General features: G+C 62.1%; 43 protein-coding genes (2 of these 43 only partly in view). 25 read left to right on the top strand and 18 right to left on the bottom strand.

Going from position 1 to position 57671, the window contains the following annotated elements; genetic code table 11:
• The 11 genes from ACQY7R_RS06555 to ACQY7R_RS06505 form a co-directional block, all read left to right on the top strand.
• Nucleotides 1–49, top strand: partial view of a hypothetical protein gene (locus ACQY7R_RS06555; protein ID WP_428304789.1) — the final stretch only. Its footprint begins 539 nt before the window's first position; the window shows 49 of its 588 coding nt (coding positions 540–588); its start codon lies off the left edge, out of view; its stop codon occupies nucleotides 47–49.
• 671 nt (nucleotides 50–720) lie between these two features.
• Nucleotides 721–2046 carry a PQQ-binding-like beta-propeller repeat protein gene (locus ACQY7R_RS06550; protein WP_428304788.1) on the top strand — a complete coding sequence of 442 codons (1326 nt, stop codon included), beginning with the start codon at nucleotides 721–723 and terminating at the stop codon, nucleotides 2044–2046.
• A 988-nt stretch (nucleotides 2047–3034) separates the two neighbouring features.
• Nucleotides 3035–7756: a S8 family serine peptidase gene (locus ACQY7R_RS06545; protein ID WP_428304787.1), complete on the top strand. Its 4722-nt coding sequence runs from the start codon at nucleotides 3035–3037 to the stop codon at nucleotides 7754–7756.
• A 168-nt stretch (nucleotides 7757–7924) separates the two neighbouring features.
• A complete protein-coding gene (gene hydA, locus ACQY7R_RS06540) occupies nucleotides 7925–9304 on the top strand; it encodes a dihydropyrimidinase (protein ID WP_428304786.1) in 1380 nt (459 codons plus the stop codon).
• A gap of 149 nt (nucleotides 9305–9453) precedes the next feature.
• Nucleotides 9454–10074 (top strand): TetR/AcrR family transcriptional regulator, encoded by a 621-nt coding sequence (locus ACQY7R_RS06535; protein ID WP_428304785.1) that lies wholly within the window; start codon nucleotides 9454–9456, stop codon nucleotides 10072–10074.
• Between the two features lie 51 nt (nucleotides 10075–10125).
• On the top strand, nucleotides 10126–11286 hold the full coding sequence (locus ACQY7R_RS06530; RefSeq protein ID WP_428304784.1) for an HlyD family efflux transporter periplasmic adaptor subunit: 1161 nt from the start codon (nucleotides 10126–10128) through the stop codon (nucleotides 11284–11286).
• A 192-nt stretch (nucleotides 11287–11478) separates the two neighbouring features.
• Complete coding sequence (devC, locus tag ACQY7R_RS06525) at nucleotides 11479–12633, top strand: ABC transporter permease DevC (protein WP_428304783.1); 1155 nt, start codon at nucleotides 11479–11481, stop codon at nucleotides 12631–12633.
• Nucleotides 12634–12725: 92 nt separating this feature from the next.
• The gene (locus ACQY7R_RS06520; protein WP_428304782.1) at nucleotides 12726–13463 is read left to right on the top strand and encodes a DevA family ABC transporter ATP-binding protein; all 738 of its coding nucleotides are present in this window, start codon (nucleotides 12726–12728) and stop codon (nucleotides 13461–13463) included.
• Between the two features lie 239 nt (nucleotides 13464–13702).
• Complete coding sequence (locus tag ACQY7R_RS06515; RefSeq protein ID WP_428304781.1) at nucleotides 13703–14932, top strand: metallophosphoesterase family protein; 1230 nt, start codon at nucleotides 13703–13705, stop codon at nucleotides 14930–14932.
• A gap of 129 nt (nucleotides 14933–15061) precedes the next feature.
• The gene (locus ACQY7R_RS06510; RefSeq protein ID WP_428304780.1) at nucleotides 15062–18718 is read left to right on the top strand and encodes an ATP-binding protein; all 3657 of its coding nucleotides are present in this window, start codon (nucleotides 15062–15064) and stop codon (nucleotides 18716–18718) included.
• A 424-nt stretch (nucleotides 18719–19142) separates the two neighbouring features.
• Nucleotides 19143–20483, top strand: a complete 1341-nt coding sequence (locus ACQY7R_RS06505; protein ID WP_428304779.1) for a PQQ-binding-like beta-propeller repeat protein — start codon at nucleotides 19143–19145, stop codon at nucleotides 20481–20483.
• A gap of 64 nt (nucleotides 20484–20547) precedes the next feature.
• On the opposite strand, the gene ACQY7R_RS06500 is transcribed toward ACQY7R_RS06505, so the two are convergent.
• From ACQY7R_RS06500 to ACQY7R_RS06490, 3 genes are all read right to left on the bottom strand, one after another.
• Complete coding sequence (locus ACQY7R_RS06500) at nucleotides 20548–21096, bottom strand: hypothetical protein (RefSeq protein WP_428304778.1); 549 nt, start codon at nucleotides 21094–21096, stop codon at nucleotides 20548–20550.
• A gap of 96 nt (nucleotides 21097–21192) precedes the next feature.
• Nucleotides 21193–21756, bottom strand: coding sequence for a hypothetical protein (locus ACQY7R_RS06495; protein ID WP_428304777.1), 564 nt, complete (start codon nucleotides 21754–21756; stop codon nucleotides 21193–21195).
• Between the two features lie 567 nt (nucleotides 21757–22323).
• Complete coding sequence (locus tag ACQY7R_RS06490; RefSeq protein ID WP_428304776.1) at nucleotides 22324–24168, bottom strand: hypothetical protein; 1845 nt, start codon at nucleotides 24166–24168, stop codon at nucleotides 22324–22326.
• Between the two features lie 236 nt (nucleotides 24169–24404).
• On the opposite strand from ACQY7R_RS06490, the gene ACQY7R_RS06485 reads away from it, so the two are divergent.
• Complete coding sequence (locus tag ACQY7R_RS06485) at nucleotides 24405–24785, top strand: hypothetical protein (RefSeq protein WP_428304775.1); 381 nt, start codon at nucleotides 24405–24407, stop codon at nucleotides 24783–24785.
• 85 nt (nucleotides 24786–24870) lie between these two features.
• Here the strand turns inward: ACQY7R_RS06485 and ACQY7R_RS06480 are convergent, their stop codons facing one another.
• Entirely contained in the window at nucleotides 24871–26526 is a 1656-nt protein-coding gene (locus ACQY7R_RS06480) for a PQQ-dependent sugar dehydrogenase (protein WP_428304774.1), read from the bottom strand.
• Nucleotides 26527–26645: 119 nt separating this feature from the next.
• Nucleotides 26646–28088 carry an HD-GYP domain-containing protein gene (locus tag ACQY7R_RS06475; RefSeq protein WP_428304773.1) on the bottom strand — a complete coding sequence of 481 codons (1443 nt, stop codon included), beginning with the start codon at nucleotides 28086–28088 and terminating at the stop codon, nucleotides 26646–26648.
• Between the two features lie 422 nt (nucleotides 28089–28510).
• Here ACQY7R_RS06475 and ACQY7R_RS06470 point away from each other — a divergent pair, with 422 nt between their 5' ends.
• On the top strand, nucleotides 28511–29983 hold the full coding sequence (locus ACQY7R_RS06470) for an aldehyde dehydrogenase family protein (RefSeq protein WP_428304772.1): 1473 nt from the start codon (nucleotides 28511–28513) through the stop codon (nucleotides 29981–29983).
• Between the two features lie 192 nt (nucleotides 29984–30175).
• On the opposite strand, the gene ACQY7R_RS06465 is transcribed toward ACQY7R_RS06470, so the two are convergent.
• From ACQY7R_RS06465 to ACQY7R_RS06455, 3 genes are all read right to left on the bottom strand, one after another.
• On the bottom strand, nucleotides 30176–31588 hold the full coding sequence (locus ACQY7R_RS06465; protein ID WP_428304771.1) for a trypsin-like peptidase domain-containing protein: 1413 nt from the start codon (nucleotides 31586–31588) through the stop codon (nucleotides 30176–30178).
• 404 nt (nucleotides 31589–31992) lie between these two features.
• Nucleotides 31993–32475 (bottom strand): hypothetical protein, encoded by a 483-nt coding sequence (locus tag ACQY7R_RS06460; protein WP_428304770.1) that lies wholly within the window; start codon nucleotides 32473–32475, stop codon nucleotides 31993–31995.
• A gap of 123 nt (nucleotides 32476–32598) precedes the next feature.
• On the bottom strand, nucleotides 32599–33729 hold the full coding sequence (locus tag ACQY7R_RS06455) for a hypothetical protein (protein WP_428304769.1): 1131 nt from the start codon (nucleotides 33727–33729) through the stop codon (nucleotides 32599–32601).
• Nucleotides 33730–33976: 247 nt separating this feature from the next.
• On the opposite strand from ACQY7R_RS06455, the gene ACQY7R_RS06450 reads away from it, so the two are divergent.
• On the top strand, nucleotides 33977–35086 hold the full coding sequence (locus ACQY7R_RS06450) for a PDZ domain-containing protein (protein WP_428304768.1): 1110 nt from the start codon (nucleotides 33977–33979) through the stop codon (nucleotides 35084–35086).
• An 89-nt stretch (nucleotides 35087–35175) separates the two neighbouring features.
• On the opposite strand, the gene ACQY7R_RS06445 is transcribed toward ACQY7R_RS06450, so the two are convergent.
• Together ACQY7R_RS06445 and ACQY7R_RS06440 are read right to left on the bottom strand one after the other, a co-directional pair.
• The gene (locus ACQY7R_RS06445; protein ID WP_428304767.1) at nucleotides 35176–35529 is read right to left on the bottom strand and encodes a hypothetical protein; all 354 of its coding nucleotides are present in this window, start codon (nucleotides 35527–35529) and stop codon (nucleotides 35176–35178) included.
• Between the two features lie 94 nt (nucleotides 35530–35623).
• A complete protein-coding gene (locus ACQY7R_RS06440) occupies nucleotides 35624–37156 on the bottom strand; it encodes a DUF6666 family protein (protein WP_428304766.1) in 1533 nt (510 codons plus the stop codon).
• A gap of 992 nt (nucleotides 37157–38148) precedes the next feature.
• Here ACQY7R_RS06440 and ACQY7R_RS06435 point away from each other — a divergent pair.
• From ACQY7R_RS06435 to hpt, 8 genes are all read left to right on the top strand, one after another.
• Nucleotides 38149–40197: a PrkA family serine protein kinase gene (locus ACQY7R_RS06435; RefSeq protein WP_428304765.1), complete on the top strand. Its 2049-nt coding sequence runs from the start codon at nucleotides 38149–38151 to the stop codon at nucleotides 40195–40197.
• Between the two features lie 113 nt (nucleotides 40198–40310).
• Entirely contained in the window at nucleotides 40311–41414 is a 1104-nt protein-coding gene (locus tag ACQY7R_RS06430; protein ID WP_428304764.1) for a DUF444 family protein, read from the top strand.
• Between the two features lie 189 nt (nucleotides 41415–41603).
• Entirely contained in the window at nucleotides 41604–43145 is a 1542-nt protein-coding gene (locus ACQY7R_RS06425; protein ID WP_428304763.1) for a SpoVR family protein, read from the top strand.
• A gap of 22 nt (nucleotides 43146–43167) precedes the next feature.
• The gene (locus ACQY7R_RS06420; protein ID WP_428304762.1) at nucleotides 43168–43647 is read left to right on the top strand and encodes a hypothetical protein; all 480 of its coding nucleotides are present in this window, start codon (nucleotides 43168–43170) and stop codon (nucleotides 43645–43647) included.
• A gap of 284 nt (nucleotides 43648–43931) precedes the next feature.
• The gene (gene hemQ / locus ACQY7R_RS06415) at nucleotides 43932–44780 is read left to right on the top strand and encodes a hydrogen peroxide-dependent heme synthase (RefSeq protein ID WP_428304761.1); all 849 of its coding nucleotides are present in this window, start codon (nucleotides 43932–43934) and stop codon (nucleotides 44778–44780) included.
• 225 nt (nucleotides 44781–45005) lie between these two features.
• Nucleotides 45006–45701: a uracil phosphoribosyltransferase gene (gene upp / locus ACQY7R_RS06410; RefSeq protein WP_428304760.1), complete on the top strand. Its 696-nt coding sequence runs from the start codon at nucleotides 45006–45008 to the stop codon at nucleotides 45699–45701.
• Between the two features lie 132 nt (nucleotides 45702–45833).
• Nucleotides 45834–47090: a NupC/NupG family nucleoside CNT transporter gene (locus tag ACQY7R_RS06405; protein WP_428304759.1), complete on the top strand. Its 1257-nt coding sequence runs from the start codon at nucleotides 45834–45836 to the stop codon at nucleotides 47088–47090.
• A 184-nt stretch (nucleotides 47091–47274) separates the two neighbouring features.
• Complete coding sequence (gene hpt / locus ACQY7R_RS06400; protein WP_428304758.1) at nucleotides 47275–47811, top strand: hypoxanthine phosphoribosyltransferase; 537 nt, start codon at nucleotides 47275–47277, stop codon at nucleotides 47809–47811.
• Nucleotides 47812–48359: 548 nt separating this feature from the next.
• Here hpt and cdd read toward each other — a convergent pair.
• Nucleotides 48360–48758: a cytidine deaminase gene (gene cdd / locus ACQY7R_RS06395; RefSeq protein ID WP_428304757.1), complete on the bottom strand. Its 399-nt coding sequence runs from the start codon at nucleotides 48756–48758 to the stop codon at nucleotides 48360–48362.
• Nucleotides 48759–49722: 964 nt separating this feature from the next.
• Between cdd and ACQY7R_RS06390 the strand changes: the two genes are divergently transcribed.
• On the top strand, nucleotides 49723–50220 hold the full coding sequence (locus ACQY7R_RS06390; RefSeq protein WP_428304756.1) for a hypothetical protein: 498 nt from the start codon (nucleotides 49723–49725) through the stop codon (nucleotides 50218–50220).
• A gap of 407 nt (nucleotides 50221–50627) precedes the next feature.
• On the opposite strand, the gene ACQY7R_RS06385 is transcribed toward ACQY7R_RS06390, so the two are convergent.
• Nucleotides 50628–50816 (bottom strand): hypothetical protein, encoded by a 189-nt coding sequence (locus ACQY7R_RS06385; protein ID WP_428304755.1) that lies wholly within the window; start codon nucleotides 50814–50816, stop codon nucleotides 50628–50630.
• 182 nt (nucleotides 50817–50998) lie between these two features.
• Here ACQY7R_RS06385 and ACQY7R_RS06380 point away from each other — a divergent pair, with 182 nt between their 5' ends.
• On the top strand, nucleotides 50999–51478 hold the full coding sequence (locus ACQY7R_RS06380) for a GyrI-like domain-containing protein (RefSeq protein WP_428304754.1): 480 nt from the start codon (nucleotides 50999–51001) through the stop codon (nucleotides 51476–51478).
• Here the strand turns inward: ACQY7R_RS06380 and ACQY7R_RS06375 are convergent.
• The 4 genes from ACQY7R_RS06375 to ACQY7R_RS06360 form a co-directional block, all read right to left on the bottom strand.
• Nucleotides 51475–52371: a formyl transferase gene (locus ACQY7R_RS06375; protein WP_428304753.1), complete on the bottom strand. Its 897-nt coding sequence runs from the start codon at nucleotides 52369–52371 to the stop codon at nucleotides 51475–51477. The genes ACQY7R_RS06380 and ACQY7R_RS06375 overlap by 4 nt on opposite strands.
• Before the next feature lie 302 nt (nucleotides 52372–52673).
• Nucleotides 52674–53957, bottom strand: a complete 1284-nt coding sequence (locus ACQY7R_RS06370) for a thymidine phosphorylase (protein ID WP_428304752.1) — start codon at nucleotides 53955–53957, stop codon at nucleotides 52674–52676.
• A 218-nt stretch (nucleotides 53958–54175) separates the two neighbouring features.
• Nucleotides 54176–54997, bottom strand: coding sequence for a purine-nucleoside phosphorylase (locus ACQY7R_RS06365; RefSeq protein WP_428304751.1), 822 nt, complete (start codon nucleotides 54995–54997; stop codon nucleotides 54176–54178).
• 100 nt (nucleotides 54998–55097) lie between these two features.
• Complete coding sequence (locus tag ACQY7R_RS06360) at nucleotides 55098–55928, bottom strand: purine-nucleoside phosphorylase (protein WP_428304750.1); 831 nt, start codon at nucleotides 55926–55928, stop codon at nucleotides 55098–55100.
• Nucleotides 55929–56016: 88 nt separating this feature from the next.
• Here ACQY7R_RS06360 and ACQY7R_RS06355 point away from each other — a divergent pair, with 88 nt between their 5' ends.
• Complete coding sequence (locus ACQY7R_RS06355) at nucleotides 56017–56403, top strand: GxxExxY protein (protein ID WP_428304749.1); 387 nt, start codon at nucleotides 56017–56019, stop codon at nucleotides 56401–56403.
• Nucleotides 56404–56507: 104 nt separating this feature from the next.
• On the opposite strand, the gene deoC is transcribed toward ACQY7R_RS06355, so the two are convergent.
• Nucleotides 56508–57224 carry a deoxyribose-phosphate aldolase gene (gene deoC, locus ACQY7R_RS06350; protein ID WP_428304748.1) on the bottom strand — a complete coding sequence of 239 codons (717 nt, stop codon included), beginning with the start codon at nucleotides 57222–57224 and terminating at the stop codon, nucleotides 56508–56510.
• 240 nt (nucleotides 57225–57464) lie between these two features.
• On the bottom strand, nucleotides 57465–57671 hold the end of the coding sequence (locus ACQY7R_RS06345; protein WP_428304747.1) for a DUF1559 domain-containing protein. The gene runs 795 nt beyond the window's last position; 207 of the gene's 1002 nt are visible here — the last part of the coding sequence; its start codon lies off the right edge, out of view; its stop codon occupies nucleotides 57465–57467.

Here is a 57671-nt window from a genome sequence, read left to right as displayed (position 1 = left end):
GACTTCGTCGGGCTTGCCGCCGTTCAAGCCGTCGCAGCCGCGGTTCTAAGTCGCTCGCGAATTGAGCTTTCAAAAGAGCCGCCCCAGCCTCTGGGGCGGCTCTTTTCGTTTTGGCGCGTCCATCACTTCGCTGCTCGTGGTATAAGGTAGCCGGCTCATAGAGAACGCATTCTGGCGATCTGGCTGGTGTTAGCTCTCGGGAGAAAATCGCGTGACGTTGATGCGAGCCTTTGCGATGGTCGATTTAATCCTCGGAGCGGCGCTCTTAGCATGCTCGGCGTGGACTGCGACCAATGGAGGTTGGTTCAACGCATTTTCCGCGGCTGTGATTGCAACGATCTGCTTCGCTGTTGGGATCCACGCATGGCGCAGCCGTGATGACTTCCCACCAGAGCGACGCTATTCGCGAGACTGGCAGCGGATGATTCAGTGGCAAGTCGTAGCGCTACTGTGCGGGGCGATGGCTTTTCTGCCGCTCGCGCTCGACCATTCGCTAAAGCAGAACGTGCTTTGGGCAGTGTGGGGCGTGGGGATGTTGTTGGTGACGAGCAAGCGTCGAGGTAGAAAAAGGCGACGAGCCGCGCGGAAGTTACGCGAGCCTCGTCTCGTCGGTGGCCGTTGTGCAGCGTGATGGTGCTTGGCTGAGGCGGACCAGGCGGCTTGCACCAAGGTCGGCAGGACAAGTGGGTTCTCCACTGGCTTAAGGCGATTGGCAAAGCGATGAGACGGCTCGCATTCTTCACTGCGCTGTTGGTCACGGTTGTTGCAACCGCTGATGAGCCGATGGGTTCCTCCTGGCCGCAATTTCGCGGTCCAGGCGGGCAGGGCGATGTCGGGGCCGTCGATCTCCCTTTTCACTGGAATGAGAAAGAGGGCATTCGCTGGAAAACGCCGCTCCCCGGCCGCGGATGGTCGTCGCCGGTGATCGCCAACGGCCGCATTTGGCTGACCACCGCCGTCGAAAAGGCTTCCGACGCGGAGGAGCCGCTTGTTAGCGACGAACAGGTTGCCCGGATTTCCTCCGGAACCGACATGGGCGCCGCAGCGGCGATCGACCTGCTCGCTCTCGAAGTCAACCTCGAAACGGGAAAACTCCTGCGCAGGGTGAGCTTGTTCAGCGTCGACGAGCCGCCCCCAATTCACAATCTCAACAGCTACGCCTCGCCCACGCCGGTCCTCGTCGGCGGCCGGCTGATTTGCCACTTCGGCACCTTCGGAGCCGCGGCGGTCGACGTCAACAGCGGCGAGGTCCTGTGGCGGCGGCCGATGGAACTCGACCACATCGTGGGGCCTGGGAGTTCGCCGGTTGTCGTCGAAGACGTCGCGATCCTCACCTGCGACGGCGCCGACAAGCAATTCATCGCCGCGCTCGATATCGCCAACGGCGAGATCCGTTGGCAGGTCGACCGCCCGCCGATTCGCGAAACGAACCCCGACATGCGGAAGGCGTTCGCCACGCCGCTCGTCTTCGAGCAGGCGGGACGCAAGCAGGCGGTCATTCCCGGGGCGCAGTGGTTTGTCTCCTACGATCCTGCCACTGGCGACGAACTCTGGCGCGTCGACCACGGTAACGGTTTTTCCAACGTCCCGCGGCCTGTTTTTGATGGCGAGCGGGTCTATCTTTGCACTGGGTTTGGTAAGCCGCAGCTCTGGGCGATCCGCACCGACGGCTCCGGCGACGTGACCGAAACCCACGTCGATTGGCGGGAAAAGCAGCAAATTCCGGCCAAGTCGTCGCCAGTCATTAGCGATGGCCGCATCTACGTCATCAGCGACGGCGGCGTGGCGACCTGCTTCGGCACTGCCGACGGCAAGCAGCTCTGGCGCGAGCGGATTCCCGGCAAATACTCAGCCTCGCCGATCCTAGCCAATGGCCGCCTTTACTTTTGCAGTCACGAAGGAAGCACCACGGTGGTCGCTGACTCGGCGGACTACCAGGAGCTGGCAGTCAACCAGCTGGACGGCATGCACATGGCATCGCCAGCCGTCGCAGGGGAGGATCTCATCCTCCGCACCGATACTCATCTCTACCGCATCACGAAGTGATAGGGGGGCGTGAAGGCGAGCGAGAATCAGCTGCGCATTTGAAGTGTTCCCATCACTCCGTGCGGCGTGCGAAATTGTCTCAATAGACGTTGAACTGGCTGCTTTGCTCCAATTCAGCGAGTAACTTGGGAGGCTTGGCGGGGTTTGAAGTTCGTTGCGAACAGCAATGGCGCGGCCGCGGATTCGGGGCCTGTCTACGCGCGAGAAAAAATTGCGTGACGCAAACGCCTGCTTGCGGCCCCATAGGGAGAGGCTTTCGCTCTAGCGGCGCCTCTTGTCGGCAAACCACATTTTCTCGGAACTTTTGCGTGCCAAGCCTGCTCAAAGGCTTGGCCTGCGGGGCCGGCAAGATCTGGCTGCCGCACGCGAATCGCCCCTGCCCCCCTGGCGGAGGCAAGTTCGCATCGCCGAAAGTTTGACGGAAAAATTGGACGCAACTAGGATGGACCGGTGTGGGTTCCCCCAAATCTGTGCTAACCGGCACAGACGGCAGGGAATGCCACGCTAGCAGGCGGACGCCAAAACGCGAACCTGGCAAATGGAGATTTGCCTCGCGTGAAGAGGAGCAGGCAGCTGCCGATAGCTAGAGATGGAATGTCGAGGCGGTAGAGCCGAGGCAACCTGGCGGAGCTTTCGTTCAAGGTTAGTGGTTCAATGAAGACTGAGTCGTCGGCCCTCTCGGATGAGGCTGGCGTCAGTGAACTGCAAAGCCGACGAAGCGACGCACGATTGCCGGAGCAGTCGCTGGTCGATCAACCTGATCGGCGAACGATCTCTTGCCTCTGTCAGTTCTACGTTTGGTTTCGCACATCAGCTCGGGACAGAACATTAACTTTTTCGACGAGTGACGCCGCTGCAGTTGGGATATTTCGTTGTGATTTGATCCGTCGCTTTTCTTCCGCAGTCTTGCGGCCACGAGACGACGATCGCTGAAAACGCAAAACCTGTTCCCCACGCAAGGCGAGCTCTGCTTTCAAAGGACCTATCAGTGTCGAACTCCCACCCACGTCGGTTGAACGGTCTTTTTGGTAAGCGCGCTCCGAAAGAGCGCCGCCCGGCTGGCATCAGCCGTCGGCAGAAACGCCAATTTGTGTTCGAACCGCTGGAAGATCGCCGCGTGATGGCGGATGGCTCGGGCGGCACCGGGACAGGATGGAGTGAGAGCTATATCCGCGACTATGTGTTGGCGAACTCGACTGCGCTGTCGACGAATACCACCGCAGGCGCCGCGGCGGTCCTCGCCAACGAAAACTATTGGAACGCGATGATCGCGGCCGCCTCGCCCGCCCAGGCGCGCACCTCGTTCTCGATTCCGACGGATCCGTTGCTGGCGAATCAGTGGCACTTGATCAACACCGGGCAAGAGGTCGGCAGCCCCGACTGGCAGCCGATTTACGGCGTCCCGGGCAACGACGTCAATGTCGCGCCAGTTTGGATGATGCGCGGCGGACTCGGCTACACAGGGGCAGGCGTTAACGTCGCCGTGATCGATAGCGGCGTCCAAACGAATCATCCCGATCTTGCAGCAAACATTAGCAAGACGATTCCGGGATACAACGTCGCCGGCTCAGGCAGCAACGCCAACCCGACCCCGAATCAAGACGGCGGTCCTCACGGAACGGCCGTCGCCGGCATCATCGCTGCCGTGGCGAACAACGGCATCGGCGGTACGGGCATCGCGCCTGGGGCCTCGATTATTCCTATTCGGTTCCTCGCGCCGACGCTCAACCAGAATGCGACCGTCGACGCCTTTCGCTACCGAATTCAAGATATCGACATCACGAACAACAGCTGGGGCAGCGCCGCCGAGAGAACCCTCTCTCCGTTGTCTACGGCCGAAGTGAACGCCCTCCGCGATTCGATTATCTTCGGTCGCGGCGGCCTGGGCGTCATTCACGTCTTCGCGTCCGGCAACAGCGCCGGTTCGAGCCTTCAGCCGGGCTTCGGCGGCGCCACGGGCAACGATAGCTCAATCTACGACGGCTTCCAGAATTCTCGCTATACGATCACCGTCGGCGGCTACGATCACGACGGCATGTACGTCAACGAAGACGGCACGATTACGGGCTACCCCGAAGCGGGCCCCAACGTCCTCGTCGTGGCGCCGACCGGTTCGAACGCCAACCAGCAGATCGCCGACGATCAAGGCATCGGCAGCGGCATCTACACCACCGACCTCACGGGAACGTACACCAGCGGTCTGGGCGGTTACAACGTGCCGCCGCACCCGACTCAAGGCGAAATCTACGATCGCGACTTCCTGCCCGACGGCAACTATACGTCGCGTTTCAACGGGACGTCGGCGTCGGCGCCGATGGTTACCGGCGTCATCGCCCTCATGCTCGAAGCTAATCCGAACCTCAGTTGGCGCGACGTTCAAGAGATTCTGGTCCGCTCGGCACGGCAAGTGTCGCCTCTAGAAGAGCCGACCGACGGCAGTGGGGACACCACGCAGAACACTTGGTTCGTCAATCAGCAAGGCTTCTTCCAAGAACCGGACGAGTTTGACGCGTCGATTCCTGGCTTCCTGCAGGTCCACTTCCCGACGCTCGATCCCGTGATGAATCAGCCGTTGAAGATGACCAACGGCGCGGGGTACACCGTTAGCCAAGGCTACGGCACTTACGGCGAACAAATCGGCTACGCTCACGGCGCCGTCGACGCCGAGATGGCCGTGCAACTCGCCGAGCAGTGGAGCACCAAGGGGCAAACTCTGAAGCCGGAACGAACTTTCACCACCAGCGTGAACGGGCCCGCCCCCATCCAGGCCGCCTCTAAAGGCAACCAAGCCAGCAACTACGTCGTCGTGCCGGGCGGCTTCGGAACGGGCGGGGTCGGCATCGAGTACTGGAATGAGTACTTCGCCGACGACCCCTTCTCCGCCGACGATCCGCCGGTACCTACGCGGGGAAGCAACTTCATCGAATTCTCGGTGCCAGAAAACAACCGCATGAGCGTCGAGACGGTTGAAGTCAAACTTAGTATCAGCGGCGGCACGGCGGCAGCGCTCGATAACATGCGCCTCGTGCTCGTTTCCCCGACTGGGACCCATTCGGAGCTCAATCACTTTTGGTACGGAATGGGGAACCAGGCCACCTACCAAAACGAGATTCCCGGTCAGTCGATCGGTAGCCCCGGTTCCGGCGACAACGGCGGCAATCTTATCTGGAGCTTCACCACCAACCGTAGTTGGGGCGAACTCACCGATGATGCGCCGATTCTCGATCCCTTGACCGGCGAGCCTCTCACCGACCCCGATACTGGCGAGCCAACTGGTGAAACCAAGGGCTGGCGCTTGTATATGGAGAATTGGTCTCCGACGACGTTTGGCATGTCGATTTCAATGTCGTGGCACGGCCAGCAAGTCGCTGCGAGCGCGCAACGCGTCCAAGGCGCGGTCGGCATTGATGACAATGGCGACGGCGAATTCAACTGGACTCGCGTCATTACGACTCCGGTCGATTTCGACCAGGATCCCGACACGCTTCGCATCTTCGAACTGAATACTGTCGCCGATACGGCGCAGGAGCGTTTCGCCGGCAACGTGACCGTCGTTGCGAAGCGCACCAGCGACGGCGTCATCGCCGCTCAGTTCGTGACCGGCGCCGACGGCAATTACTACTTCGATCTCGCGCCAGGCGAATACGAGATCTCAGTCGTCGATCCGCTGGGACGCAGCGCCCTCGTCGACACGCTGACGGTGACCAACGATGAGAATGTGAAGGGGGTTAACTTCCTACTCGATCCCGGGACGACTGCTTCGCCCGAGGCCAAGGTTGCCGGCAACGTGCTCGCCGACCTCAATGGCGACGGCATTAAGAACGGTGACGACGTCGCGGCCTCTGGAATCACGGTGTACGTCGACGCCAATCGCAACGGCGCCTACGACGCCGGCGAGTTGACCGCCGTCACCGACGCGAACGGCAACTACGAAATCATTGTGCCCAACATTACTTCCAACACGGTCGTCGACGTTCGCGTCCAGATGCCGACCGGTTGGACGGCCGTCACGCCCGTCAATGCGATGACGACGCTGCTCCTGCGTCAGGGCGTCAGCCTCGTTAACGTGAATTATGCACTGAAGCCGCCCGCCAATGGCGGCGGCGGTGGAGGCGGTGGCGTCGACCCGGCGACCCCGGCGACGATTTTGGGTTACGTCTATGGCGACGCGAACCAGAATCGCACACGCGATGCCGGCGAAGTCGGGATGGCAGGCGTTTTCGTGTACCTAGATGCGAATAACGACCTCACGTACAACCCCGGAGAGGCGTCCACGATCACCAGTAGCCAGGGCGCGTATACTTTCAGCGTCTTCGCCGGTGCATATCGCGTGCGCGTCGTCACTCAGTCGCCGGTCGTGCAGACGGCTCCAGCCAATAATGCGTCTCGCGTTGTCAGCCTTGCCCCCGGCGGCACGGTGACAGGCGTCGCATTCGGTATCTTCAACTCCGCTAACTACGATTTTGGCGACTTGCCCACTTCGTACGAAACGGTCATTCAGGGCGCTACCTCTGTTCTGAACCCCGCGAAGCACAAAAAGAGCGAATATCGCCTCGGAGCGAACTGGGACGGCGAACTTGCCGCCAATCCTTCGGTCAACGCCGACGGCGACGATACGACCGAGTACGATGACGACGACGGCATCGTGATGGATCCGATCATCGGGGGCGCCACGGTACGCCTCGTCGCCACTGCGAACCGCTACAACGGTTACCTCAAGGGATGGATCGACTGGAATAACAACGGCACGTTTGACGCCAACGAACGACTGGTCTTCAGCGGCATTGGCGCCGCGACGGATAACGTCTTGCTCCAGCAAGGCGCGAACACGTTGTACATCCAAGTACCGGCAGGCGTCACCGCGACGCAAGTCTACGCTCGCTTCCGTTACGGCGAGTACTCGACCGTCGTCACGAGTGAAACTCCGGTGGCCGGCGCCATCAACACCCCCTACGGAATCGCTCAGGTTGGCGAGGTTGAAGACTATCGCTTCGCCGTCACCCCGACGGTTGCGCCTGCGTTGGCCGCTCTCCCATCGGACTACAACAAAGACAACCGCGTCGACGGCTCGGACTTCCTCGCCTGGCAGCGCGGCTTTGGCAAAACGAGCCAGACCGATTCGAGCAACGGCGACGGGAACCGAGATGGTAAGGTCGATGGCAGCGACCTCACCGATTGGAAGGCCGATTTCGGAAGCAACAAGGCCGTGGCGGCAGCCGCGGCAGCGAGTGCTACCGATTCCACCGTCGCTCCAGCCCTAACCGCTTCCGAAGAAACGGTCGCTCCGACATTTGCTCCTGCGTTTAGCAGCGTTGTTTCCGCCGCGACCTCGACGTTGCCATCAGCCCTGAGCAGCAACGCCACGGTTCGCGACGAAGCTGCCGGTCGGTTTGAGTCGCGTCCGATGCTTGCTGCTCTCGCCGGTAAGCTGACCGACGTCGCCGATCGTCTCCGCAATCGGGCTGATAAGCTCGAAGATCGGGCCGACGATGCACGGGAATTCGTCGTCGAATGGCTGACCGGCGCCGCTGACCGCGTCGATAACTTCGACTTCGAAACGGTTCGCCGCGACCGGGCGTTTGACGACCTGTTCGGTTCGCGCCGCCGTCAGGGCTTGCGGGCTGAGCACGCCGAAGACGCGGGCGATGAGCTCGAATCCGATGAGGCCTTCGCAATGTTTGCAGACCACCTCGAAGTGCCGCGCGGCTAGTCGTCAGACTATTTACAGTCGATTGTAATAGCTTATAAACCGGCAGGGGCTCGTCCCCTGCCGGTTTTTTTGTTGGTTGGCAGTTCGCTTCTGCGAGAGCTGTCGCCGCTTCCCCGTATGGCTGAGAGCTGACGGCTAAGAGCTGACGGCTCCCTTCCGGAGCACCGCATGAGTCTGCTGATCCAGAACGGTCGCATCGTCACTGCCAGCGACGATTTTATCGGCGACGTCCTCGTCGAAGGGGAAACGATCGCCGCCATCGGGCCGCGGCTCACCGCGCCAGTCGGCGCAGAGGTAATCGACGCATCGGGTAAGTTCATCTTCCCCGGGTTCATCGACCCGCATGTCCATATTTACTTGCCGTTCATGGGGACGTTCGCAAAGGATACCTACGCCACGGCCAGTCGCGCCGCACTCGTCGGCGGCACCACGACGCTGATCGAAATGTGCTGCCCGGCCCGCGGCGACGATCCGCTCGAAGCGTTCGAACTCTGGCTTTCCAAGGGCGCTGAAAGCGCCTGCGACTTCACTTTTCATATGGGCGTCTCGCGTTTTGATGATACGACCGAGGCCGCCATCCGCGAAATCGCCGCCCGCGGCGTCGCGTCACTAAAGGTCTTCCTGGCGTACAAAGGCGCCTTCGGCATCGACGACGGCGAACTCTATCAGACCCTGAAACTCGCCAAGGAACTCGGCCTGATCGTCACCGCTCACTGCGAGAACGAGACGCTGGTGAGCGAACTGCAGCGTCAACTTCTCGCCGCCGGGAAGACAGGCCCCGAGTGGCACGAGCCATCGCGTCCGCCGCAAGTCGAGGCCGAGGGCGTCCATCACCTGATGACGTTCGCTGAACTGACCGGCGCCCACGTTTACTGCGTTCACACCTCGTGTCGAGAGGCGCTCGAAGCGGTCCAAGAAGCGCAGCTCCGCGGCGTGCACGCTTGGGTGGAGACGGTCATTCCCTACTTGGTTGTCGACAAAACCTACGCCGAGTTGCCGGACTTCGAGGGCGCAAAGTACGTGATGTCGCCCCCCCTGCGCGATCCGGTCCATCAGCCGATTCTCTGGAACGCGTTGCGCTCGCGGCTGGTTAGCACGGTCGCCACCGATCACGCCCCGTTCGACTTCCATGGGCAAAAAGAGATGGGCCGAGACGATTTCACGAAAATCCCCAATGGCATTCCGTCTGTCGAAGATCGCGTCAATCTCCTCTACACGCACGGCGTCTGCCGCGGGCGTATCGATCTAAACACCTTCGTCGACGCCGCGAGCACGCAAGCCGCCAAGCTCTTCGGCCTGTACCCACGCAAGGGAACGATCGCGGTCGGCAGCGACGCCGACTTGGTGATTTACGACCCCGCCTACCGCGGCAATATTTCCGCCAAAACGCAGCAAATGGCCATCGACTACAGTGCGTTTGAAGGCTGGGAACTCGAAGGCCGACCAACGCTCGTCACTGTTCGGGGCCAAGTCCAGGTCCGCGACGGAAAGTTTGTCGGCAAGCTCGGTTCCGGCCAATTCCTGGCTCGTCCCGCGACCCACTTCTAGGCCGACTACCCACTGCCAGGCGATTTAAGTCGTTATCGGTGCTGGACTTGTGGATTTTTCGAAAGCCGGGTGGCATTTCACTTGCCTCAAACATACCGTACGGTATAGTTAAGGTGTACTCTGAAGTTTTATTGGCCGATCAAGAGACTATGGCCCGCCCGCCCGCTACCACGCCGAAAGACATCCTCGAGGCCGCGATCCGCGTCGCCGGCCGCGATGGCCTGCAGGCGACGACGCTCGACAAAGTCGCCCAAGAAGCGGGCGTCACCAAGGGGGGCGTTCTCTATCACTTCGCGTCGAAGGACGAGCTCCTCACGCGCATGATGGAGCACTTCGCCAACGAAGTGGAGCAGGGGCTCGTTTCCCGCATCGCCGACGATCCGCACGCTGACCGCCGCTGGGTCCGCGCGATGGTCGACATGGTGTTTGCCCCCGACGCCCAGTCGGAGAAGTCGGCCGAGGGGACGCCGCACGGCATCGCCCCCGAAACCACGCACAAATTCATCATGGCGATGCTCACCGCATTCGCCTCGAATCCCGCGCTGCTCGACGTCATCCGCCCGTTCCTGGAGCGAATGCGCGGGCGAATCCAAGCCGAGCCGAACTCGGTGGAGCAAGTCGTCACGTGGCTCGCCGCCGACGGCCTGTTCCTGTGGGAACTGTTCGGCATCGCCCGCCCCGGCGAACCCATGTGGAACGCGATCGTCGACGAGCTCCGCCGCCGTTCTCGCCCCCGCTCGCCCACCCTTGAACCTCCGCTTGAAGTGTAACAACGGGCGACCCTTCGTCGCCTCATTGGTTGTGAGAGAATTGAGGACATCATGAGCCCCGTCTGGAGCCCGCCCGCTGGGTCGGCTGTGGAAGATCAGCCGAACGTCGCCGAGCCGCGCGCCGCCGCGAGATGCTTCACGAAGCGCCGTTTGTTGCTGCTGGCTGCGATTATCGCAGTCGTTGCCGCGGTCGCGTTCGTTGCCATGTCGCGTTGGCGCACCGCCGCTGCGCCTCCGCAGGCGGCCACGCCGGTCGTGCTGAACGTCCACTCGCTTGGCTATCTTGAGCCGAAAACGGAGGTCATCCGCCTCGCCGCTCCGTCAACGTTTGGCGAGCAGGGCCGCCTTGAGCGTCTGCTCGTTGCTGAAGGCGATCCAGTTGCCGTCGGCAGCGTCGTCGCAGTGCTCGACAATTTTAACCGTCGCTCCGCCTCGGTCGCCGAAGCCGAAGCTCGCGTCGCCGTCGAAGTTTCAAAGCTCGCGCAAATTAAGGCCGGCGCCAAGCCGGGCGACCTCGCCGCACAGCGCGCGATGATCAGCCGTGCGAAGGCGGTGTTGAGTCAGGCGGAAGTCGACCTGCACCGCAGCGAACGCCTCCTGAGCACCAAAGCTGTCCCGCAAGCGGAAGTTGATGCCGCCAATCTCAAAGTCGAGTCGGCTCGCGAAGAACTCAGCCATGCCGAGTCGACGCTCGAAAGCCTCGCCGAGGTCCGCACGGTCGACGTCGATCAGCAAGAGCGCCAGATCGCCGCCGCGAAGGCGTCGCTCGCGATGGCCCGCGCCGAACTCGAAACGACCGAAGTCCGCTCGCCTATCGACGGTCAGGTACTGAAGGTCTGCATCCGCCCCGGTGAACGCGTCAACGAGGACGGCATCGTCGAGCTTGGCGACACGAGCGAGATGTACGCGGTCGCCGAAGTCTACGAAGCCGATCTGCCGCGCATCAAGCTCGGGCAGCCAGCGACGGTCCGCCTCTTCACGGGCGGCGCCGAGCCGCTCCAGGGCGAAGTCGCCGAGATCGGCATGATCGTCGCGAAGAAAGACGTCCTCGCGAATGACCCAGTCGCCGACACCGACGCCCGCGTCGTCGAAGTCCGCGTGAAACTCGAACACGAAGCCGCCCGCACCGTACAGCGCCTCTCCAACGCCCGCGTTGAAGTGACAATCGACGTTGCTGAGCCGTCGTCCTCGCAACTCAGTAACAAAAATTGAACCACGAAGGCACGAAGGACACCACGAATACGGGAACTAATGGAACCGCAGATGAACGCAAATGGACGCAGATAATATCTCAATTTCATCAGCGTTTATCTGCGTTCATCGGCGGTTCACGCTCTCAGTCCTTCGTGAATTTAGTCGTGCCCTTCGTGTCTTCGTGGTAAATCCCCTGCAGGAGTGATAACCGTGCCCGCCCGAGCGCCGCTCGCTTGGCTCCAACTTAGCTACGGCCGCGTCAAGCTCATCGTCGCGGTCGCCGGCGTCGTCGTCGCCGTGCTGCTGATGCTTATGCAACTGGGCTTCATGCAAGCCGCGTTCGAGAGCGCTCTGATCGTCCCGCGGCAAATCGACGCCGACCTCATCGTCGTCAGTCCGCAATCGCAGGCGATGTTCCGCACCTCGCCGTTTCCGCGACGGCTCCTCTACCGCTTGCCGGCCGTTCCAGGCGTCGAGTCGGTCCGCGCCGTCTACCTCGGCACGGTGCCGTGGCACAATCCCTGGAAACGAAATGAGCAATCGATCTTCGTCTACGGCTTCGAGCCGGGCGACCCGCCGCTGAAGTTGCCGGGCCTCGCGGAGAACTGGCCCAATATCTTGCAGACCGACGCCGTCATCTACGACGCGAAGAGCAAGCCGATCTTCGGACCCGTCGCCGAGTCCTATCGCCGCGGCGAGAACGTCGAGGTTGAAGTGAATCGCCGCCGCGTCCATGTCGTCGGTTTGGCCGAGGCTGGCAACTCGTTTGGCATCGACGGGAACCTGTTCACCAGCGACCTCAACTTCTTCCGCATGTTCCCGCAACGCAACGCCGGCGGGGCCGACCTGGGCCTTATCCACGTCGAGCCCGGCGTCGACCCGAAAGCGGTGCAGGGCGAACTGCAAAAGCTGCTCGGCGTTGAAGCGCGCGTTCTGACGCATCAGGAATTTCTCGACTTCGAACATGGCTACTGGGCCCGTTCGTCGCCGGTCGGCTTCGTCTTCACGCTCGGCGCCGTCGTCGGCTTTTGCATCGGCTTCGTCATCGTCTACCAGATTCTCTACACCGATGTGTCGAACCACCTGTCGCAATACGCCACGATGAAGGCGATGGGGTTTACCGACAGTTACCTCGTGCGGCTTGTGTTGAAAGAGGCCGTCATTCTCGCCGGGCTCGGTTACTGGCCCGGCGTGTTGCTCGCATGGGGACTTTACGAAATCGCTCGCGCGGCAACGGCGCTACCGCTCGACATGACCTGGCAACGCGTCCTCGGCGTGTTTATCACCACGCTGGTGATGTGCCTCATTTCCGGAGTCGTCGCCGTCCGCCGCCTCCGCGCGGCGCAACCTGCTGATGTGTTTTAGTAGGGTGGGTGCTCGCACCCACCTTTACCGTTTCATTCGCGAGCCGTTTTCACCATTGAAATAAAATGACCGCGACCAATTCAACGGATGGCATGCCCGCGACTCGCACCAATGCGGGCAAGGTGGGTGCGGAAGCACCCACCCTACGGGCCCCCGTCGTCTCCGGCCGCGGCATTTGCCATTCCTTCGGCGAAGGCGAACTCAAAAAGCAAATCCTCTTCGACGTCGCCGTCGACATCGTCCCCGGCGAGGTCGTCCTCCTCACCGGCCCCTCCGGCAGCGGCAAGACGACGCTCCTCACGCTCATCGCCGGCCTCCGCGACGTGCAAGAAGGCCAACTCTTCGTCCTCGGCCACGAACTGCACGGAGCCACCCGCGAGCAACTCGTTGAAGTTCGTCGCAAGATTGGCTTTATCTTCCAAGCCCACAATCTGCTGCCCTTCCTCTCGACGCGGCAGAACGTGGAACTCGTCTTCGAACTCCACCCCGAAGTCTCCGTCGACGAAGCCCGCGATCGCGCCACCCGCATGCTGCAACTCGTCGGCCTCGGCGACCGGCTCGACTACATGCCCGAAAAACTCTCCGGCGGGCAGAAGCAGCGCGTCGCCGTGGCCCGGGCGCTCGTCGCCGGTCCGCAACTCATCCTCGCCGACGAACCGACGGCCGCGCTCGACGGCAAATCAGGCCGCGCGGTGGTCGACCTGCTCCAATCGCTCGCCCGCGAGCAGGGCTGCCCCGTGCTGATGGTCACCCACGACACCCGCGTCCTCGACGTCGCCGACCGCGTGATCCACATGGAAGATGGGCGAATTGCGGAAAATGCGAGCTGACGCATCAACGGGGTCGGGGGCCTTTTGCCACTAGACGCTCTCCGCTGAATTGACGATCGCCAGTGGCAAAAGGCCCCCGACCCCTTCTCGCGCTCTACTCCGCGCAGTGCTAGCACCTCCCATAACCTGAAGTTGGTCGCTTTGCCAACTTAGGCTAAACTACCCGCCCCGCTATCGCTGTCGCTGCGCGCTCCCACTCGCGCAGCGGCGACCCACTTTCGTACGCAAGGAGGCGTCGAATGTCGCAGCCCCCGCTTCGTTTCGTCCATGCCGGCGATCTTCATTTGGAACGCCCGTTGACCGGCGTGTCCGAAATTCCCGATCACCTGCGCGAAGCTTTCCTCGAAGCTCCGTACCTCGCGGCGGAACAAATCTTCGAGACCGCGCTCACCGAAGGGGCCGACGCGCTCCTCCTCTCCGGCGACGTCGTCCACCTCGATAAGGCCGGACCGCGGGCCATTGTGTTTCTCCTCGAACAATTTCGTCGGCTTGCCGATCACAACATCGCCGTCTACTGGGCCGGCGGGCAGAACGATCCTGTCGATGCCTGGCCGCCGACCGCCACGCTTCCCGCAAACGTTCATCGCTTCCCCTCGGGACGCGTTGGGAACTTCGAGCACAAACGTCGCGACCAAACGATCGCCCGCATCCAGGGCATCAGCCGCAACCCCGGCCAGCCGGTCGACGACAGCGGCTTCCATCGCGATGCGAAGGGCCTGTTCACGATCGGCGTCGCGCACGGCACCGCCGCCGCGCCCGGCAGCGAAGGCGACCGCGTCCACTACATGGCTCTTGGCGGTCAACATCGTCGCCAAACGGTCGACCAATCTCCCGGCATCGCCCACTACGCCGGCACGCCGCAAGGCCGCACGCCTGACGAAACGGGCGCCTTCGGGTGCACGGTCGTCTCGGTCGACGAATCGGGCCACGTGAAAACCAACTTTGTCGCCGTCGACGTCGTCCGCTGGATCACAGAGACGGTCGAGCTCACCGCCGGCGCCGAAGTGACGACGCTGCTTCCGCAAATCGACGTCCGCGTCAACAACCTCAAGGCGAAGCATCCCGATCGCGACTTGCTCGTGACTTGGCGAATCACCGGCAGCGGCGAGTTGCTCAACGAACTCCGTCCCGGCGGGCTCAGCGATGAACTGATCGGCCAGCTCCGCCACATGTACGGCCAAAAGTCGCCCACCGTGTGGAGCGTCGCCATCGAATGCGACGAGCCGCTCTGCGTGCCCGGCGAATGGTACGACGAAGAAACCATCCGCGGCGACGTGCTGCGGCAACTTCGCGAGCTTGAAGAAGACGACACGATTCCGCTCGACCTCGAAGAGTTCTTCCCTGCGAGTCTCAAGGGGAGCCCGCTCGCTGAGCTAGCCCGCGTCTCGAGCGCCGACCGCAGCGAACTACTCGTTGCCGCGTCGAAGCTCGGCATGGACCTAATGAGCCTCGACGACGCTGAAGAGTAACGAAACACACGCCAGGATCGAACCAACGGATTGACGTTCAATCCCGACCAACAAATATAGCCGCGGAATTTGTTCCGCGAATGCCTCGGCACGATGCCGCGGCACAATGGCCAGCACGGATCGCGAACCATGAAAATCACCGACCTTGAAATCGACGGCTTCGGCGTTTGGAATAACCTGAAGCTGACCGGTCTCTCCCGCCGCGTCACGGCGTTCTACGGCCCCAACGAGGCCGGCAAAACGACCGTCATGCAGTTCATCCGTAGCGTGCTCTACGGCATGTCGACGAGCCGGCGGAAGAAGTACCTGCCGCCGCTCGACGGCGGTCTGCCTGGCGGCACGCTCGGCATTGTCGAGGGCGACCTGCGCTTCCGTGCGACCCGCATCGCCGACCGCGGACCCGACGACGTCGGCCGCGTCATCTGCACCACCTCCGACGGCGCCACCAGCGGCGATCGGCTGCTGCGCGAATCGCTCGGCGACGTCGACGAACCGACCTACACGAACATCTTCGCCGTCGGCCTCGACGAAATCCACGAACTCGGCATGCTCAGCGGCAGCAAGGCAGCCGAGTGGATCTACCGCCTCACCTCCGGCCTCGACCGGGTGAGCCTGTTCGACGTCATCCAGGAACTCCGCGCCAATCGCCACTCGCTGCTCAACGACGAAGGTCAGTCGTCGCGCATCGTCAGCCTCACGACGCAGCGCGAACGGCTTCGCGCCGAGGTCGATCGCCTCCGCGAGCAAAATCGCCTCTGGTCGCAGCTGGCGGTGAAGATCAAGGAACTCGACGACCAAATCATTGCCGTCGAAACCGAAGTTCGCAAAGCCGAGCACCACGCCCGCACGGTTGAAATCGCAGTCGGCCTCAAGCCGAACTGGCGGAAGCGAGAAAAGCTCGACGAACAACTCGGCCACCTCAGCGGCCGCGTGAAGTTGCCGGCCGATGCGATCGAACGCCTCAACGCAATCAACGCCGACGTCGAAAAACACCAACGCCAGTCCGACGTGCTGCAAGGCCAGCGTCACCAGCTGCGCGACGAGGCCGAACGGCTCGGCATCAACGAACTCCTCGTCCGCAACGCCCAGCGGATCGACGCCCTCGGCGAGCAGCGCGATTGGCTCCAATCGCTCCAGCGGCAACAAGACGAACTCGAACGCGAAGCGAAGAGCTACGAAGCCCGCTTCACTGCCGAGCAAAAGCGGCTCGCCGAAGCCCTCGGCGTCAAAGACGCCACGCGGCTCAATGAGCTCAACGAAAGCGATTTCGAAGCCCTCCAGCCGCAGATCGACGCCCTCCGCCTCGCCCAGAAGCGGCTTGATCAGGCGCAGCGCGACGTCGACATGCTCAGCGAGAGCGAGCGCTCGTTCCGCACGCAAATCGAAACGGCCATCGTCGGCGGAGAATCGCACGGCCTGCCGATGGATCTGCAAGAAGCAAGCAACCTTGTCGCCCGCTTGCGCAAGCGGCTCGCTGTCGAGCAGCGGCTCGATATGGCCCGCCAGCATGAAGTCGAACTCGAACAGCAAAGCCACGATCTGCTCGACGATCAGGTGATGCCGCTGTGGCTGTTCGGCTGGCTGCTGGCGTCGTTCATCGTCGGCGCCCTGATGCTTGGTTTCTACTTACTCGTCCCCACTTCGCCCTTCGCCAAACATGGCTGGTTGATTGGAGCCCTCGGCATTGGCGGAGCCGCGTTCTCGTTTGTCTTCAAGTATTTCTCTGACGATGCCGCAGCTGAAAAGCTCGACGCCTGCCAACGCCAGATGGAAGTCGTCGGCAAGCAAATTGCCGACGCCGAACGCGAAAAGCAACAAGTCGACGCCGAACTGCCCATGACCGACGGCTCGGTCGTGCTTCGCATGCAAGCCGCTGAGCGTCACCTCGCCGAACTTGAAAACGTGCTTCCCGTCGAAGCTCAGCGCAAGCAAGCCGGCGGCGAAGTCGCTAACGCCGAAACCCGACTCAAGCAAGCTCAGCGCGAACGCGAAGCTGCGTTCGCCACCTGGAAGGCGAAGATCGTCGCCCTCGGCCTGCCGGGCGAAATCGATCCGCAGTTGCTGCTAAGCGTCACCGATCGCTACGGCCAACTCGCCGACCTCGAAGCCCGCGCTCGCCATCGCCGCGAAGACGCCGCCGCCCGCCAACGCGAGCACGAAACGCTCCTCCGCCGCATTCGCGACCTCGCCGAAGAAGTTGGCTGCGTGCTGAAGCCGAAGGCCTCGAACGACAACAAGCCAAAGCAAGAGGTCAATCGCGAGAAATCCGACGCGGCTGCCGATCGTAACCCGGCCGATCGCAACCAGCAGGTCGAATTCGCGAACCCGCTCGACCAACTCGATCACCTCCTCACCGAACGTCGCCGCCAACTCGGCGACGTCCAACGCCGCGAAGACCTCGTCGTCAAGGCGAAGGAACTCAAGGCTGAGGAAGGCAAGCATCTGCAAACGATCGTCGGCCTCAAGCGCCGCCGCGGCGCCATGTTCCAAGCCGGCGGCTGCGAGGACGAGCAAGAGTACCGCATGATGGCTGCCGACCAGCACCAACACGCGCTCCTCACGCAACAACGCGACGCCGTCACCCGAGAAATCGTCGCCGCCATCGGCCGCCACGAACCTGAGGAAGTCTTCAACAACCTCCTCGCCCCCGATTCGATCGGCACGCTCGACCAAATGTGGGAGCAAGCGACCGGCAACCTCGACCTCACTGGCAACAAACTGAAAGAACTCGCCGAGCAACGCGGCTCGCACACCCGCGAGCAAACCGAACTCGCGAAGGACCGCTCGCTCGCCGAACGCCAGCTCGATCTCAGCGTCGTCGAGAAGCAACTCGAAGAAGCGAAGTCCGATTGGCGCCGTCACGCGACGGTCAATCGCGTCCTCGAACGGATCCGCGCCGACTACGAAGCCCACCGCCAGCCCGAAACGCTCGCCGAAGCGTCGCGTTACATGGCCAAGCTCACCAACGGCCAGTACAAGCGCATTTGGACGCCGTTGTCGAACGATATCCTGCTCGTCGACAACGCCGCTGGCGAAGCGTTGCCGGTCGACGTGCTGAGCCGTGGCACCCGCGAGCAGTTGTTCCTCAGCGTTCGTATGGCGCTGGTGGCCAACTTTGCCCGCCGCGGCGTGAACGTGCCGATGGTGCTCGACGACGTGCTAGTCAATTTCGACATCGAACGGACCCGCCGCGCCGCCGAGGTCCTTAGCGAATTCGCCGCCGCCGGCCATCAATTGCTGATGTTCACCTGCCACGAGCACATGTGGGAAATGTTCCGCAAGCTCGACGGCGACTGCCGACGCATCCCCGTCCGCCGCGGCCAGCCCGAACCGGTCGCCCCGCCAGTCCTCATCGCCGAACCCGAACCGGTGGTCCTCGAAGAACCCATTATCGCCCCCCCCAAACCAACCAAAAAACCCAAACCCAAAAAGCCGCGACCGGTGGTCGCGCTCCCCGCCCCCGAACCCATCCCCGTCCCCGCGCTCGACCTCTACGACTACCCCTTCATCGAACGCATCGTCGAAGAACGCCACGCCCCCGCTGCCGTCGCCCTCGCCGCTCCCGTGGCCGTCGCCGCGGAAGCCCCGTCGGAGTTCCACGAATACTCGTTCGACCTCCCGGCCAGCGACTACCGCGAAGAGACGCACGAAGGGGAGGGCGCCCTGGCGTACATCGTCAGCGCCGACGACGCCCTCAACCGCCGCGCCGAACGCGCCTCGCGCCGCCACCACACGATCCCTAACTACCGCCGCCGCGGCGATCACCTAGAACCGCGCCGAGCATAACCGCTCCGCAGAGCGATGAATTCGCGCGCATCCATATTAGCCCCCGGTTCTTCAAACCGGGGGTAACGCGGCCACCCCCGCGCAACCCGTCAACTTCTCCGCCAAAGCCCCCGGGTAGCACCGATACTCCGGCGTGTCGGTGTTGTCGCAGACAACCAGAGGCAACGCAGCCTTTGCTCAATCGCCTCTCGTCGCTAGCGCGACCCCGACACGCGGCCGGTTTTCCGCGGCGGAATGGGAATTACTCGCGGCCGAGTGTCGCGGCCGCCCAGCGAGGAACCGCCGACCACCAACGGCTATCCACTAGCCTTTATCTCGCCCCCGCCGCTGGACACCCTCTATAATTCGGCCTTCAAGCCAATCGGCCAGCAGCGTCGGCCCCCGCCGCACGCCTCGCTGCCGTTCTCGCCAGGAGCCAGCCGTCGTGTCAATCGATCATCGTGCGTTGTGGGCGGCGTCATTCATCGCAGCGTGCACCCTCGGCTCGGCCGGCGCCGACGAATGGCCCGGCTGGATGGGCGCCAATCGCGACGGCGTCTACCGCGAGTCGGGCGTCATCGACGCTATTCCCGCCGACGGCCTCAAAGTCCGTTGGCGTCAGCCGATCGCCGGCGGTTACGCGGGCCCCGCCGTTGCCGGCGGCCGAGTGTTCGTCTTCGACTACGCCAAGGAATCAGGCGAGTCGGTCAACGAGCCGGGCAAGCGCGCGAACCTCACCGGTCGTGAACGGCTCACCGCCTTCGACGAGAAAACGGGCGAGCAACTTTGGCAGCATTCGTACGATTGCCCCTACAGCATCTCGTACCCCGCCGGCCCTCGCTGCACGCCCACTGTCGTCGGCGACATGGTCTACATCCTCGGCAGCGAGGGCGATCTTAAGTGCCTCAACGCCGCCACCGGAGAAGTCGTTTGGGAACATAGTTTGAAGAACGACTTCAACGCCGACGTCCCCATGTGGGGCTTCTCCGCCCACCCGCTCGTCGATGGCGACCTCCTCTACACGATGGTCGGCGGCGATGGCCAATGCCTCGTCGCGTTCGACCGTCACACCGGCGAAGTGAAATGGAAAGCCCTCGACGGCCCGGCCGGCTACTGCCCGCCGTCGATTATCGAGGCCGCCGGCACGCGACAACTCATTGTCTTTAATCCCTCAGGCGTCACGAGCTTCAATCCTGCGGATGGCAAGGAGTACTGGACGATTCCCGTCACGCCGCTCTTCGAAATGTCGATCGCCCGTCCGATGCGCGAAGGCAATCGCCTCTACGCGAGCGGCATTCAGAGCGCCTCGGTAATGATGGAACTCAGCGACGACGAGCCCGCCGCGAAGGAACTTTGGCGCGGCAAGCCGAAAGTCGCGCTCTTTAGCGCCAACACGACGCCCCTCATCGTCGACGGCGTCATCTACGGCACCGACTGCAACGAGGGCTCCTTGCTCGCCGTCGATGCCGAGGATGGTTCGCGACTCTGGGAAACTTTTGAACCAACCAAGCCCGACGAAAAGCGGTTCATCAAGCACGGCAGCGCGTTCATCACCCGCATCGGCGACACCGACCGCTACTTCCTAATGACCGAAACCGGCGACCTGATGGTCGCCCGCCTCACGCGCGAAGGCTTCGAATCATTCGGCCGGTTCCACGTGCTCGAGCCGACGGAAGAAGCATTCGGCCGCAACGTGGTCTGGAGCCACCCCGCCTACGCCAACCACACCCTCTTCGCCCGCAACGACAAAGAAATCGTCGCCGTCGACATTGCGGAATCCAAGTAACCGCCACGAACGCTTCCCTCGCTCACCAACTCTCAAAAAGCCGCGACCGCCGGTCGCGGGCACGCTACTCAATCGCCTGAATTTCCGCATCGTCCGGAAATAATTCTTTCGCCGCCCTCACAAAATCATCGTCGGCCTTGCTGAAATCGCCCCGACCCTGCACCACGCCCTCGCGAACGACCGCCAGATCGCCGCAGTGGAAGCAAAAGTAGACGTCGACGCGCTCCTCATCTCGAAAGAACGACAGCATCACGCCGTAAACCGGCAGTCCGCACGCCTTGGCCGCATCCACCTCGTACGTCGCCGTTGCTAGTAATCGCTCCGTGAGTATTTGTACGAGCGGTTCCGGAACCTGCGTCGAGGCAGCGGCGACGACATAGTCAGTCGGCAATATGTCGTCATTAGGATATTCGACCCCCGCCGGCAAATGAACGCGACGCGCTTCAACCCGTGCCGCTGTGCGAACGACTTCCATATTCGCTGCGCTGTTGAACACCTGCATGAGCGGCGACCGAGGGGCTACGGCGACGTATGCGGCGCCGATGATCGCGGCGAGTGCGACCAAGGCGAGTAAGCGTTTCAGCGAGATTTTGAATCGCGATGCGTCGTTCATTTAGCCGCGGACGAGTTGAAAGCAGGTGATGCGAACAGTTGGCGCGATTGCCACGCCGGCTATCGGCGTTGCCGCTACCGCTCACGCGCGGCTCAACTACTTCAGCGCCTGAATCTCCGTATCCCCAGGAAACAACTCCTGCGCGATCGCGATCAACCTCGGCCCCGACGGATCAAAATCGGCCTTGCGATTCGTCCCGTCGCTCCGCGTCACCGCCAACTCGCGGCATTTAAAGAAAACGTAAACATCCACTTCATCGCCGCCGCTGATGAACGAAAACTTCACGCCATAATCAGGCGGGCCGCATTCCCTGATGATGGGAGCGAAGAACCGATAGCTCCCCGGCGTCGCGAGCAACTGTTGCAATTCGTACGCGGCGCCGCGCGACAATTCGACGGGATCGCCGACGACTTGAAACTCCCCTGGCGCCGCCGCCTCCACCGGCATTCCCGCCTGCCACTGCGCGGGCGGCATCAGCCGCCAGGCGGTCACTTCAGTCGCATTCTGCAACATCGCGACACGGTCGAAGCCGCCGTAGAGTTGCGACAGTCGCCAACGAATCATTCCCTCGTAAGTCGCCCAGCCCAGCGCGACAACTGCCGCGAGGATGACGAACCGTCTCAGCGAGAAGAATCGTCTGCGGGCTGCCGGAGTCGACATAGGCGTTTGCACAGGGTGGCCGAAAATCGCGCGAGGCGCGGACGACTAATTTCGCGATAATGGGAGCATTGTAGCGACTGTCCCGGCAACCGGTGCGCGCTGAGTTCTCGTTCCCACGCTCCGCGTGGAAACGCACTCCCCGCCGCTCCGCGGCAGTCCAGTCATGTGGTTCGAAGCAACTCAAGACGCTTCCGTTTCGCGACGCAGAGCGTCGAAGTCGACGTTACCACGCGGAGCGTGGGAACGAGGAACAAAGAAGGAACCGCTTCGCTTAGTGTCGCGTCGCATCCGCGAAAAATGAGCAAAACGGCTGCTAACTCGAACAATAGAAGGGACTTACGTTGTGTCGCCTAAAATCGCATTTCGCGTCGCCAAGCGACACGACACGACGACTAGCCTTCTTCCCACCCTCTGCGTGAGAACGTCGCCAACGCCGCTCTGCGGCAAGCAAGCCAAGGCGCGTGCGGAGGGCGTGCCACATACTACGACACGCGACGCAGAGCGTCGGAAGTGGCGTTCCCACGCGGAGCGTGGGAACGAGGGCGTACATCTTCATAAACGCAAAGCCTACGCCGCCGAAAAACGACTGCCGACGGCTCGCGCGGTTTTGCGAACCAGCGACCGGTACTTCTGCCGCACGTCGAGGTAGCTCCAGAAGAGATACAGATTCCCGAACGCCGAGCCGAACAGCATCACCCACGCCACCAAGGCGATGAACGCATTGTCACGCCCGCCGGCGGGGGACCCAGTGGTCGCCGTGTTCGCGGCGTTCGCCGACGGTTGGTTCGGCGTCTGGCCGGGGCCGGCCAGTTGTCCGTTGGTCTGCTGATTCGGTCGTGTGGTATTGAAGATGTCGCGATTCATCGTCGCCGGCGGGGTCGTCTGCCCGGTCGAGGCGTGCGTTGCGGGCGTGCCTGTTCCAGTCCCCGTCGCGCCGGCGAGTTCGTCGAGCGGGCGGTTTGGGTTCTGGTTCATCATTCCCACGCTGATGGCGGGCGCCCCAGTGTTCGATGGCGAGAGCGTCGAACCAGCGCCAGCGAGATTCGTTTCGGAAGCGAGCGGAGGAGCCGATGGGATGGGCGAGTCGCCCGACCACTGCGAACCGACGCCGCCGAACGGCCGCGTCTGCCCGTTGGCGAGATCGCCCTGTGGCGGCAGGACGCCGGTTCCAGGTGTGCTGCTCGTCGATCCTGTGGTCGTGGCTGGCACGCGCGGATCGGCGACCCCTTGCCATGGGTTGCTGGTCGCTGTGTTGTTGGTTGCCGTGTTGTTGACGCCGCCCATTCCGTTTGTTGGGGGTTGGCCGGCCGCAAAGTTATCGGTGTTCCACTCGTTTGCAGCAGGCGCACCATTCGACGGCTGCTGCTGTTGTTGCTGTGAGAACTGCGTCGTCGGCTGCGTTCCGCCATTGCCTGTGTTGCCGAAGCCGTTCGTCCCTTGGTTCGCCAGCGGCGCGGCGGCGGGGAATGGGGCCGTTGCGGTGTTGTTCCATGTGTTGCCGTTCGTCGCCGACGGAGCAGGGGCCTGCACGTTCGACTGCAGCGGAGTGCTCGTGGGGAGCGGGTCTTGATTCCAGTTATTCGCCGCTTGCGAGTCGCCGTACACCGCGGGCGGAGCGCCGTTCATTGCGGAACCCGTTGCCGGCGGAGCGACCGCGGCGAGCGGAGCCGCTTGGTTGCGAACGTCTCGCGACGTTGCCGCGGGCTGCCGTGCTTGGGGATTCCGCAATTGGTCGATCACGCTGCTCGTTCGCTCGCCAAGCGATGCCGCAGCATTCTGAGCGTTCTGCTGCAATTGGTTGGAGGCGTTGTTAAAACCTTGCTGAACCGAGTTGCCAAGTTGAGTTTGCAGGTTCTGGGCGGCGTTGTTCACCGCGGTGGTCGCAGGGCCGGCGACATTATCGTTCCAGGCCTGCGTGCCGCTCGCGACGGCATTGTCGAACAGCGCCTGGCTAGATGGGGCCGGAGTCGAGCCGCTGTTCCAGGCTTCAGTCGCCGCGTTGCTCACGGCGTTGGCCGCCGCCGTTGCCTGCTGCGAAAGTTGCTGCGGAACTTCGCTGTAGGGGTTGTAGGCTGTCGACCCGACGGCGTTCTGTCCACGGACGACGATCGACTCCTCGGCGGCGAGTTCCGGCTTAGCCATGGTGGCTGCGACCACCGGCTTGAGCCGCGTTACCATCCGCTCGCGCGGGGGAGCGCCGTCGCCAATCACCACACGCACCCGGCCGATCGGGCGGATATCGTCGGGGACTTCACCGACGATGGGGATCGACTTTCCAGAGGCCAGCGTTGCGGCGAGTTCTTCGTCAACCTGGACGATATATTCGTACCGCTCGCTTCCGTCCGGCATTGGCTGCCAGCCAAAACCGACCGCGGCGATCAACGCGAAAAGCGCAGCTCCGTCCATTTCCATCGACCCTTTACATCCATGCGGCGCGCGGGGGTGTCGCGCGAACGCCGTCAGTCTACCGGAAAGCCGAAAATCGGCCTAGACAGGCCTGCCAGCACCCGCAGGCGGTTGACGCCGCCGAGACGGGGAGCAATTCTGGAGGATTCATGCTATCGTTGTGGCTCGTCCAGGGCGCCTGCCAGCCCCCGGAACGACGCTGAGGCGGCACGTTTTTCATCCCCGCGAAGGTTTGCAAGCAAATGGTCTGCGCCATGTCGGCCGAGTCGATTCTGGAGTCGCCCCACGGCGACGTCGCCCCCCTCTTCGCCCGTAACCTCAACGGGACGTCGGAATTGGGCGATCGGCCATGGACCTTCGACGAAACGCCCAGCGACTTCACAGGCGAATCGACCGCTAGCGAAACATCCGAAGGGGACGATCCCTTCGACGACTTCGAAGACGACGACTTCGACGACGATTTCGACGACGACTTCGAAGAAGATTGGGAAGACGACCTCACCGAGGATGAGGAGTTCCCCGATACCTTCGGCGGCGCCGAGCCCGACGAAGACATCAAGGAAAAGGACGACGAGGACGAAGACTCGCCGTTCGCCGACGACCCCGACTTCGACGACGCCTAGCAGCGTCGCGTCGTGCCGAGCGCCCCTGAGCCCCCGGTTCTTCAAACCGGGGGCGTTTGATTCCGCGCTCAACGGACGCGCCGCGTTAAACGCGCCGCCGCCCGCGCACCAACCCGAGCGCCGCGAGTCCCCCCAGGAACGCGGTAGTCGGCTCCGGCACGGTTGCCGCCGGCGCTCCGCCGACGTTCAACGCCGACCAACCATAGTTGCGTTGCCATGCGAGGAAGTCGGCGCCATCGACGTCGCCATCTCCGTCGGCGTCGCCATTGGCCGCGGTCGCTCCGGTCGTCGTGCCGAAGCCCGTCTTCCAAGCGGCAAGGTCCGTACCGTCGACCTTTGCATCCGCATTGAAGTCGCCGGGCGTCAGGGCGTTGGTCACGATCCGGTAGACGGAGCCGCTAAGGTAGGTGAGGTAGATGTTGCCGTTCGCATCTTCAACGATCGACGAAAGGCCGCCAGGCGAGCCAGTGTCGACTGGCAGCTGAGGCGTGACGTACGTAACGACTTGCGGAGAAGTCTCCGTCGCTGGTCGGAGGGTCCAGAGTCGATTGCTGCCATAGTCGCCGAAGAAGTAGAGCCCTTGCAGTTCCGGATCGGGACCACGGTACGGAACGCCGCCGATGACCGTAGTGCCGACGAAATCGGCCTCAGCAGGCGTGAGCGTGCTATCGCCGGGACGTTTGTAGTCCCAGACGGGATCGATGACGCCGGTCGGCTTGGGTCCTCCAACCGAGGGCGTCTGAATCAATCCTTCTCGAATCCGCCAACCGTAGTTTTCACCCCCTTGGCTATTGCCGGGTTGGAAATCTATTTCCTCTCGCCGGTCTTGGCCGACGTCGCCGATCCACAAATCCCCGGTCGCGCGATCGAAGCCAGCGCGGTAAGGATTGCGGAGCCCGTAGGCCCAAATCTCGTCGTCGCCAGTCGGATTCGTGGCGCCGGGAGTGGCAGGGGCGAACGGATTGCCCGGCGATTCGGCCGTATCGTATGGAATCCCGTAGTTCTTGTTCGCGTCCGCGGGGAAGTCGTCGCGATCAACGTCGACGCGCAACATCTTGCCCAGGAAGTTGGACGTGAGGTCCTGCGCATTGCCTCCGGGTTCGGTGTGCCCCGTTCCCTGGTCGTTACCATTCCCGCCGTCTCCCAAGGCGACGTACAGATACCCGTCGTTGGGACTGAAGCCAATGAAGCCGCCGTTGTGATTAGCCTGCGGCTGCGGCCAACTCAGAATCGGAGTGAACGCTGTGTTGGCCGTGTTCGATGTGGCGCTCGGCGCCGTGTACTCGCGGATGTAAGAGCTGAACGGCGTGTTGGGATCGGAGTCGTTCGCAGTCACATAAGCGTAGAACTTGCGGTTCGTTTGGAAGTCGGGATGGAACGCGAGCCCCAACAGCCCTCCCTCGGTGTTTGTGTTGACGCCGGGGATCGAGAGGAACGGCGTCGGCTCCAGCAATCCGGTTTGGAGGTTGAGGATCCGAATCGCCGCCGTCGCGTTGCTTGCCGAACCGGCGCCACGTTCAGCGATAAACAGCCGCGTCGAATCGCCGGGTGCGAATGTGGCGAACATAGGCGCATTCAGGCCCGTCGCGACTAGCTTGCGACCGACGATGCCGGCTTCTGTTTCGGTCGCGAGCCCGCCAATGCCGGCGAGTGCGGCAACCATTGGCGCTGCCTGCAGCCATTTTCCGGCCGACTGGTTCCTAAGCGCGCAGCCCGGCTGCAAAAACGGCAAAAACTTCATGGCGTCGTCCCTAAGTTGCACCCAATAACCCGCGAACCGCCAGTATCAGGCCGAGTCGGCCTGGAAGCAAGCAGTTCGGCGGGGCAGAGTGCAAACGACGCGCCCAGGCAGCACAGCCGTTAAACGGCCGATCCGGCAGCGGGTTGTTGCTCGGGCTGCGTGGCGGCCGGCGCCTGCACGCCCCCTGCGACTCGCCGTTCGTCGAGCTGAGCAGCCGCCTGGCTGATCTTCGCAAAGTCGACTTCGCGGGCGATGAACGCTTCGACCACTTCGGGATCAAACTGCGAGCCGTAGTGCGAGACGATCCACTCGCGGGCCTCGGCGTGGCTTGCCGCAGGGCGATACTCGCGGTGCGAGGTGAGAGCGTCGTACACGTCGGCCAGGGCGACAATCCGCGCGGCCAACGGGATGTCCTTCCCCTGCAGTCCGTAGGGGTAGCCGCTGCCGTCCCATTGTTCGTGGTGGGCGGCGGCGACTTCGCGGGCGAAGGTAAGAAATTGGTCGTTGTCGCCGAGCATCCGCTCGACCGAGGCGAGGCACTCGTCGCCGAGGACGGTGTGCATCTGCATGGCGCGCCGTTCGGCGGCGGTCAGCTTACCGAGCTTCAAGATCACCGCGTCGGGGACGCCCATCTTGCCAACGTCGTGCAGCGCCGACGCGATGGCGAGGTTAGCGACGTAGTGGTGGTCGATTTTCGAGTTGTGCTTGGCGAGCTCACTGGCGAGGACCGTCACGTAGGTCCGCAGCCGTTCGAGGTGCTGGCCAGCATCCTTGTCGCGCGACTCAGCGAGCTTCGCCAAACCGAACACGACGGCGTTGCGGCTCCGTTGCAACCCGAGCGTGCGACGTTCGACTTCGCGTTCAAGCGACGAGCTGACTTCCAGCAGCGTGCTATCGAACCGTCGAACCAGGAAGATCGTGCACAGCGCCGTGGCGCCAACGACGGCGCCAGTGAGCACGAAGCCGACCTGAATCATTGGAGTCACAAGTTCCGCCGACAGTCGATTGACGCTCGCGTCTGAGAGCGAGACGACAATCGCCGCCTCGTGCTGTGGGACGTTCAAAGCGGTTACCGCGTACGGCTGGCCCGCGAATTCCGACATGCCGGAGACGAACGACTGCTTTCCCTCGCCTTTGTCCTGAGTCAGGGCGGCGAGCAGCGGTTGCGGGGAGCCCTTGCCAGACTGCAGCGTCTCCGTCGTGAGAGCCGTTCCCGCTTTGATGCCCGCAGGCGCCGCGAGCGTCGCGGCGATGACCTTGCCGTCGGCCGTTCGGACGATCGAGACGAATCCATCGTGAGGAACGTTGAGTTGTTCGACGAGGCGCTGGAGCGAGTCTTTGCTCCCTGGCGCGTCGACTGGTTGCTGCAAATCGGCGAGATCGGACGATTGCCGGGCGATGGTCAGCGCAAGCGATTCCGCCTGGAGCGTCACCGAGCGATGGATGATCTGATTGAACGCGGCGTGAAGCCACTGCGACGCCCACAACACCCCGAACGCCATGCAGCCGAGTTGGCTCATGACGAGCATCGCGATCAGAACTTGCCGCCGTTTGATATACATAGTCTCTCTCCCAACCAACGGCTGCCAACGACCGTGGCGAGGCGCGCGCATAGCGCCGCCGTTACGAAATTTGCCGAAGGTATTACCGGCCCTACCAAAACCTAGCTCGCGATTTGCCGTAAAGCGCACGCACCCCGCCAAAACACGCCGAGCCGAATCGTTGCGAACGGTGCAATCGGACCGACGATTTTGCGTCGTTGCGCTTATTTCGACACGGTTCGAGCGAGGCAAGCGGGACGTCGGTCGAGTGGCGCGTTGGCCGAGCGGCGCCTCAGCCGCTGGTTGCAAGAGCCAGCGAAGTGATACAATGCGAACATGCCGCACGCGCTTCGCTCTTTTCACCAAGCGAGCGGCTTGGAATCGGCGTCGCGCCGACGCCAGCTTTCGCCCCGCTCACAGGTCCAGGCAGGAGAATCACGTCTATGGCCACGGTGACTGAAAAGTTCGCCCGTCCGCAAGTTCGTCAGACGCAGTGCTTCATCGGCGGCGAATGGGTGCCCGCGAAGAGCGGCAAGACCTTCGAGACGGTCCACCCCGCGACGGAAGAAGTGATCGCCGAAGTCGCCGAAGGCGATAAGGCCGACATCGACGCTGCGGTAAAGGCGGCCCGCGCGCAGTTCGACGGCGGCGAGTGGTCGAAGATGGACGCCCGCGATCGCGGCATCCTGATGAACAAGTTCGCCGACCTGCTCGAAGAGGAAGCCGACGAACTCGCGGCGATCGAGACGCTCGACAACGGCAAGCCGATTCGCGACGCCCGCGGCGCCGACATTCCATTGGTGATCGACTGCATTCGCTACTACGCCGGGTGGGCCGACAAGATCCAAGGCGCCACGATCCCGGTTCGCGGCGACTACTTCACCTACACCCGCCGCGAGCCGGTGGGTGTCGTCGGTCAGATCATCCCCTGGAACTTCCCCGCGCTGATGACGGCCTGGAAGTGGGGCCCCGCGTTGGCGGCGGGCTGCACGATCGTCATGAAGCCGGCCGAGCAAACGCCGCTCAGCTGCTTGCGGATGGCTCGCCTCGCCCAGAAGGCCGGCATTCCTGACGGCGTGATCAACGTTGTCCCGGGCTACGGTCCGACCGCTGGCGCCGCGCTCGTAAAGCATCCCGGCGTTGATAAGATCGCCTTCACCGGCGAAGGGACGACCGCGAAGATCATCCAACGCGAAGCGCTCGAAACGATGAAGCGGGTCACGTTCGAACTCGGCGGCAAGAGCCCGAACGTCGTGTTCGCCGACGCCGACATCGACGCCGCGGTCGACGGGGCCCACTTCGGCCTCTACTTCAACCAAGGTCAATGCTGCTGTGCCGGCAGCCGGCTCTTCGTTGAAGACAGCATTCACGACGAGTTCGTCGACCGCCTGAAGTCAAAGAACCACGAGCGGAAGCTGGGCGATCCTTTTGATCCCGAGACCGAGCAAGGTCCGCAGATCGACAAGGCGCAGTTCGACAAGATTCTCAAGTACGTCGAGTACGGAAAGCAAGATGGGGCCAAGCTCATCAGCGGCGGCAAGCGGCACGGCGACGAAGGCTTTTACATCGAGCCGACGCTCTTCGCCGGCGTGACCGACGACATGCGGATCGCGACCGACGAGATCTTTGGCCCTGTGCTGAGCGTGCTGAAGTTCAGCGACGTCGACGAAATCGCCCGGCGGGCCAACGCCGGCAACTTCGGCCTCGCGGCCGCCGTGTGGAGCCGTGACATCGGCAAGGCCCACCGCCTGGCCGCCCGCTTGCGGGCCGGCACGGTGTGGATCAATTGCTACGATGTCTTCGACGCCGGCGCGCCGTTCGGCGGATTCAAAGAGAGCGGTCTTGGCCGTGAACTCGGCGAAGCTGGCCTACAGGCGTACACAGAAACGAAGACGGTCACCGTGGCGCTGAGCTAGCGCGGCCGTTCGCGGTCCGCTTTAGCCCCGGGCTCCACCCGGGGGGGCTACCACGTCGCGCAACGTTGCCAAACGGAATGGATACCGACCCCCGGGCGGAGCCCGGGGCTAGAACGTAAACAAAACGGGGCCTTGCTGAATGCTCAGCAAGGCCCCGTTTTTTGTTGAATCAAGTTGGTTATCAGCAGCGAACTACCGGCGAGTCGTCTCGCCGCCGCTCGTGCTTAGGGCCAGTTGCCCGAAGAACCGCTCGCCGCCGCGGACGATGTCGAACCGCACCGGGCCCAACTTCGCCACAGCGTCAGCACGGTTCAGAATGAACTGCACGTCTTCTTCGCTGGTGGTGTACCAGCGGTGAATTTGCACGAGGATGTCGCCGGCGACGACGCCTTGAGTCGAGGCCGAGCTGCCAGGCTTCACCGAGACGACCCGCATGCCGCCGTCGAGCGGCAAGCCGCGATCGGTCAGCGTGCTCTTCGAGACTGGTTCTAGCGTCAGCCCGAAAGCATCCCATGTTGCCTGTTGGAAGGGCCCGAGTTGCGAGTTCGACTCGGCGACGCGGCTGCGGCCAGGGCCTGGTTTGGCGGCGACGATCATATCGAGTGCAACCTGTTGGCCATCGCGTTGCACGAGGACCGGCACCCGTTCGCCAGCGCGGCGTCCTAGCAAGGCGCGCTCCACGTCGAGCGGGCGGTCGATCGCAGTCGTTCCAATTTGCTCGAGCAAGTCGCCCCGTTGCAGGCCGCTGATTTCTGCAGGGCTGTCGCGTTCGATCCGGGCGATCGTCACCGGGCCCGTCGGACCGTCGGCCGCGAGCGGGGTGATGCCGTGCCAGTACGACTCAAGCTTCTCGACTTTGATCATCCGCGTCGCAACTTCAACCGCTTTGTCGACGGGAATAGCGAACCCGATCCCTTGGGCGCCGGCGCGAACGGCGACGTTCAGGCCGATCATGTCGCCGTCGAGGTTCATCAGCGGGCCGCCCGAATTACCGGGATTGATGCTGGCGTCGGTTTGAATCAGATCGAGATACTGCTGCGTTTCGTTCACCTGCACGTTGCGGTGCAACGCGCTGATGATGCCCGAGGTGACGGTGTGTTCGTAGCCGTAGGCGTTGCCGAGTGCGATAACCGTTTCGCCGGTCATCAGGTCTTGCGACGTGCCGATGTGGATGGTCGGCAGCGGTTGGGGCGTCTTGATGCGGATGACGGCGAGGTCCGTTTCGCGGTCGTTGGCGACCAACTGGGCGACGTAAGCCTGGCCGCCGTCGAGCGTCACGTTGATCTGCCGCACGCCGTCGACGACGTGGAAGTTGGTAAGGATGTAGCCGCGTGAGTCGATGACCACGCCGGTGCCCATGCCGTTGACTTCGCGGGAAGCCGGGGCAGCGCGACCGGCGACGAGCGGGTCGGTCACCGACTTCTGCCCCTGAATATTCACCACGGCTGGCGCTGCATTGCGAACCGCGGTCACCACCGGGGTCACCCGGTCGGCAGGCGACGCGACGGCATGCTGCGGCGGCAACGTACCGATGCTCACGGCCAAGGCGAGGGGCCACAGGGCGGGACGGGAGGCGCGGCGAGAAAGCAAGCGCAGGATGGGCATCGCGGGTCGTCCAATGTGGAAAGCCTGCCGGCGCTGTCTGGGGCAGCGGTCGGTAGACGCGGAACGAGTATCCGGCAGAGCCGGCTGACACATCGATGATCGGCGTACCCCTACGACACGCTTAAACGGCACAACCGGGACCGGTACACTCCACCTAGTTTGTCACGTTCGCTAGCGGGTTGTCGCACGGTGCGACATGAGTGGATTGCTTCCCTGTCATACCGACACGAATGTCATTCTGAGCGGAGCGAAGAATCTAGAAGCTTGGTTAGCGAGTGAGGTCCTGCGCTCTGCTCAGGATGACGGTGCGGTGTTCAATTTCTTGACTAACAAAAGACACGCGGCCCTCGAAATTTCTCGAGGGCCGCGTGCAAGGTGGTTTGATTCAGCGATCGCCTGGAGTGTTAGTCGTGCCCCGATACCGTCATCTGCGGACGCCAACCCATGTCGACGTTGCCGCGCTGCGGTTCCGGAGCGTCGGGCCGTGCGGGCGAGAGGACGTCTTGCGTCGGCACGGGCAGAAATTTTGGCGGCATCGGCGGGCGGAAGGTAGCCGGCGGCGGGCCGGGAACTGGCTTTTCGCAGAGTTTGTCGCCGATGCCGAACGGCAGAATCGGACAGGTGCGACATTGATTGCATTCAGGCCCGCATGTCACGGGACGCACCATGCGATCGCAGACCGCACAGCCCTCGCCGAAGCAGCGCGAGCAGCAGATGACGTCGTCAGCAAGTTCGCCGTGGTAAGCAGCTGCGGCCATGCGAATCGGCGGGCAGCCGTTGCATTCGCCGCAGTTGCAGTTGCTATTCCGTGCAGCCGTGCAGCCGCTCGCTGCGAGAAGCAGCAGGCACGCTAGCAAGCGGCGCAGCGGTAGATTGAACGACGACATAGCGCGAGATCCCCCCCGGTTCCTCACCTTCAAGATCGACCAACGGAGGCGGGAACTTCCGCACAATCGGCAAACTTCGTGCAAGCAGCCGCGCAAGCCCAGACGAGGCATGCGGGCCGCGGCCTACTTGCTATCGCTAGGGGGCGACTTGTAGAGCAGCTTCGGCAGAAATTGCAGGCCTAAGAAGATCGCTAAAATCGTCAGCAGCAGATGAGGCCAGTATTCGGCCAACGGAAACCCGACGGCGCCTCCCAGCCATCCGGCGACAAGCAAGCCGGGGACTAACAGCAGGAGCAGCCCGCATCCGAGCGCCGCCATCGTCCCTTTGAACGCCAACTGCTCGGTCAGCTGTTGATCGTGGACGTCGATCATGCGACCGCGGCGGAGGCTGATCTCGATCGAGTCAGTGAGTTCCATCGCCCGCAGCGCTTGCTGCCAGCTCGCATCGACGGCCTCTGCCGCGATGGCCGCGGTGAAGCGGTCCACCGCGCGGCGGGCGGGAGCGCTCGCCGGTTCGGCGACGAGGCCTGCGGCGTCGAACCAAAACGACTCGCGGCCGCGCTCGCCGATGAAATGGAGCGTGAGCCCCTCGGCCTCGGCCGGCGGTTCAACGCCCCAGCGCACGGGGAGTTCCGTGGCGCCGAGAAGCTGGACGCTCAGCGCAGAGTAGTCGGCCTCTGCCCCCGTGGAGGCATGGGCGCCGATGCGATTCAATTTTCCGCCGACGAACGCGAGTAAATCGACGTCACAGGCGAAGTGGTGGAGGACATTGTCGCGCGAGCGGTTGCTGAGCGCGCGGGTCGCGACGATTTGCTCGACGCGACCGAAACGGGGATGCCCCGCGACGACCCACTGTTCGACGCCGGCCAGCGACGAAGAGTCACGCAGTGGATTGTAGTAATGGAGCACGCCGTTCCCTTCGGTGCGCGACATGTCGATTTCGAAGTATGTCAGCACCGACGGAAAGAGGGGGAAGGTCGTCAGCATCGGCCGACCGAGGCGAGCGAATTCCTGCACTTGTCGAGTTCGCAGGTCGTCGGCGGCAGCGCCGCGGCCGACGATGATCGCATCGGCGGTTTCCGCGACGAGCAGGTCTTCCCACTCGTCGCCTTGATCGGCGCCGCCGGGCCAGACAACGTCGTCGTCGGGGGCGAGGGACAGATCGCCAGCCCAGGCCATTTCGTGCCCTGCCGCGAGCGCCGCCGCCAGCAGCGGTAGGCTTTGTGCATCGGCGCCGAGCAGGGCAAATTTCATGCTGGGCAGCCTAATCTACCGCCTGCGCCGCAACAACTAGGGCTGGTAGAAGTTCACTCCGTGCTACAATACCTCGTTCGCCGCGCGCTTCGCCGGGGCGGACCAGCTCAGCACTCAGTTCGCACTTGCGCGTGCGTCACCGGCAATGGACGACGACCATATGAAGGGATTCAATCTCCAATCCTTGCTGCGGGCGTTCCGGCTAGCCCGTCTACTCGCGAGCGGTTTGCTGGTTGGGACAATGACCTTGCCAGTTTCCCTGGCACAGACGCCAGATGACGAGCACGCTGCTGCGGAGAAGGCTGGACCAGCGGTTGAGCCGAGCGTCGCATCGCCTGAGCTAGCCCCGCCAGAAGTTTTGGCGGCGGTCAAAGAGCTCGATGGCGATCGATACGCCACGCGCCAAGCCGCGCAGCGTGAATTGATCGCGATCGGGGCGCCCGCGCTTGAATTGACTGCACAAACGGCGGCTGATGGGAGCCTAGAAGCAGCCACGCGATCGATCAGCATCTTGTGGACGTGGGCAAACTCCCCCGAGCAGTCGTTGGCGATCGCCTCGCTCGAAAAACTCTCCACGCTCGCCAATCGTCCCTTGGAAGCCTCTGAAGCCCAACGTCGGCTTGCCGACGTGCGCGAGGCGGCGGCGATCGCCGCGGTCAAGGAACTGGGCGGCTATGTCGAGATGGACCGCACCTTCGGGATGCTGGGCGGCTTCGGCACGCCGCTGCAAATTACGGTCAACAAAGACTGGAAGGGAGGGACAGGCGGGCTCACGCACATCGCCGCGATTCGCAATGCGACGACGCTTAGCCTGCACGGAGCGCCGCTCGGCGATGAAGCGGTGCCGGAGCTTGAGAAACTGACCAACGTGAAGCGGATGGAGTTTTTCGGCCAGAAGTTTACGCCGGAACTCGTCGACAAGGCGCGCGAGAAACTGCCGACGACGATCATCGACATCCGTAAGGGAGGCGCGCGCCTCGGCATCCGCGGTCTCGATTCTCAGGAGATTGTCGCGAACAGCCCCGCAGCGAAGGCGGGACTGATGGTGGGCGACAAGATTACTGAGTTTGAGGGGAAGCCAATCACCGAGTTCGACGAGCTGACGACCGAGATTTCCAATCGGCTCCCAGGCGACACCGTGACGATCAAATTTCTTCGCGGGGGAGAAACGCGCGAAGCAAAGGTCACCTTCGATCGCTGGGGCGACGACGCCGGCGCCGGGCGTGCGATTCCTGATGCGACTCCTGCGGAGCAAGGGTTGTTCGGACCAGCTCCGCGACTGGCGCCGATCCCGCGCGTCCCTTTCGGGCAGGAGGTTCCAACCCCCGCGGCGCCGGCCGATCCACTACCAAAGTAGACACGTGGAAGCCACCGGCTCCGCCGGTGGACGAACTGCCTGTTGGCCCCTGCTTGCTGCGTCCACCGGCGGAGCCGGTGGCTTCCACGTTACACGGCCAAGCCGAGTTCGATTCGCAGCTCCAAGTCGCGGAGATGCCCGCTGGCGTGGAGTTGGTCGACGAGCAGTTCGCACCCTCGTTCCGTGCGAACGCCAATCGTCCGTAACTCCGCCTTGGTAGCAGGGCAGAAGAACGTTACCTGCTTCGGCTTCAGGAGCGTGACCTCGACGCCGCTGCGGTGCCGCGTGTAACGAGCCGAGTAATCGACTCGGCGATAATTTTCGCTGTCATGCCAGTGTGATTCGATCTGCTGCATGATTTCTTTAGGGCTTGGTAGTTTCGCGAAGTGAGCGAAGCTCACGACGAAGCTTTCGAGGCGTTTGGAACGCCAACCGGAGAGCATTCTATGCACCGTTCCAGCTATCAGCAGCGTCAACTGAGAGCTCCACTCGGGGAACGCGGCGGACCGCATTCCCCGAGTGGGGGATTCGCTCGGCTTACGGCGACTGATCGATAAACATCGAGCCGTTGTCAGCCATGTTGAACATTGGCCGGTGCGGGTTGTTGCGCGTGTTCTGAGCCGCTCCGCCGAAGTGCCAGACCAGGTTCATGCCAATGTTCCAAGCTTCTTCCGTGGCGCCGATGAGGCCGGCGTCGCCGCTCGGAATCAGGTAGTTGAACCCAGTCTGCAGCGACCAGCGATCGCTGAACGGGACGTAAAAGTCGCCGCCGAAGATTGTTTCGTTGTCGTTCGAGAAGCCGACCCAGAACCGCATATCGCCCGCTTTGAAATTGTTGCGGAAGAAGAAGCGATACTGATCGACTGCCTGGAAATTGATCTCGCCGATCGTGCTGCTGTTCGTGTGGGTTGAGCCAAGGAAGCCGAACTCACGACCACGCTGCGTCTTCAAGCTGATCTCGTAGCGGATCTGTTGAAAGTTAGCGTCGACGAGCCAGTCGTCGGCCATGTAGTCCCACGCGGCGCCGAATTGCAGACCAGCCGGCACGCGACGGAAGAACCCAATCGTCACGAAGTCCTGGGCCCGATCATCGGTAACGCCGCCGGTGGTGCCGGAGAGATGGCTTTGCACGGCTTGGTAGCCGAGTTGGTAGCTGAGTTCAGGGAACAGCAGGCCGATGAGCGGGGCCTTGCCGCCGATGTTAATGCCTTCCTGAAAGCCGAAGTTGCCGTCGCCCGATCCGCCGAACAGCGGCGAATCACGCGGGCCTTTGAACCCGTGGACGCCGGCCCAGACCGACAAGTCGCGGAAACGCGGCAAGCAGACCGGGAAGCACCAGTAATCGGAGCCGCGGTTCACGCCGCTGCCGCAGTCGACGCACTCTTGCATCCCGCAGCCTGGTTCGAGCCCGCAACCAGCTTCGATGGCTCCGCAGTTCGCTTCGATCGTGCCGCAGCCAGGTTCAACGGCGCCGCACCCTGGTTCGCAAATGCCGCAGGTCGCTTCGCCGCAACCGCAAGTCGCTTCTTGCAGGCCGCAGCCGGGATCGCTGTTGCAGTCGGCGCAATAGCCGGCCGGCGCGGTGAACGACTCACGTTGGTGGTGGATCGGCGGGCCAAGTAGTGATTCGTCGTAGTCGAGCGCTGCGAAGTTCCGCATCCGTGAACGGTCGACCGTGGTGTAGGCCGCGGTTTCAACGCCGTTCGATTCGGGTTGAGTGAATGCCGGGCGAGCGGTCGTTCTGGCCGGAGCTTGCGCGACGGCAGGCGCCGGCAACGGGCGAGCAGCGCTCGCGAGCGGCTTGGCAACCTGCTGAATGGTTGGCGCGGCGGCAGGAGCCACGGCCGCTGGCGCTGCTTTGGCCTTAACCGGCGCCGGTTCAGCGGCGCTCTCAGCCGGCGCCGAGGCGCTGCGGAACTGGAGCGAGCTATTCGCAGCCGGGGCAGACGAGCTGCCTGGCTTGCGGAATTCCACTCCATGGGCCGCGCCGGTGATAGGCGACATCCACAGGGGAGCGGTGAAGAGCAGGACCCGGGCGACTCGGTTGTAGCTCAAGCGGGGGAATTTCATGAATCGAATCCCGCGGGGGTGGCCGAAGCCGCCGCCGCCTTGGTTCTCGACTCGGCCCAACCTTCCCAGCTTCGCGTGTGAGGCGAAATTTGCTGTGCAAATAGGTAGACCGCGTCTCGGGAGCCCCCCCGGGAATCAACGCGTAAGAGTGGTATCGGCCGGTCTTCGCCCCAACTTTCGGCAAAGTCATCACAATCGGAAAAAGTTCTCGAAATTGCCGGCGGGCTAGCTAGCAGGCGGCTGGGGCGAGCGGCGGTAATCAATCTTCCTGGTTTTGGCAGCTTCGCCGGTCGCTGCAACCTCGCCAAATTCTGCGGGAATTGGAGTGTCTACTTCTATGCTTTCTGCCGCAGCTGCGTCCCCTTCGTTGGTCACGGAATACGCACCCGCTGCAGGAAATAGGCAATCTGCCGGCATTTACTGCGGTGCGAACAGCGCTCGCGCTGTTGTAACGCACTCCTGCGGTAACACGCCGGCGGATTCCGCCACATCGATGTTGCCATGCTGAACTTTTGTGCTGATACTTAATGAGAGAGAAGAGTTCTTTGGAGCGATTCGACCTGCGGGTTTTTCCCGCTAGTTTGCCGACGCCCTAGTATGGCGCCGGCGACGAAGGTCCGCTGCTCTTTGCCAACCTCCGCTCTAGTAGCGTGCAACGCAGGCATCTCGGGCACGAGCGTTAGCCACTCTGGCGACGCCATTTCCGTTTGCGACTGAAAGCGAATTCGCGTGCGCGCATTGCTGCGAGAGCAGAACGTTGTCCGAGGGTCGAGATCTTGGGCGATCGTTCAGACGGCATCCCCTGCCGCGAGAGTTCTTCCCGGAACTCATTGAAAACTTCCCCGCGCCCGCATCACCCGCAGCCATCGGGCTGCGTCCTTTATTACATCATCTGGGTCTACACAACGTTCCAGGACATCGCGCCGCCAGCACGACTCGCACACGCCCGCCATTAGACGATCGAGTCGTCGCCGTCGGCAGGGAGCATGGCAATGACCAAAGGCAGCGAAATTATTTCGCTCGTTTCTGAGCGACAGGATCGCGATCAGTTCCGCCGCAAGAATTGGGTCGGAACCTTCGAGGAATATCTCGACATCGTTCGCGAGCACCCCGAGGTAACGCGGACCGCGTACCAGCGGCTTTACGACATGATCTTGTCGTACGGCGTCGATGTGAGCGATCGGAATCGAGAGAAGGAGTACAGCTATCGCTTCTTCGACGACCCCGATCACAACGGCCACGACGCCGTTTACGGACTACGCGGACCGCTCCATGATTTGGTCAACGCGCTGAAGAGCGCTGCCCACGAGTACGGCATCGAAAAGCGCGTATTGCTACTGCACGGTCCCGTCGGCAGCAGCAAGAGCACGATTGTCCGCCTATTGAAGCAAGGCCTCGAACGCTACTCGGCGACCGACGCCGGCGCCCTCTACACGCTCGGCTGGGTCGACGAGGAAGATCCGGAAGAGGTTCATTGGTGCCCAATGAACGAGGAGCCGCTCCACCTCATTCCGGAGCGTTTCCGCGACGATGTGGCGGCCAAACTGAATGCGGGCCGCGGCGAAGATGACCTCAAGGTACGCATCCGCGGCGAACTCGACCCGTTCTGCCGCTTCATGTACCAGCACCGGCTGAAGAAGTACGACGGCGACTGGACGCGGGTCGTGCAAGACGTTCGCATCAAGCGGTTGATTCTTAGCGAGAAAGACCGCATCGGTATCGGCACGTTCCAGCCGAAGGACGAAAAGAACCAGGACGCCACAGAACTGACCGGCGACATCAACTACCGAAAAATCGCCGTCTATGGCAGCGACAGCGATCCGCGGGCGTTCAACTTCGACGGCGAATTCAACATCGCCAACCGCGGTATCATCGAGTTCGTCGAAGTGTTGAAGCTCGACGTCGCGTTCCTTTACGATCTGCTTGGCGCCAGCCAGGAGCATCGCATCAAGCCGAAGAAGTTCGCGCAGACCGACATCGACGAGGTGATCATCGGTCACACGAACGAGCCGGAGTATCGCCGGCTGCAGAACAACGAGTTCATGGAGGCCCTTCGCGACCGGACGGTGAAGATCGACATCCCGTACGTCACGACGCTGGCGAACGAGATCAAGATTTACGAGAAGGACTACAACCCCCGCACCGTGCCGAACAAACATATCGCGCCGCACACGATCGAAATGGCGGCGATGTGGGCGATCCTCACGCGGCTCGAAGAGCCGAAGCACGCCGGCCTGTCGCGGCTGCAGAAGCTAAAGCTTTACAACGGCAAGTCGCTCCCCGGATTCACCGAGGAGAACATCGCCGAACTACGCGATCAAGCGACCAACGAGGGCCTCATCGGCATTTCGCCTCGGTACGTTCAAGACAAGCTCTCCAACGCGCTTGTCGCCCATCCAGAGGCCCGGTCCATCAACCCGTTCATGGTGCTCAATGAACTGGAGGCCGGGCTCAAGCATCACAGCCTCATCACGCACGAGGAAACGAAGCACCAGTTTCGCGAACTCCTCGGCGTGGTGAAGGAAGAGTATACGAACATCGTCAAGAACGAAGTGCAACGCGCCATCGCCGCCGACGAAGCGGCGCTGTCGCGACTCTGCGGCAACTACATCGACAACATCAAGGCGTACACCCAACGTGAGAAGGTCCGCAACGCCTTCACCGGTCAGTACGAGGAACCGGATGAACGCCTGATGCGGTCGATCGAAGATAAAATCGACATCCCGGAGAGCCGCAAGGATGACTTCCGCCGGGAGATCATGAACTACATCGGCGCGTTGTCGATCGACGGCAAGAAGTTCGACTACAAGACGAACGAGCGCCTGAACAAGGCGCTCGAGCTGAAGCTATTCGAGGATCAAAAGGATTCAATCAAGCTAACCAGCCTCGTCTCGAACGTCGTAGACGCCGAAACGCAGCAAAAAATCGACGTGGTGAAGGGCCGCCTCATCCGCGACCTCGGCTACGACGACGAAAGCGCCACCGACGTGCTGAACTACGTCGCGAGCATCTTCGCCCGCGGCGATGCGAAGGAGAAGTAAGAGAGCGGTCAGCTGTCAGCGATCAGCTGTCAGCCAAAGGAGGAGAGCCCCCTCGGATCCCCACTCCCTTCTGGCTGACTGCTGAAAGCTGATCGCTGACCGCTTCCCCACGCATGGACATCGAACGCGACCAACGCCGATTCAAGCAGATCGTTCGCGGCCGGATCCGCGACAATCTGCGCAAGTACATCACTCACGGCGAGATGATCGGCCGCAAGGGTCGCGATCTCGTCAGCATTCCGGTCCCACAGCTCGACGTTCCGCGGTTCAAGTTCGGTAAGAACGGCTCCGGCGGCGTCGGGCAAGGGGACGGGGAAGTCGGCGACGTCCTCGGCAAACCAGGGCAAGGGCCCGACGGGGCAGGAGGCGCCGGCAGCGATCCCGGGGGCGGGCACTACCTGGAAGTCGAGGTCTCGCTCGACGAACTCGCTGAAATGCTCGGGAACGAACTTGAACTGCCGCGCATCAAACCAAAGGGCGCTGCGAGCATCGAAGCCGAGAAGACCAAGTACAACAGTATCCGTCAAACGGGCCCCGAATCTCTCCGCCATGTGCGGCGGACCTACTTGCGGGCGCTCAAGCGGCAGATCTCCACCGGCAGCTACGAGATCGGCGATCCTCGCGTCATCCCGGTGAAGGCCGACAAGCAGTACCGCTCCTGGAACGAAGTCCCGCAGCCTCAGGTGAACGCGGCCGTCGTGTACATGATGGACGTCTCCGGCTCGATGACCGACGAGCAGAAGGAGATCGTCCGCACCGAGGCGTTTTGGATCGATGCCTGGCTCGGCAAGCAATACAAAGGCGTTGAGAAGCGATACATCATTCACGACGCCGTGGCGAAAGAGGTCGACGAGAACACGTTCTATCACACCCGCGAGAGCGGCGGCACGCGGATTAGCTCGGCCTATAAAGTGGCGGCTGACCTGATCGACCGCGACTTCCCCGTCGCTGATTGGAACATCTACTGCTTCCAGTTTTCCGACGGTGACAACTGGGGCGACGACAATCGCAAGGCGTTCGAGCTGCTCGGCGAGAAACTGCTCCCCGCGTCGAACCTCTTCTGCTACGGGCAGGTCGAAAGCCCCTACGGCAGCGGCGATTTTATCGACGCCCTCGAAAAACAATACGGCGACCACGAGAAGCTGGTGCTGTCGGAGATTGCGGACAAGGATGCGATTTACGAGTCGATCCGAAAGTTTTTGGGGAAGGGGAAGTAGGAGTAACCACGAAGACGCTAAGGCACTAAGGAAGTCACGAAGTGAAAGCAAATAATCAGGGGGATGAGAAGGCGGTTGGAGTGCCCAACTCAGTGAGATGTAAATCGACTGTGCAGCATCAGAAATCATACTTCGTGCATTCCTTAGTGCCTTCGATTCTTCGTGGTTAGCACTCAAAACGAAAAGACCATGTCGATGGGCCCCACCAGCAACCTGACGCCTGAACTCGCCGCGATGCAGGTCGAGATCGAAGAGCATGCGCGCCGCTATGGGCTCGATTTTTATCCGACGATCTTCGAACTGATCGACGCCGATCAGCTCAACGCGATCGCCGCGCGGGGCGGATTCCCGACGCGCTACCCCCACTGGCGGTTCGGGATGGAGTACGAGCAGCTCTCGAAGGGGTACCACTACGGATTGCAGAAGATCTACGAGATGGTGATCAACAACAATCCGTGCTACGCCTACCTAATGCGGTCGAATGCGGCGCTCGATCAGAAGTTGGTGATGGCCCACGTCTACGGCCACTGCGACTTCTTCAAGTGCAACGATTGGTTCTCGCAGACCAATCGCAAGATGATGGACGACATGGCGAACCACGGCACGCGAATTCGCCGCTACATGGACCAAGTCGGCGTCGAGCCGGTCGAAGACTTTATTGATGCGTGCCTTAGCGTCGAAGACCTCATCGACATCTACTCGCCGTTCATCCAACGGCGAGAGAAGAAGGATAACTACCGCTTCAGCGACCGCGATAAGCAGGAGGAGGAAACCCGCTCGCCGCGGTTTCAGGCGAAGGGGTACATGGATTCGTTCGTGAATCCTCGCGAGGTGCTGCTCAGCAAACAACTCGAAGCCGCGGAGAAGGGCGTGGTACGGCGCATTCCGGAACAGCCAGAACGCGACGTGTTGCTGTTCATCCTCGAACACGCACCGCTCACGTCGTGGCAGGCCGACGTGTTGTCGATCGTTCGCGACGAGTCGTACTACTTCGCCCCGCAGGCGCAGACGAAGATCATGAACGAAGGTTGGGCCAGCTACTGGCACTCGACGATCATGATCAATAAGGCCGTGACGGCGGTCGACATCGTCAACTACGCCGACCATCACAGCGGCACGCTCGCAAGTTCGCCGACGCAGCTCAATCCGTACAAGGTCGGGATCGAGCTCTTCCGAGATATCGAAGATCGCTGGAACCGCGGTGCGTTCGGGCGAGACTACGACGAGTGCGAGGACGTCCAGGTGCGCCGCCGCTGGAACACCGGCGCCGGGCTCGGTCGCGAGAAAATCTTCGAGGTGCGGCAGATTCATAACGACCTCACGTTCATCGACGAGTTCCTCACGCTCGACTTCGTGCGTGACCACAAACTATTCAGGTTTGGCTACAACGCAGGCAGCGAGGCGTACGAGATCGAAAGCCGCGAGTTCCCGAAGGTGAAGCAACAATTGCTGCAAAGCCTTACGAATCGCGGCCGGCCGATCATCAGCGTGGTTGACGGCAACTATCGTAACCGGGGCGAGCTCTACCTTCGGCACGATTTTAGCGGCGTCGAACTGCAAGCCGACTTCGCCGTCGACACGCTTCGCAACCTGGAGCGGTTATGGAACCGCCCGGTCCACATTGAAACCGTCCTCGAGAACGCCCGCGCCGTCCTGTCGTTCGACGGCAAGAACCACGAGATCCAAAAAGGGGACGCGGTCGACGTCCCCGATCTCGAAGCCATCACCTGAGTCGCACCACCTGTAGAGTCGCATGAGTCTTTCCTCCCAACTGCTCGCTGAACTTCGCAATGCCACTGGGCAGGGTTCGCAATCTTTCTCTGTTACGGCTGGCACTCGAACGATTCACTGCCGCGCGCTGCAGTGCGATCCGTTGGCGGTGACGGTTGACGAGCTGACGCTCGAATCGCCTGAACTGGCATCGGCGAGCGTCGCCAAACTCCAAGCGGCCAGCCAGTCGCTCGCTCAGCGCATCAACTATCTACTCGAACCGATCGCTCCGATCGAAACCGATTCGCAAGGCTGCAGCGTCCAGATGCGGAGCAACCCGCCGCAGCGCGACGACAACGCGAGCCGCTACTACGAACTGCTGCTCCGCCGCGGCGGTTCGATCGCGCTCTGCCGCTTTGAAAAACAGCCGGGCCAACCCCGCCTCCGCGTCCCCGCCGCGCTGACCCACGAAGTGATCGGCCGGCTCGTCGACGATTTCTCGAGCACCGTGGATTCGATTTGACGGCTCTCAAGGTGCTGAAAATGCAAATGCGATTAACCACGAAACACACGAAATGACACGAAAGCCAATCAAGAAAATTCGTGCGTGTGCTCCGTCTGTCGATCGATATTGCATTCTCTTTTCGTGCTCTTTCGTGTGTTTCGTGGCCAATCCTCCCCGTATTTGGCGGCGCGAACGAGCGCGCCTCTCTCCGTCCCATCCCTAAACCTCCGAGGGCGATTCTGGTACCATGCGAATTGACTTTGAACTCCTTCGACGGCTATTCCACCACCGCATCTCTCGCCATGCATCGTCCTACCGCTTCGACGCAGCCCATCGAATCTACCCGTCCGCCGATCGACGGTGGATGGCACTGCAGCCACTTCTACTACACGTGGAATCGGGATCGGCTGGCCGACATGCCGCCGGCGCAAGTCGCCGAGGGCCGGGCCGCACTGATCTCCACGCTCGATCCTGCCCGTGAGGGGCAGCCGCTTCGCGTGCAGACGTCGATCGTCAGCGGCGCCAAGGCCGACTTCGGCCTGATGGTGATGGATCCCGATCCGCTCGTGGTCGACTCGGTTCATCAGCAGCTGATGGCCAGCCCGCTCGGACCGGCGATTGTGCCGGGCTACTCGTTCGTCTCGATGACCGAGATCAGCGAGTACGTGATGACCGCGGAGCAATATGGCGAGCGGCTGGTCGCCGAGGGCGAAACTGCCGGCAGCGGAGTCTACGAGACGAAGCTGAAGGCGTACGCCGACCGGCTGGTGCACATGAACCACCAACGGCTGACGCCCAACTTCCCGGCGTACACGAACACCTGCTTCTACCCGATGAACAAGAAGCGTAAGGTGGGCGAGAACTGGTTCCTGCTGCCGAAGGAAGACCGCAACGCGATGATGAGCGAGCATGCCAAGAGCGGCATGGCCTACGCAGGCAAGGTCTCGCAGTTGATCACCGTCGGCCTCGGCCTCGAAGATTGGGAATGGGGCGTCACGCTGTGGGCGACCAATCCCGAGTACTTGAAGGACATCGTCTACCACATGCGGTTTGACGAAGCGAGCGCCCGTTACGCCGAGTTCGGGCCGTTCTACGCGAGCTACGTTTCGACGGCGGCGGCGATGCTTGATCATTGCCTGATTGGGAAATGACGAATGACGAAGCCCGAATGGCGAATGCCAAATAGGCGTCAGCCCATTCGCCATTCGCGGTGACCGCGTCAAACTCTGCCGATCGCCGAGTCTGAAACGCCCGCTTGTCCTTTCTTTCTCGCGGGTCGCCGCTTCCGATTCTTTCAATTGCCCAGCTAGCACATTAGAATGGGCCCGCGGCGGCGGGATTTTCCAATTCTTTTGGCAGGGCAAGGGTCTAGTCATATGGCAGGCGCCACCGTGGCCGGCGGAGCAGCACAGCCTGACGCGAGTTCGACGCGTCGGTGCGGCATCCATCTCGTGAAGCATCCGCTGGTTGAGCATCACGTCACTCGCATGCGGCGGGAGTCGACGCGCCCCAGCGAATTCCGCGGCCTCGTCCGCCGACTCGCGACCTTGATGGCCTACGAGGCGACCCAAGATCTGCCGACGCAGCCATACCAGGTACAGACGCCGATCTGCGAGGCTGACGGCGTGCAGATCAAAGGCCGGATCGGGATCGTGCCGATTCTGCGTGCCGGATTGGGAATGGTCGACCCCGTGCTCGACTTGCTGCCGATGGCCGAGGTTTGGCACCTGGGGCTTTACCGCGACGAGGCGACGGCCCAACCAGTGAGCTACTACGACAAGCTCCCCGCCAAGCGGCCCGTCGACGTCGCGCTCATTCTGGACCCGATGCTCGCGACCGGCGGTTCGGTGACGGCGGCGCTCATGACGCTCCGCGATTGGGGCGTGCCGCAGGTGAAGGTCTTGTCGCTGATTGCGGCTCAAGAAGGAATCGACGCGGTCGCCAGCCAGTTCCCTGAAGTGCAGATCTACGTCTGCCAGATCGACCCCGAGCTCAACGCGCACAAGTTCATCGTGCCGGGGCTGGGCGATGCCGGCGATCGTATTTTCAACACGCTTGAACCGCACGATTAACTTCTCATCCCATCGGCCCGATGACGACGCTGGAGGCGGCGCGTCGCGGGTTGACGCTGTCGGACTTCGCTCGCTACAGCGTCGTCCAATTTTCTGCTGTCGAATACTTAAGCGAAGGGCTACGGCCGCCTCATGGAACGCGTGATCAGTTTTTTCGGTTTGTTTGTGATGGTCGGGCTCGCGTGGCTGATGAGCTCGCACAAGACGCGGTTCCCGTGGCGGGTCGTCATCGGCGGCATGTTGCTGCAGCTGGTCTTCGCGCTCTTGATTCTCAAGACGACCGCCGGCGAAGCATTTTTCGACGGCGTCGACGGCGTGTTCAACGCGCTGATGGATTGCGTCGACGCAGGCTCGAGTTTCGTCTTTGGCCAAAATTTTAAAGACCATTACTTTGCTTTCCGCGTGTTGCCGTCGATCATCTTCTTCGCGGCATTGATGCAGGCGCTCTACTATGTCGGCGTCATGCAGTGGATTGTGCGCGGCCTCGGCTGGGTGGTGCAGCGAACGCTTGGCACAACGGGGCCGGAAAGCCTCGCGGCGGCGGCCAACATCTTTCTTGGGCAAACGGAAGCTCCGCTCGTCGTGCGGCCGTACGTCAACAAGATGACCAAGTCGGAACTGATGGCCATCATGGTTCCCGGCTTCGGCTCGACCGCCGGCGGCGTACTCATCGCGTACAAGGGAATGGGCATCGACGCGGGCCATCTGCTCACGGCGAGCGTGCTGTCGGCGCCGGCGAGCTTGCTCATCGCGAAGGTCATGATCCCGGAAACGGAAACGCCCGAACCGGTCGAGAAGGTCGAGCTCGAAATGGGCGACTCGGGCGGCAATCTCGTCGAAGCCGTGTCGATGGGGACGCTGGAGGGATTGAAGCTGGCGCTCAACGTCGGCGCGATGCTGATCTCCTTTCTCGCGCTGCTCGCGCTCTGCGACGGGTTGCTCGGTTGGGTCGGACATCAGGTTTACGACGTGGGCGAGTGGTTCGGCTGGCTTGAACCGGGGTTTACCTTCGAGTGGTCGCTCTCGGCGATCTTTGCGCGAATCTTTTGGCCGATTGCCTGGGTGATGGGTATCGAGACGCAAGATTGTTCCGCCGCGGGCCAGTTGCTGGGCATCAAAATGGCTTCGAACGAATTCGTCGCGTATGGCATGTTCAGCGAGTGGATCAAGCCGGGGGGGGCAATTGACCTCAGCCCGCGGACGCAGGTGATCATGACGTACGCCCTCTGCGGGTTTGCGAATTTCAGCTCGATCGGCATCCAAATTGGCGGCATCGGCGGCATGGCGCCGGGGCGGCAGCGAGACCTTGCCAAGCTTGGCCTGCGGGCAATGCTCGGCGGGGCGCTGGCGAATTTCATGACGGCGTGCATCGCGGGGATGCTGTTGTAAATGCCTAACCACTAAGGCATGAAGAGACGAAGGAACCACGAAGCAAGGCCGCTGCTTGTGGGACGTTTGCCGCCGCTGCGACCCTAGCCGGCCGTCGTTCCTGGGGTATATTCTTTTTTCCTTCATTCTTCGTGCTTCCTCCGTGTCTTTCAGTCTTCGTGGTTAGTTAGTTAGGATCCCCGCAATGAAAACGCTGCTCAGCAAAGAGGAACTTCACGACGGCGTCGCCCGGATGGCGAGCGATATTGAGCGGGCATTCGAAGGGCGGCAACTCACGATCGTCGGCATCCTCACGGGCAGCGTCGTTTTGGTGGCCGACCTTATCCGCCACATCGACCAGCCGATGCGGGTCGGCGTCATTCAAGCGAGCAGCTACCGCGGCGCGACCACGACCCGCGGCGACCTAGTGATCAACAGCGAACTGATGCTCGACATCGCCGGCCGCGACGTGCTGCTGGTTGACGATATTTTTGATACCGGGCATACCCTCCAAAAAGTTGTGGCAAAGCTGCAAGATTTCAAGCCGGCCAGCGTTAGCTCGGCCGTCTTGCTGCGGAAGCAAGGCCGGCAGGAAGCCGACTACGAGCCTAACTTCACCGCGTTCAACATTCCGGATGAATTTGTCGTTGGGTATGGTCTCGATTACGAAGACATGTATCGCAACTTGCCGTACTTGGCGTCGCTCGAGCAGGAAGACCTCGAGAAGCATCGCTCGATGTAGCGATTTTCTCTTTCTGTTCCTGCACGCTCTTTCTTCTCGTTCCCACGCTCCGCGTGGGAACGTTTTTTTGACACTCTGCGTCATTCTTTGCGGCCGATCGTCTTCATAGTCTCGCGCCGCGGGAGCGGCGGGGAGTGCGTTCCCACGCAGAGCGTTGGAACGAGGCACGCGGCGGCGGGTGAATTTTGTCGCGAAACGTATTTTTGGCGACAGAATTCGCTTTATGCTGGAGTTGTGAGATCGGCTGTTTGGCGAACCCCTTGATTGCTACGTAGTTGCGTTACGTGAGCGATGCGTAACTCCTCTTGTCGTTCGTGCATTCTGTCGCGACAGAATTGAATTTGGCGGCGCCAGTTGTCTGCGTCGGGCGACGTCACTCTGAATCGAGGCCGACCTCCGGACGGAGCACGGGGCTTGGATGCGCGCAGACGCTCCGCGTTAGCAAACGCAGGAACCAAGCGGCTTGGTTCGTTGTAGCCGATAAAGCGGTCACCGCGCAGCTGGCCGATTTGGCCAGCTTGACGAACCGCTCGCGCCGCGGCGATTAATTAGAGCGCGCCTGAAGAGAACTGCTCAGGCAGCAGCGCGGCGAGGGTGGTGGTGCGCGTGCGCGTCGGATCGTCGGCGTCGATGAGGATCACTTCCATCGCGGGCCCGAATTCGCTGAGGACTTGCCGGCAGGCCCCGCAGGGAGAATGGCCGCCGCTGGTGGCGACGGCGACGGCGACGATTTGCCGGTGTCCTGCGGCGACGGCGCTGCCGATGGCGACGCGTTCGGCGCATATCGTTAGGCCGTAGGAGGCATTCTCGACATTGCAGCCGGCGAAGATCTCGCCATCGGCGGCGAGCAGCGCAGCCCCGACATGAAATCTGGAATAGGGGGCGTAGGCGTTCGAGCGGACTGCCTGCGCGGCGTTGGCTAGCAGTTTTTGTTGATTTGGACCCATCGGTTCTGATATAAAGGGTATGGCCTAGTCGTAATTTTGACGCTGGTTGCACCGATTCGGCGAGCGTCATTTTATCAATTCGCGAGAAGATTAGATGCAGCAATCTGTGATAATGAATCTGCTGGGGGGGATTGGTTTACTCGTTGCATTCTTGGTTCCAGCCGCGAATGCAACGACGGTGGACGTGTCGCAACTCGCTTACCAAGGAGTGGCCGACATCTCGCAAGGCGATCGATCGGGACAGACGTTCACGCCGACAACTAACGGGCTGCTAGTGGGAGTCCGACTTCTCGTGCAAGGTGGAAGTTGGGGGCCGACGTTTCCGGCTGGGAGTGACGCGACGATTAGGCTCAGAGAATTAGGTAGTAATGGAGTTCCCTTAGAAACGGCCGTTGCCGTTGGGCACTACTTGCGAACCGACGTTGACCGGAATCAGCCGAAATGGATCGAAGTTTTGTTTGACGCTCCCTACCAGCAAACCGCTGGCGTACCATTGGCGTTCATGATTGAAGACGCGACTTCGGGCTCAGAGGGGTGGAGCAATTTCGGTATGAAGAATGGAAATCCCTACGCTGACGGGCAAATGTTTCATCTAGATTGGTCTGCTCCTTTCGGGACGTCTGGATTAACGGTAAGCGTTTACGATTTCGCTTTCGAAACGCTAATCGCTGTGCCAGAGCCATCAAGCATTCTCCAACTCACTGGGATGGCAAGCGTCGGTCTTCTGCGACGTCGAATAAGATTGCAGGCAACGCCGAAGTAATGATCGCTAGAGGCGAACTTCGTGACCGCCGCGGCAATCGCCCACTTGGGTAAAGTTTGATTTAGAGCGACGAATGGTGCGGTGATAAGGGCGATGCAGACGCGTTGCCCTGCGACAGATTCTGTGGTGAACGCTCGCAGCGGCAGGTACAATCGTCGGAGACGATGATTAGCTTGCCTATTCTCGATGCCGCGCGTTGCCATGGCCAAGTGTTCAAGCTGCCGAACGCTGATCGCCTGGGGCGGATTTTACGACGGCGACTTTCGCTACTGCAGCGAAGGGTGTCTCGATCGCGGCCGGATCGATCGCGTGACTCTAGCAGTACCGCGCGAACTGCTCGACCGCTATTTGTGGGCGGTCCACGAAGCGGATTGCCCGCAGTGCGGCGGGCCGGGGCCGCTCGATGTGTATGCCGCGGGCCACGGGGTGCTGCAATTCCGGACGGTATTGGGAGATCGGTTGCCGCCGATCAGTTGCCGCAGTTGCGGGACGAAGGCGGAACTGCGGTCCGCGTTGGGCAGAGCCGCCCTCGGCTGGTGGTTGCCGTTCGAGTTCGTCTTGTTGCCGCTTTCTCTGGGTCGAAGCGTCATCAGGTTGGCCAAGCGTCGGAATCGATCGGGGCCGTCGTCGCTCTTGGAACGACGCGTGAAGATCGAACTGGCGATCAGGGATGGCAGACGGCGGGCGAGAGGCAAGTGAGCCGACCCGAATTGTGCAGCTTCACTAGGTCAATCGGTAGGGCCGTAAGTTCAACTGCGCGTCGTGAATGTCGCCAAATTCAGCGATTTTCGCAGGTCGCCATTTCCTCGGAGAATTCCTCTATTTAGGCTATTTGCACTCCCGTGTACAATTCCGCCCACTTTGTGTGAGCCACCCCGTTCATAATTTCAAGGAAGAATCATGGGCACATGCGACAGCTGCGGGACGTTGATTCTTTTCGGTGGAGTCAAAGGGCCGGGATACCACTACTGCAAAGAGGCATGCGCTCAGCACGCTCACGGCCAGCAACTGGCGGCAGCGGTACCGCAGGAATTGATGGATCGATACGTGCGGGAAGTCCATCAAGGCGATTGCCCAAAGTGCGGCGGGCCCGGGCCGATTGACGTTCACATTTCGCACCGGGTGTGGTCGGCGATTGCGTTGACGTCGACGTCGAGTCGTCCGGAGATCTGTTGTCGCGCGTGCGGCGTCAAGTCGCAGGTGAATGCTACGTTGAGTTCAGCCTTGCTGGGTTGGTGGGGCTGGTGGGGATTGTTGTTCACGCCCATGCAGATTGTGCGAAACTTGACAGCCATCATCTCGAAACCAGATGCTTCGCAACCGTCAGCACGATTGACGCACATCGTGAAGTTGGACGTAGTCAGCAAGGCGATGCGACCAGCACTAAAGGCCTGAGATAGCGCGACATTTCGAGTAGTGCTTGCGGAACACGGATGCTTGATCCGCGACAAGTACTCAGCAGGCCAAGGAGCTTCGGATGAAGTACGAAGTTCGATTGGAAGCATCAGCGGGATCGCCCATTGCCGTCGTTCATCGACAGGCGACGCGGCCGCAGATTGGCGTCGTTGTTCAAGCGGCCTGCGGCGTCGTGTGGAATGCGCTGCGGGCGGCGCAGGTCGTCGGCGTCGGCCGGCACGTGGCGATCTATTGGGACGATACGATTCGACTCGACGTCGGCGCGGAGGTTGCTGAGCCGTTCGCCGGAGCGGGCGAAGTCGTGGGAGCTACGTTGCCGCAAGGAATGCTAGCCGCTGTCACGCACTTTGGGCCGTATGATCAACTTGGCGGCGCGCATCAGGTGATTCAAGCGTGGTGCTCCGCAAACGGGCATCGGCTGGCCGGCCCCAGTTGGGAAATCTATGGGCACTGGCAGGACGAGTGGAATCGCGATGCGGCGCTGATTCGCACCGACGTCCACTACTTGCTGGCGGATTCTGCAAACGAGACGCGTGATTAGACGCTTGCGGTCGCGTGCGAAACTCGGGAAGCGGGGCGTCTAGCTCGCTGCTCTGTCGATGGTTGCGACGCCTCGCGGCTCGGGGCGAGCGTCACGATGCGTTGCTCGCGCGATTTGATGCGCCGGCGTCCGAGCATCCGCAAGAACTGGAAGCGAGCTTGTTGCCAAATTCGTTGCTCGCGGGCGAGGTAGCAGCGGCCAACGCTCGGCTGAGTGGCGCCTTGCAGGCCAGATTGCTCAGCGTCGTCGAGAGCATCAGCAATCATTTCAGCTGCAAGTCGCATCGACTTGGCGGTGATGGTTGCTTCTGTGTCGCTTGAAGCAAGCGCGGGGTAACCGTACTTCAGCACCGCGCCCGTGTCGATGCCGCGATCGATTCTGTGGAGCGTCACGCCTATGTTGTCGACGTCGTTGTTGGCAAGGGCCCAGAAGAGGGTTCGCTCGCCGCGGTAAGCGGGCGCTATGCCGCGGTGGACGTTGAGGGTTGCGAGGCGGGGGATCTCGAAGATCTCAGGCTTCAAGATTGGCGCCGCGGTGACGAGTAACACGTCGGGATTGAGGCGGCGGAGTTCCGCGGCGAACGCGGGCGAGTTGATTTGGCGGATGTCGACGGGCGTCGTGGGGATGTCGCCGACGGTTTCGTCAAGGTGGGCGAGGTAGTTCATCGCTTGGCGTTCGCGGCGGTTGTGGGCGTGCTCGAGATACTTGCGGCTTGCGAGTTCGACGACGCTCGCGACCGGCGCCTTACGGAATTTCGCAAAGCGCGAGGCGGGGGCGGCGGCCGGTTCGCTCCACGCGACGCGGAAGACGTGGCTGATGGGATGACGCTCGGCCACGGAGCGAAGGAGGTAGGCGTTGGTCGGCGTGCAGGTGCTGAGGGCGACGATGTTCACGCGATCCTCCAAGGCGGGAAGAGGGAGGGCGGCATGCTGTGCGAGACGGGCATGCCGCCCGGCGGGAGAGGAGACAGCTGGAGAGTTTCAGAGTAGTTAGACCTCGCGAGAGGCTTGGCGGGGATGGCTCTACGGAGGTCCACAATTGGGTGTGGGACTGGAAGAGACGGCTGTTGCGGCCGGAGCGATGGGCGCAATCGGAATGCGTTGCGAGGGGAGCGTGTACCAACTGCTTCCCCCCTCCCCTCCAGGGGGAGGGGGCCAGACATTTCATCATGGCGGCGGTGCGGCGAGCGGCGCTATCAGTCGATCCGGTCGAGGATGAGCGGGCCGACGGCGGGAGCTTCGTCGGCGACTTGGATCGCTTCGAGAAGCGTGTGGCGGACACGTTCGGCAATCATCGGCTTAGCGAAAATGCGAGCCAAGGGTTGGCCGGCGTCGATGCGGTCGCCGAGCCGCGTGAGCATTTCAAGGCCGGTCGAATGGTCAAGCTGATCGCTGAGAACTTGTCGGCCGCCGCCCATCGCGATGATCGCTTTGCCGAGGAGCTCGGCGTCGATGCGGGCGAGGCGGCCGCTGCGGGGGCTGACGAGGTCGCTCACTGGGGCGACGGGGCGCGGAGCGTTGAGGTCGCCCGCTTGGGCGGCAATCATCGCAGTGAATTGTTCCATCGCTTCACCGGAGTCGATGGTGCGTTGCAGCTTCTCGATGCCGGCGGCGGTGCTCTCGACATGTTTCGTGGAGACCAGCACCTCGGCGCCGAGGGCGAGTGTGCACTCCATGAGGTCGGCGGGGCCGTTGCCTTGAAGGGCGGCGATTGATTCGTCGACTTCGACCGCGTTGCCTGCCATGCGGCCCAGCGGTTGGTTCATGTCGGTGAGCAGCGCGGTCGTCGCAACGCCCATCCGTTTGCCGGTGGCGACGAGCGACTTGGCGAGTGCGCGAGCGTCGGCTTCGGTCTTCATGAAGGCGCCGGTGCCGAACTTCACGTCGAGTACGAGAGCGTCGAGCCCCTCGGCGAGCTTCTTGCTCATGATGCTCGCGGTGATCAGCGGGATCGACGGGACGGTGGCCGTCACGTCGCGGAGGGCGTAGAGCTTGCGGTCGGCGGGGACGAGGTCGACGGTGGCGCCGGTGATGACACAGCCGGTTTTCGCGACGACGGCGCGGACTTCGTCCATCGTGAGGTTAGTGCGGAAGCCGGGGATTGCTTCGAGCTTATCGAGCGTGCCGCCGGTGGCGCCGAGGCCGCGGCCCGAGACCATCGGTACTTCGAGGCCGCAACAGGCGAGCATGGGGGCGAGCAGCAGCGAGGTCTTATCGCCGATGCCGCCGGTGGAATGCTTGTCGACGCGCGGCACGCCGTCGTCGGGCCACTCGAAACGGGCGCCCGAGGCGAGCATGTGGTCGGTGAGCGAGGCAATCTCGTCGGTGGTCATGCCGTTGAGGTAGATCGCCATCGCCAGGGCCGACATCTGGTAGTCGGGGATCGCGCCGCGAGCGTAGCCGTCGATGAAGGCGGCAATCTCGGCGTCGGTGAGCTGCTCGTGATCGCGCTTCTTTTGGATGATCCAGACGGGGTTCATTGTATTGGCCTGGCTGGTTTTCTCTCGCAAAGGCGCAGAGGCGCAAAGGAAACGCAAAGAAGACAGGAGAATAATTGTGTTAGTTTGAAGGCGATAGCTACGGGTAGAACAGCGGGCAGCGAATTCAACAATTCACTTGCATTCTCTTTGCGTTTCCTTTGCGCCTCTGCGCCTCTGCGCCTCTGCGCCTTTGCGAGAGACTTGTCTTTCTAAACGGCTTAAAGAGTTTCCACCACGCCGCGGACGATCGCGCTGAGTTTGGCGCCGGCGGTGGCGGCGACGGTGAGGACTTCGTGGCCGCAGGTTTCGCCGAGGGCGTCGGGCGAGCCGACGTTGGTGATTGTCGACAGGCCGAGGACGCGCATGCCGGCGTGGACGGCGGCAATCACTTCGGGGACGGTCGACATGCCGACGGCGTCGCCGCCGAGACGTCGGAGCATGCGGTACTCGGCGCGGGTTTCGTAGTTCGGCCCAAGGACGGAGGCGTAGACGCCACGATGGAGGATGAAGCCGTCGCGCATCGCGATCTCGACGGCGCGGCGCTGCAGACCTTTGTCGTACGGCGTGCACATGTCGGGGAACCGCGGGCCGAGGGCGTCGTCGTTTACGCCGATAAGCGGGTTGCGAAACATGAGGTTGATCTGGTCGTCGATCAGCATCACGTCGCCGGTGGCGTATTGCGGGTTGAGGCCGCCGGCAGCGTTCGAAACGACGAGCGTGCGGCCGCCGAGCGCGGCCAGCAAGCGGACCGGCAGCGACGCGGTTTCGGCAGAGTGCCCTTCGTAGAGATGGAAGCGGCCTTGGAAGGCGATGATCGGGGCGCCGCCAAGCGTGCCGCAAACCAATCGACCGGCGTGGCCGATGGCGGTGGTGTGCGGGAAGTGGGGAAGGTCGGCGTAGGGAATCGTCGCTGGGGCGTCAATTTCGTTTACGAAATCGCCGAGGCCGGAGCCGAGGATGACGCCGGCCTTCGGCATGGCGTTCCACTGGTTGCGAACAAAAGCAGCGGTTTCGGCAATTTGGTTGGCGAGGTGGAGCATGGAGGCGCCGAAGGAGTCGGGAGTCTTTTGCGACTAGCCGCGTTGATTTGAATGGGGCGGTTTCTAGTCGCAAAAGACTCCCGACCCCGTTGAACGTCGTCTACCGATTCGCTTCGTGTTGGAGGACGGTGAGAACTAACGCGCGGAGCTTTGGTTGCGCGGAGTTCGCAAACGCGATGATCTCGTGGATGTCGGCCGGCTTCAGCGTGTCGGGAAGGCACATGTCAGTGATCACCGAGAGGCCGAAGACGCGCATGCCGGCGTGGACGGCGACGATCACTTCGGGGACGGTCGACATGCCGACGACGTCGGCGCCGATCGCGCGTAGGAAGCGGTACTCAGCGCGGGTTTCGAGATTCGGCCCGGTGACGGCGACGGTGACGCCGCGATGGGCGACGAAGTTCTCGCGGCGAGCCGTTTCGAGGGCGACCTCGATCAGCTCGGGCGTATAGGGCGCCGACATGTCGGGGAACCGCGGGCCGAGGCGGTCGTCGTTCACGCCGACGAGCGGATTGTCGCCCATCAAATTGATGTGATCGTCGATCACCATCACGTCGCCCGCTTTGTAGTACGGGTTCATGCCGCCGACAGCTTGCGAGACGATAAGCGTCTCGGCGCCAAGCGCCTTCATCACGCGGACCGGCAGCGTGATCTGCTTGAGCGGGTAGCCTTCGTACTGATGGAAGCGGCCTTCCATCGCGACGACCGGCACGCCGGCGAGTCGGCCGCAAACGAGGCGGCCGCGGTGGCTCGTCGCGGTCGAGCGCGGGAAGTGAGGGATGTCTGGGTAATCAATCGCGACGGGCGATTCAATTTCGTCGGCGACGTTGCCGAGACCGGTGCCAAGGATGATGCCGGCGCGGGGCGTTTCGTTCCAGCGCTCACGGACGGCGGCAGCGGCTGCTTCGATTTGCGAGTATAGTTCTAGCATATTGCGGGTGTGGCGGTGGCTGACGTGATTCTGAATGCGGGAGCGGGGAGATTTTTACCACGAAACACACGAAGCACACAAAAGATTAATGGGGAAAGTAATGGAGGTTTTGTATCGAGAGGAAAGTTACTTGGTGATGGGGGCGTGCTTTGAGGTGTACAAGGAAATGGGCTGCGGTTTTTTGGAGGCGGTTTATCAAGAGTGTTTGGGAATTGAATTCGGTTTGCGATCGATCCCCTTTCAACCGCAGTTGGAGTTGCCGTTGCGATACAAGCAGCACGAACTTACGCAGAAGTATCAGCCTGACTTCGTTTGCTACGACAAGATCGTGTTGGAGATCAAATCAGTCAACGCGATCGTCGACAGGCATCGTGCTCAAGTTCACAACTATCTATGCGCCACGGATTATCGGTTGAGGATTATCGCCAATTTCAATCACCATCCCAAACTTGAGTGGGAGAGAATTGTTAGGTAGAAGTTTCAGCGCTTCACTAAGCCGGATGAACACTTCTGTTTGGTGTGCTTCGTGTGTTTCGTGTGTTTCGTGGTAAAAACTCCCCGCTCCCGCATCTTCGCCTCTTAATAGGCCCCGCCACTCGTGGCGGCTTCGCCGCGTTCGCCGGCGGCGATGGCGGCGGTGCCGCTGGTGCCGAGGCGGGTGACGCCGAGGGCGACGAACTTTTGGGCGTCGGCGAAGGTGCGGATGCCGCCGGAGGCTTTCACCTCGACGGCGGGGCTGCAGGCGGCCCGCATCAGGCGGATGTCGTGCTCGGTGGCGCCGGTCGCGATCATGCCGCCGCGGTCGCCCTTCACCATGCCGAAGCCGGTGGAGGTTTTCACAAACGCGGCGCCGGCGGCTTCGCTTAGTTCGCACAGGCGGCGCTTGACATCGTCGCTGGGAAGCAGGCCGCACTCGAAGATGACTTTGGTGATCGCTCCGCCCGCGCGGGCGACTTCGACGACGGCGCGGATGTCGTCTTCGACATACTGCCAATCGCCAGCGAGGGCGCGGCCGATGTTGACCACCATGTCGACTTCGCGGGCGCCTTGGGCGACGGCGATTTCAGTTTCGCAGACTTTGGCGCCAGTGGTCGTACCGCCGTGGGGGAAGCCGATGACGGTGCTCGGGACGACTTTTGAACCGGCGAGCAATTCGGCCGTTAGCGCGACCATCGAGGGCTTCACGCAGACGCTAGCCGTGCCAACTTCTACGCAGAGTTTACAAGCTTCGCGAAGATCGACGTCGGTTTGCGTAGGTTGGAGGACAGCGTGATCGATGAGGGCGACGATCGACATGGGGCGGCGGCTCGCAGGAGGGGCGATAGGGGGCAAGGCCGGCCCCATCGTAGCGAAATGGCGTGCAGTTCGCCATTAGATTCGACCGCCAGAAATGGCGGGAATGCTTAACCACTAAGGCACGAGGACGCCAAGCGAGCGCGAAGCAAAGCGAAAAAAAAGGAGCAAGTCGTCATGCCATGACCTGCAATTCCTTAGTGCGTTCTTCGTGTCTCCGCGTCTTGGTGGTTATTTTCACGTTTAGGGGGCAGTTTCGCCGCCCGACATGGTGATCCAGGCGACGAAGGCGTTGGGGTCGATCTCTTCGCGGGCGAACTCGACGTGGCCGTCGGCGAAGCTGACGAGGATGCCGCCGGGATGGAAGCCGTAGGGCTGCGAGACGTTGTTGCAGTTGATGATTTGCGAGCCGTGGCAGTAGTTGTTGATGGTCATCCACGTTTCGGGGCT

Source organism: Lacipirellula sp., from assembly GCF_965279485.1.
In the GTDB taxonomy this organism is placed as follows: Bacteria; Planctomycetota; Planctomycetia; order Pirellulales; family Lacipirellulaceae; genus Lacipirellula.
This window is presented reverse-complemented; position numbering and strand designations above follow the sequence as displayed.

Bases quoted from the DNA above. Each gene is read 5' to 3' on its own strand.
- ACQY7R_RS06390 (WP_428304756.1), top strand. From the start codon at position 49,723: ATGGCCAAGTGTTCAAGCTGCCGAACGCTGATCGCCTGGGGCGGATTT.
- ACQY7R_RS06490 (WP_428304776.1), bottom strand. From the start codon at position 24,168: ATGGAAATGGACGGAGCTGCGCTTTTCGCGTTGATCGCCGCGGTCGGT.
- ACQY7R_RS06485 (WP_428304775.1), top strand. From the start codon at position 24,405: ATGGTCTGCGCCATGTCGGCCGAGTCGATTCTGGAGTCGCCCCACGGC.
- ACQY7R_RS06355 (WP_428304749.1), top strand. From the start codon at position 56,017: ATGGGGAAAGTAATGGAGGTTTTGTATCGAGAGGAAAGTTACTTGGTG.
- upp (WP_428304760.1), top strand. From the start codon at position 45,006: ATGGCAGGCGCCACCGTGGCCGGCGGAGCAGCACAGCCTGACGCGAGT.
- ACQY7R_RS06510 (WP_428304780.1), top strand. From the start codon at position 15,062: ATGAAAATCACCGACCTTGAAATCGACGGCTTCGGCGTTTGGAATAAC.
- ACQY7R_RS06360 (WP_428304750.1), bottom strand. From the start codon at position 55,928: ATGCTAGAACTATACTCGCAAATCGAAGCAGCCGCTGCCGCCGTCCGT.
- ACQY7R_RS06405 (WP_428304759.1), top strand. From the start codon at position 45,834: ATGGAACGCGTGATCAGTTTTTTCGGTTTGTTTGTGATGGTCGGGCTC.
- hydA (WP_428304786.1), top strand. From the start codon at position 7,925: ATGAGTCTGCTGATCCAGAACGGTCGCATCGTCACTGCCAGCGACGAT.
- hemQ (WP_428304761.1), top strand. From the start codon at position 43,932: ATGCATCGTCCTACCGCTTCGACGCAGCCCATCGAATCTACCCGTCCG.
- ACQY7R_RS06480 (WP_428304774.1), bottom strand. From the start codon at position 26,526: ATGAAGTTTTTGCCGTTTTTGCAGCCGGGCTGCGCGCTTAGGAACCAG.
- cdd (WP_428304757.1), bottom strand. From the start codon at position 48,758: ATGGGTCCAAATCAACAAAAACTGCTAGCCAACGCCGCGCAGGCAGTC.
- ACQY7R_RS06470 (WP_428304772.1), top strand. From the start codon at position 28,511: ATGGCCACGGTGACTGAAAAGTTCGCCCGTCCGCAAGTTCGTCAGACG.
- ACQY7R_RS06465 (WP_428304771.1), bottom strand. From the start codon at position 31,588: ATGCCCATCCTGCGCTTGCTTTCTCGCCGCGCCTCCCGTCCCGCCCTG.
- ACQY7R_RS06370 (WP_428304752.1), bottom strand. From the start codon at position 53,957: ATGAACCCCGTCTGGATCATCCAAAAGAAGCGCGATCACGAGCAGCTC.
- ACQY7R_RS06475 (WP_428304773.1), bottom strand. From the start codon at position 28,088: ATGTATATCAAACGGCGGCAAGTTCTGATCGCGATGCTCGTCATGAGC.
- ACQY7R_RS06530 (WP_428304784.1), top strand. From the start codon at position 10,126: ATGAGCCCCGTCTGGAGCCCGCCCGCTGGGTCGGCTGTGGAAGATCAG.
- ACQY7R_RS06520 (WP_428304782.1), top strand. From the start codon at position 12,726: ATGCCCGCGACTCGCACCAATGCGGGCAAGGTGGGTGCGGAAGCACCC.
- ACQY7R_RS06460 (WP_428304770.1), bottom strand. From the start codon at position 32,475: ATGTCGTCGTTCAATCTACCGCTGCGCCGCTTGCTAGCGTGCCTGCTG.
- ACQY7R_RS06495 (WP_428304777.1), bottom strand. From the start codon at position 21,756: ATGTCGACTCCGGCAGCCCGCAGACGATTCTTCTCGCTGAGACGGTTC.
- ACQY7R_RS06420 (WP_428304762.1), top strand. From the start codon at position 43,168: ATGAGTCTTTCCTCCCAACTGCTCGCTGAACTTCGCAATGCCACTGGG.
- ACQY7R_RS06365 (WP_428304751.1), bottom strand. From the start codon at position 54,997: ATGCTCCACCTCGCCAACCAAATTGCCGAAACCGCTGCTTTTGTTCGC.
- ACQY7R_RS06380 (WP_428304754.1), top strand. From the start codon at position 50,999: ATGAAGTACGAAGTTCGATTGGAAGCATCAGCGGGATCGCCCATTGCC.
- ACQY7R_RS06455 (WP_428304769.1), bottom strand. From the start codon at position 33,729: ATGAAATTTGCCCTGCTCGGCGCCGATGCACAAAGCCTACCGCTGCTG.
- ACQY7R_RS06550 (WP_428304788.1), top strand. From the start codon at position 721: ATGAGACGGCTCGCATTCTTCACTGCGCTGTTGGTCACGGTTGTTGCA.
- hpt (WP_428304758.1), top strand. From the start codon at position 47,275: ATGAAAACGCTGCTCAGCAAAGAGGAACTTCACGACGGCGTCGCCCGG.
- ACQY7R_RS06500 (WP_428304778.1), bottom strand. From the start codon at position 21,096: ATGAACGACGCATCGCGATTCAAAATCTCGCTGAAACGCTTACTCGCC.
- ACQY7R_RS06430 (WP_428304764.1), top strand. From the start codon at position 40,311: ATGGACATCGAACGCGACCAACGCCGATTCAAGCAGATCGTTCGCGGC.
- ACQY7R_RS06435 (WP_428304765.1), top strand. From the start codon at position 38,149: ATGACCAAAGGCAGCGAAATTATTTCGCTCGTTTCTGAGCGACAGGAT.
- deoC (WP_428304748.1), bottom strand. From the start codon at position 57,224: ATGTCGATCGTCGCCCTCATCGATCACGCTGTCCTCCAACCTACGCAA.
- ACQY7R_RS06425 (WP_428304763.1), top strand. From the start codon at position 41,604: ATGTCGATGGGCCCCACCAGCAACCTGACGCCTGAACTCGCCGCGATG.
- ACQY7R_RS06440 (WP_428304766.1), bottom strand. From the start codon at position 37,156: ATGAAATTCCCCCGCTTGAGCTACAACCGAGTCGCCCGGGTCCTGCTC.
- ACQY7R_RS06385 (WP_428304755.1), bottom strand. From the start codon at position 50,816: ATGGCTGTCAAGTTTCGCACAATCTGCATGGGCGTGAACAACAATCCC.
- ACQY7R_RS06535 (WP_428304785.1), top strand. From the start codon at position 9,454: ATGGCCCGCCCGCCCGCTACCACGCCGAAAGACATCCTCGAGGCCGCG.
- ACQY7R_RS06445 (WP_428304767.1), bottom strand. From the start codon at position 35,529: ATGCTCTCCGGTTGGCGTTCCAAACGCCTCGAAAGCTTCGTCGTGAGC.
- ACQY7R_RS06515 (WP_428304781.1), top strand. From the start codon at position 13,703: ATGTCGCAGCCCCCGCTTCGTTTCGTCCATGCCGGCGATCTTCATTTG.